Raw genomic sequence first — 56898 nt, 5'->3', positions numbered from 1 at the left:
ACCAGAGAACTCTTCTCCGACAAACCATTGAATAAACAGTTCACAGCACTTGCAAAACCACTCCATACAGGAGAGATCATGGGCTTGCCAAGCATTATTCTGTACTTCATTGTTTCATTAATTGGGTGCTCCTTACCCGTGACGGGATTTCTGATTTGGTGGCATAGGTTGAGGAAGATGAAGTAAGGGTTTGCTTTTGGAGATTAAAGTTAGAAACTACAGTTATCTATGTTAAGGTGTTAAATCTTGATATGGATGCTTACTGGAAACTTTGACCTGGATCAGTTCCTTCAAAAGACAACCGAATCCTCAAAGCGGAATAGTATTTCCATCTTCAGACTTTCCTCTGCAAGTCCTGCAAATATCCCTGATTTTCTTACTTCCGAATCAAGTTAATTCAATACATTTAATCATTAAAAGAATTGACATCATGAGCCATAAAAACAATAACCTTTTTGAAAAATTTTCCGACTGGGCCACTAAATTTACAGGTAGTTCTTACGCATTTATCGGAGCAGTACTGGTGGTTGTGATATGGGCAGCGTCAGGTCCTGTTTTTAAGTATTCTGAAACCTGGCAGCTTGTCATCAACACCGGAACCACCATCATCACTTTTTTAATGGTATTCTTAATTCAGAAAGCCCAGAACAAAGATTCAAAGGCGATCCAAATCAAACTCAACGAGCTTCTGGCCGCTAATGAAAAAGCGAGCAACAGAATTGTGGATATTGAAGATCTTACTGAAAAAGAACTGGATCAGCTTCATTGCTATTATGAAAAACTCTCTGATTTCGCAGAAGAAGATGAGGATATTCATACCTCACATTCCATAGATGCAGCGAAAAGAAATCAGAACTACAAACACGATTTCTTTAAACATAAACATGAAGAATGGCTGCAAAAACAGGCACAAAAAAAGGAATCGAAATGATTCCTTTTTTTTATATGCCTTTAAAATTATCTTTTCAGAAAATATCCGAAATAACTGCAGCTTCCCGCCAGTCCTTTCGCTGTTTCCGTGTCTGCATACTGGGATTTCAGCTGGGCAAAATAGGTTCTGTATTTCTCATTCCTCATATGATCCAGTTCGGTCTGATGAGCCTGTTCCTTTTCGGAATATTTCGGATCTGAATAGTTAACAGTCGATGCATTTTTCGCCTCATACTGGTAGTATTTTCCTTGTTCCGCGCTGGCCATCTGAAAGAGAATTCTTGCTCTTTGCTCCTTGTCTTTTGAAAGCTTCAGGCTTTTTTGATAATAATTGATCGCGAGGTCAAAATTATCCGGTTCGATATAAGTAGTGTACAGGAAGTTCTTGTAATAATACTTGTAAGGATTCTTTCGATCTGTATTCCAGAAATCATATTTTCCGCCGTTGCTGTTGTCGATATCCATCACAAACAATTGACGGTAATATCCTAAACTTGAAGTATTGTACAGTAAGTTTCCGATCAGCTGACTCGCTTTTGCTGCCTTTTCATCTGTTCCGTTGCTGATCTTTTTAAGCTGGATCAAGGCATCGGCCAGTTCCAGTTTATTCATATTGTTCTTAATAAAAGGGAATCCTGAATAATCTTCAGCAGTCATGCTTTCAGTTTCCGCACTACCGAAACTCTCCCATACATTATGTCCGAAAACAAGATCAGAAATTCCTCTGAATCCATTATATTCATCAGCGGTATACTGTTTTGGAGTGATTTTTTCGCCTTTGTCTGTCCAGTCATAATTCATTCTTGGAATTCCTGCAAAGCCCTGAGCTTTTTCATAATAGGATTTAGCCTTTTCAAAGTCTGCCTGTCTCATGGCTCTGTCTCCGTAAATCGTACTGAAGAAAGCATCAATATTTCCTACATTGTCCATATTCTTGGCGATGATCTGCTGTTCAAACCGGGTCTTATTCGGTTTCTTATAAAAGTCTTCAACACTTTTCACCAGACTTGAATTCGGGTTATACTGAAGATCCGAAAGTTTATTGTTCATCAGGAAAGATTTTCCGTCTTCCCCCTGTAAGAAATATCGGTTGGCAAGAACATCTTTAAGGAAATCTGCGGTAGATGGAGTTTCACCGTAATAGTCATAATCTGAAACGGCTGCAGTATCTTTCTTCACTTCTTTTTTTACGAAATATTCCGCATAATCTTTCATCAGATGATCTTCGAATTCTGCATCAATCTTAGGATGAGAAACGATATCGTTCAGAACTTTCATTCTTTTTATTTCTTCCAGGTATTCCGGATTGGTGGTTTTGATGTCTTCAAGAACCTCCGAACTTCCTTTATAGTCTTTTTTCAAAAACTTGAGATAAGCATCTGCGATCTGCCAGTATTCATCCTTGGATACTTTTTTGGTTTTTTCTGTGAATTTTTCAAGACTGTCCAGATAATCATTCGTTTTTTCATCATAGCCGTAGTTGGATTTCGTATAGAATGGAATTCTGTCCGGATTGTTCAACAGATCATCATCGCTCTGATCATTTTTATCTCCATTCACACGGTCAGATTTCGAACCTCCGAAAAGGTTTTTAAAGAATCTTACAATCTTCTGCCAGAATGAAAGTTTTTCTTCTTTCTTTACTTCTGCGGGTTCAGATTTTGCATCAACGGAACTTTTATTGTGGTCATCGGCATTTCCTCTCATGACATTCGGGCTGTCTGTAGCATCCGAAGTATAATAATAGATCGGAAGATAGCTTCTTTCAAGCTCATTGATGCTCCTTACGGCCATGACTTTCAGGATCTCAGAATCCGGGTTGATGTCATACATCTTCTCCATGATCGGAATAGGATCTGTGAACCCCTCATAACCTAGCAGGAAATACGCCATATTCTTTTCATCATTCGTTCCTGCTCTTTTCATGATATTACTGAAAGAAGCCGTGTCAGAAAGTTTCATCGACACAAAAGCCGATTCCTTTCGGTCTTTGCTGTTCATGAAAACCTGGAAAAAGTTCCAGTTGGCATCGCTGTTCATTTCTTTTCCTCTCTGCGCACCCGCAAGCTGATCAAGAGCCATAAAATAGACCGTCCCTTTTTGCTTGATCGGTTCTATATACGTTTTGAAAGCTTCCAGAGCTGCATCATAATTTCTGGTATAATGATTGAAACGTACGAGTTGATATCCGTAACGCTGTTTGATCTCAGGATTTCTGGTAGCATTATATAAAGAAGTGAGTGCATTGACTGTTTTTGCGTAGTCAATGGACGTGGCATTTTGGGACTTTGAAGGGCTGCTGTAAAATGAGTCAGGACTTTCAACATAGTTAATGCTCATATACGGCTCAAGATATTTGGCTTCAATTAAATAATCGATGCCTTCCTTATACTTTTGGTAGAATCCGGTCCCCAGTTTCTGCAATAAAGGATTGTTTGGAGTTCCGTTTTTCAAAGCATTAAGATCATTCATGCTGATCTTGTATACCAGATTTTCTGTCTCTGCGTAGTTCAGTTGATTATTGAAGAATTTTTTCCACGTTTCAATATTGTCGTCAGGAATCGTCATATTCTTATAATCGCCATAGAACCTGTTCGAATACGTGAGCAGGAAAGGGAGATAAGATTTGTCTTTGATGATACTCTGCGTAAACAGATTGAAATATTCATAATCCGGATCTGACCATGCGCAGGCATCAGATTGGGTATAAAAAAGCGACAGGACTGCCAGTGAAAGAATATACTTTTTCATATTGTTGAGAGGTGTTTTTTATTTTTATAATTAATTTCATGATGATTGCAAATCTTCATCATCTGTTGAACCATCGGATGGTAAAACTTTAAAAAGTTCGGTTACTTACAAATTTACTATCTAATTGATAATAAATTACATTAAAATTCGGGATTTTTTTCTCCAGGAAATGAACAACCTCTTGTAATTGGTCATCCGATATTTCTTCCACCTTGATCCGGAAGGCCTTGCTTAAAAAACTTCCAAAATAGAAACCGTCTTTGCTGATTTCAACCTCGTGATCTGAGATCTTTTTAAATGCAGGATTTTCCAGATCTTTTCGCGATAAAGCATTAATCAGTTTATGCTTTTCAAGGTGATTGGTGACAATTCCCCAGGAATAAATCGGCAAAGCCACTTCAATTTTTTTAATGGGATAATCTTCCAGTTTGGAGAGGTAGCTTTTTAAAATCGCCACATCAAGGATAGAATTCTTGTCGGAATTCTCCAGTGGTGAAGAAGTAGAGTAGCACATCAGATAAACCTTTTGTACAGGGGGAATTCCGGTTTGGCTTTTGTCTTTGACCTGATGGAGACGAAGGGTGCAGGTAATCTCTTTTTCGGAGACTCTTTTCAGTTCTTTTAAAAATTTAAAATAATCATCTCTTGTTCCCGCTGTCCAGTCACAGTCGATCTGAATTTCATTGTTCATCTTCAAGCCATATTCTTTAGCTTTTTTCTGAACCAGATCATGAATGCTTTTCGCAAGAAACCGGATCTCTTCTGCTGAAATACGGTACATAGACTGATTGGTAATAAACACTGTTGGTACGATCTGCTTATTAGTTTGGAAACTGTTATCCTTGGTAATTACAGCAACCGGTTGAAATTTTCCGGCCGATTTATCAATGTCAAAAAATCTTGTGTATATATAAGGAACGGTAGCCTGATCCAGTACTTTTTTCTCTTGCTGATCAAGTTTAAGGTTCGTCTTCCAGTAATAAAAAGTGTAAGGGTGGCTCTCCTTCCCGCCACAAGAAACTACAAGTAGGAGAACGAAAATAAATTTTAGTATTTTCATTCCTTGTACAGTTTACTTTCGCAGGTACACGTGTCGTTGGTAGCACTTTCCATGGAAGAGCAGCAGTCCTCAGATTTCCGGATATTTCCTTCTTTGTCTGTAAGGTAAATATTATCCTTATCAAATTTTACAAAAAAGGTTTCACCATATTTCTTAAAATCTACCTTCATTACCTTGGGATTGTATTTTCCGGCATTCACTTTTTCAGTAGTTTCAGTTCTGTCCGCCTGGTTGACCTGAACAAATCCAAAGTAAACATCACCGTTTTTCTTTACATCCAGATAATAGTGTGGTGTTCCCGATCCACTGTACCCTTCCATAATGTCAAAACTTCTTTGCCCCACAAAAGGAACTTTTGTTTGCGCAAAAGACAAAATGCTGACGCATAGGATCACTAAGCTGAAAATCTTTTTCATATATTTTTCTTCAAAAGTAAAAATATTTAAGCAAAAATTAAACCGTAAAAACCCGGTGATTGGCTGTTTCAGATAATTACAGTAAACTATTTTTTTTAAACCACAAAAGTCACAAAAGTTTAAAAAACACTTAAGATTATTTGAAGTATAAAGTCATGAGGTAAAGAAGTACACTTAAATTTTATGGAAATCTTTGATTTTCTGCTGATGTGATCTTACTATTTTCAAAAGGTGAAAAAAATTTTCAACTCAAGTGTCCTTAAGTGTTTAAAAGAACAAATAACTTTTATAGTTCAATTTAAGTAGCACAAAAAAATAGAAAGACCACTCCAAAGCGGAGTGGTCTGTATGTAATTGAGTTGAAATTCAGATTAGAAAACAGTTGCAGCTAATTGAATTCTTGCATACTTATTCGAAGGATTCCACATGGCCATCATAGAAACCGGAAGACTGTAATGCTCCGTAATTTTGACGGTCTTTCCTGCTTTTACCCCAACGTTGACAATATCAAAGCTGTTTTTGCCGTTTCCGTAAAGGAAATATCGGTCGTTCAAAGCAAATCCTGCACCTACGAAAGCATCCAGATTTACCTTCTCTCCGGTAATCACGGGATAACTTGCCTGGATATAAGTAGAATATTTATTCTTTTTGTAGCTTCCGTCCGGCTCCAAAACAACTTCTCCTGCATTGGCTCCCCCATACAGCATGATGTCTGCTTCTATGTTAATCGGGAAAGAAGGCCCGAAAGTATAGTTCGTTCTAAGGTCGATAATATGGGCTGTTCTTCTCTGTGAATAGCTGAAAATATCGTCTGCAGCAACGGCAGTATTAATGTTTCTTGAGTTATACAGATCCCAAAGTCCGATATAAAAACGATTGTGGGAGTATTGAATGTAATAATTGATCTCCTTGTAATGAGTGCTATCCTTATCATCAACTAATGCTGAAGCGCCCCAGATCCCAATCTTCCATTTCTTTTCAGAATCTAAAGCATAAGAAAGGTTTCCCATTACTACAGGTTTATCTGTAATAATCAATCCTCTCCACAAGTGGTTGTTTTGAATATTTGCAGTGAAATCCAGTCTGTTGCTTTTCGGAGTTTCTCCGTTCTCTTGAGAGAATAGTTTCCCTGTGCCCAAAATGATCAGGCATGCTGTTTTTAAAATTTTCATCGCGTATTTTTTAGTGTATTATTCCATAGAGAACGGCCGCAATAATACAGCCGATGACAGGACCCGCAACCGGAATCCAGGCATATCCCCAGTCGCTGCTTCCTTTAACGGGAAGGATAGCGTGCATGATTCTGGGCGCTAAATCTCTGGCCGGATTGATGGCGTATCCTGTAGTACCCCCTAAAGATAAGCCGATGGCCCAAACCAGTAAAGTAACAGGAAGTGCCCCTACAGAACCAAGTCCAACTTTAGCAGTGGGATCAGCATTCAGAGAAATGCTTGGATCTGAAAAGTGAAAGATGACAAACACCAGGACAAAAGTCCCTATGATCTCACTGATGAGATTGGAAAAAGTATTCCTGATAGCCGGTCCGGTACTGAAACAGGCCAGTTTCGCTCCTTCATCTTCCGTAATTGCGAAATGGTCTTTGTTAAAAAGCCAGACAAGGAAAGCACCAAGCATTGCACCGAGCAATTGTGCGGCAATATAAGTGGGAACTAGGTCCCATGAAAATTTTCCTGCAACAGCCAGCCCAATCGTTACAGCCGGATTCAGATGGGCGCCACTAGCCGGGCCGGCAATGGTAACCCCTACGAAAACAGCCAACGCCCAGGCTGTCGTAATGACGATCCATCCTGAATTGTTTCCTTTAGTATCCTTTAAGACAACATTGGCTACAACACCGTTGCCTAATAATATCATAAGCATTGTGCCTATAAGTTCTGCGGTAAATGGGTTCATGAGTAGTTTTTATTTAAAGATTTAATCTTCGATCCAGCTTTGGGAACGCTTCACGGCTTTGTTCCAGAAATGGATCATACGGTCTGCTTTTTCTTTATCCACTTTCGGATTGAAATCTTCATCCACCACCCATTGAGCCTGGATTTCATTAATGTCTTTCCAGTATCCTACGGCTAAACCTGCCAGATAAGCTGCTCCCAGAGCAGTAGTCTCAAGCGTTTTTGGTCTTGTAATTTTGAATCCGAAAAGATCAGACTGGATTTGCATCAGAAGATCACTTGCAGAAGCACCGCCATCTACTCTAAGTTCCAGACTTGGTCTTCCGGAATCCGCTTCCATGGATTTCACGATATCATAGACCTGGAATGCGATTCCTTCCAACGTCGCTCTTGCGATATGTCCGTTGGTTGTTCCGCGGGTTACCCCTACAATCGTTCCTCTTGCATACTGATCCCAGTAAGGAGCTCCTAATCCCGTAAGGGCAGGCACAAAATAAACACCTCCATTATCTTCAACACTTGCTGCGAGATCGTTCACTTCTTCTGCGGAACGGATCAGTTTCAGGCCATCTCTCAGCCACTGGATCGCTGCACCGCCTACAAATACACTTCCTTCAAGAGCATAGTTTACTTCTCCATTGATTTTCCATGCAACAGTCGTTAGCAGGTTGTTTTTAGAAGAAACGGCTTCTGTTCCCGTATTCATTAATAAGAAACATCCTGTTCCATAGGTATTCTTGACCATTCCGGGGGTGATACACATCTGCCCGAACAAGGCTGCCTGCTGATCTCCTGCAATTCCTGCGATTGGAATTTTAGTTGAAAATAAAGTAGTGGCTGTTTCGCCATAGATTTCACTGCTTTGTTTCACTTCAGGAAGTACAGATCTCGGAATGTCAAACAGGTCTAAAAGTTCCTGATCCCATTCTAACGTATGAATGTTCAGAAGCATTGTTCTGCTGGCATTGGAAACATCGGTGATGAACATTTTTCCACGGGTAAGTTTCCATACCAGCCATGTATCTACCGTTCCGAAACATAATTTGCCTTCTGCCGCTTTTTCTCTTGCTCCATCTACGTGATCCAGAATCCATTTCAGTTTGGTAGCAGAAAAGTAGGCATCCAGAACAAGTCCTGTTTTCTCTTTGATGGTTTCAGCGTGGCCCTTTTCTTTTAATTCGTCACAGTATTTTGAGGTCCTTCTGTCCTGCCATACAATAGCATTATAGATAGGCTCGCCTGTTTCTTTATCCCAAACTACAGTTGTTTCACGTTGATTGGTAATACCGATAGCAGCTACTTCCAGTCCGGAAATGCCTGCTTTGGCAATAATCTCTGCGGCAACAGATATCTGGGATGACCATATTTCGTTCGGATCATGCTCTACCCATCCCGGAGTAGGGTAGATCTGTTCAAAATTTTTCTGGGAGATATATTCAATAGCTCCGCTGTGATTGAATAAAATAGCTCTAGAGGAAGTCGTACCCTGGTCCAGAGCGAGAATCAATTTTTCCTTCATACTGCAAAGTTTTAATTATGAGTAATAGTTTTGGGAGAGTAAGGGGTTAATAAATAGCCCTGGGCTAAATCAATAAATTCTTTTTCCTGTTCATTGGCCCATTCCTGAGAATATCCTTTTTCTTTGGCAATAAGCTGTGCGATGGTATGGGCACTGTCGATCGCGGCCCTTGCATCTAAAAATAAGAGTCTGACTCTTCGGGCGAGAATGTCTTCTATAGTTTCTGCCATCTCATGTCTCAAAGCCCATACTGCTTCTGCGATGGTAAAGCCATGGTCCGGATGTATTTTCTGAGCATAGTGAGGATCGCTGTTCTGTAATGATTTTATAGCGGGAATATCGGATCCGTATACATACAGATGACTACTGCGGTCAACCAGTTCCGCTTTCATATTACCGTGGATGGACAGGTTTTCTGTTTGAGAAGGGCCTCCGTTTAGGTGAAGAATCTCTACAGCTTTGTCAATAGTATCTTCTGCCATTTTACGGTAAGTAGTCCATTTTCCGCCAATGATGGAAACCAGTCCGGTATCGGAAGTAATGACTTTATGGCTTCGGGAAACTTCTTTTGTGCTTTTGCCTCCTTCTTTTGGGGCGGCCAGCGGTCGTAATCCTGCGAACATCGATTTTACATCTTCTCTCGTTGGTTTCTTCGCTAAATATTGTCTTGCGGTATTTAACACGAAATTGATTTCAGATTCCAGAGCATGGGGTTCAAAGCTTGGGTTTTCCAGAAGGGTGTCTGTAGTTCCTACCAATGCTCTGTCATGCCAAGGGACCACAAAAAGAACTCTTCCGTCTGATGTTTTAGGGATCATGATAGCATCATCACTTTTCAGAAAAGATTTATCTAATACCAAATGGATGCCCTGACTTGGAACAACAAATTTACCATGCTTAGGGTTGTTCATATTCAGAATGTCATTCGTGAATACCCCCGTTGCATTGATCACTGCTTTTGCACGAAGTTCATAGTGTTGGTTTGAAAACTGGTCTTGTGCTTTCACGCCATTTATTTTGCCGGAATCATTTTTCAAAAGTCCGGTTACCTTCATATAATTCACTGCGCTTCCTCCTTTTTCGATCAGCGTCTGGGATAAGTTGATGGCTAATCTTGCATCATCAAACTGTCCGTCCTGATACACCACACCGCTAGCAAGGTTATGTTGTTCTATTGTCGGCAGCTTTTCAATGGTTTTAGACTTGCTGATGTATTTTGTTTTCCCAAGACTTAGCTTTCCTGCAAGAAAGTCGTAGATAGACAATCCTATTTTATAGTAGATTCCGCCCCACCAGGTGTAATTAGGAATAATAAATGACTGGTTTTTGACTACATGTGCTGCATTTTGGGCCAGGAGTCCTCTTTCTTTCAGGGCTTCTTTCACCAATCCTACATCTCCCTGCGCCAGATATCTTACGCCACCGTGTACCAGTTTGGTGCTTCGGCTGGAGGTTGCTTTGGCAAAATCGTGGGACTCAAGGAGCAAAGTTTTAAATCCTCTGCTGGCTGCATCTAATGCTGAGCCCAGACCACTGGCTCCACCTCCGATGACAATAAAGTCCCATTCCTTTACATTGGTCAATTTACTAATTTCTTCGTTTCGTTTCATAAATGTTTCGTTTATGTTTCGTTTTCAAATGTATAAATTAAAAATGAAACTAAAAAGAAAATAAATGAAATTTTATGGGTCTCGGAAAAAAATGGTATTTTTGATGAAAGAATCAGAATGGAAAAGTTAATACCAAGGCACGATGATATATTAAAGGAACTCGATGAAAAGGGGCATGTTCTCGTACAGGATCTGTGTGAGAAGCTGAATGTTTCGTCGGTTACGGTTCGAAAGGATCTGAACTATCTCGAAAGCTTAGGATTGCTTTTCCGAAACCATGGAGGGGCAAGCAAGCATGTAAGGTATGCTTATGAAAGGAATGTGGATGAGAAGGAAAACATCAATGTTGAGGCTAAACAGAATATTGCGAAAGGGGCTCTTCAGCTCATTCAGGAGAATGACTGTATTATACTGGCATCCGGAACAACAATGCATTATCTTGCGAGAATGCTGGTGAACTTTGGTCCGCTTACGGTTCTTACCTCTTCTCTGAGGGTTGCTTTGGAGCTTTGTAACAATCCCAATATTAATATTATTCAGCTCGGTGGGGAGGTGAGGAAGAGCTCTACTTCTATTGTAGGATCTATTTCTGAAACGATTCTCAGGCAGTTTTCCTGTAATAAGCTCTTTCTTGGGGTAGACGGGATCGATTTGGAATTTGGGATCAGTACTTCCAATGCTGCGGAAGCGCATTTGAATCAGCTGATGATCGAATGTTCCGAAAAAGTGGTTATTCTGGGTGATTCTTCTAAACTGAATAAAAAAGGATTCGGAAAGATCGCTCCGTTGGATAAAATAGATTATCTGATTACGGATAGTGGTATTTGCGATGAGGATAAAGCAGGATTAGAGGAAATAGGGGTTTCGGTGATCGTAAAATAAACTTCGTGTTCATTTCTTTTTTAAAATCAAAATAATTTCTCTGAAAATTTCATCCTGATTTTTTCAAAAACATCTAAATGATTAAAAATCAAAATATTTTACATGAAATATTTGCCAGTTCTAAAAATATTCATAAATTTGCACACTCCATTTTAGGGGCGTAGTATGCCTATATCAAAAGTAGAAATTACTTCAGACCTCCTAAAAATGTAGAAACAGAAAGATAAATTTTATTATAACATAAACAATGTCAGGTATTATTGGTAAAAAAATCGGTATGACGTCTTTGTTTAACGAAGAAGGAAAAAACATTCCTTGTACAGTTATTCAAGCCGGTCCATGCTCGGTTTTACAGGTCAGAACCATTGAAAAGGACGGCTATAAGTCAGTTCAGTTAGGTTTCGATGACAAGAGTGAAAAGAACGTAGGTAAAGCGTTAGCTGGCCATTTCAAAAAGGCTGGTTCTGCTCCAAAAGCTAAGTTGGTAGAATTCTACAGAGAATTCGTAGACGAAGTGAAAGTAGGAGAAGAAGTAAAGGTTGATTTATTCGCTGAAGGTGAATTTGTTGACGTAACAGGTACTTCTAAAGGTAAAGGTTTCCAGGGTGTTGTTAAAAGACATGGCTTTGGAGGTGTAATGCAAGCTACTCATGGTCAGCACAACAGACTTAGAGCTCCAGGTTCTATCGGTGCTGGATCGGATCCTTCAAGAGTATTCAAAGGAATGAGAATGGCGGGTAGAATGGGAGGTAAGCAGGTAACTGTACAAAACCTTCAAGTATTAAAAGTGGATCAAGAACAAAATCTTTTAGTAGTAAAAGGTGCTGTTCCGGGAGCTAAAAATTCTTATGTAATTATCAGAAAATGGAACTAGTAGTATTAAATACATCAGGAAAGGAGACCGGAAGAAAAGTAACTCTAGACGAATCAGTATTCGGAATTGAGCCAAATCAGCACGCGGTTTACCTAGAAGTTAAACAGTACCTTGCTGCACAAAGACAAGGGACTCATAAATCAAAGGAAAGAAGCGAAATTACTGCTTCTACCAAGAAGCTTAAGAAGCAAAAAGGATCTGGTTCTGCTAGATATGGTGATATCAAATCTCCAACTTTCAGAGGTGGAGGTAGAGTATTCGGACCAAAACCAAGAGACTACAGATTCAAATTGAACAAAGCTCTTAAGAGATTGGCTAAAAAATCTGTTTTATCTCAGAAAATGAGAGACAACAGCATCAGAGTAATGGAAGATATGAGCTTAAGCGCTCCTAAAACTAAAGACTTCATCTCTATCTTAAATGCTTTGGCATTGAATGATAAGAAATCTTTATTCGTTCTTCCTGAAGCTAACAAGAATGTATATTTATCTTCAAGAAACCTACCTAAAACTAAAGTAATGAACTTCAACGAAATTAGTTCATATGACTTAATGAATGCAGGTGAGATCGTATTCTTAGAAGGTGCAGTTGAAAAATTCCAGGAAAATTTAAAGAAATAAATCATGTCACTTATTATTAAACCAGTTATTTCAGAGAAAGCAAACTATCTTACAGACTTAAGAGGTGCTTATTCTTTCTTAGTTGATCCTAGGGCGAATAAAATCCAGATCAAGAAGGCTGTACAAGAAGCTTACGGTGTGAAAGTAGCAGACGTTAGAACCATGATTTATGCGCCTAAAGTTTCTTCAAAGCATACTAAAAAAGGTCTTCAAGTAGGAAAGACAAACAAATTGAAAAAAGCGGTTATCACTCTTGCAGAAGGGGAAGTAATCGATATTTTTGCTGTAAATTAATTATTAATTATAAATAATAGTAATGTCTGTTAGAAAATTAAAACCTATCACCCCAGGACAGAGATTCAGAATTGTAAACAATTTTGAGGAAATTACTACCAACAAACCAGAGAAGTCTCTAACCGTTGGTATTAGTAAGTCAGGTGGACGTAACCAAACTGGTAAAATGACCATGCGTTACACCGGAGGTGGACACAAAAAGAAATACAGAATTATCGACTTCAAAAGAAACAAGCATGATGTTGAAGCAACGGTAAAAACTGTAGAATATGATCCAAACAGAACTGCATTTATCGCTTTATTAGAGTACGCAGACGGAGAGAAGAGATATATCATCGCTCCAAACGGTATCAAAGTAGATCAAAAGGTAGTTTCAGGTGAAAGCGTAGAGCCGAATATCGGTAACGCAATGAAATTGAAAAACATTCCATTGGGTACTGTTATTTCTTGTGTTGAAATGAAACCTGGACAAGGGGCAATTTTAGCAAGAAGTGCTGGTTCTTCAGCTCAATTAACTTCAAGAGACGGAAAATATGCCATCATCAAATTGCCTTCAGGAGAATCTAGAATGATCCTTACTGAATGTTATGCAATGATTGGATCTGTTTCTAACTCTGATCATCAGTTAACTGTTTCAGGTAAGGCTGGTAGAAGCAGATGGTTAGGTAGAAGACCTAGAACTAGACCAGTAGTAATGAACCCTGTAGATCACCCAATGGGAGGTGGTGAAGGTCGTTCTTCTGGAGGTCACCCAAGATCTAGAAATGGTATGCCTGCTAAAGGTTACAAAACCAGAAAGAAAAACAAAGCGTCTAACCGTCATATCATATCTAAACGTAAATAATTATGGCAAGATCACTTAAAAAAGGACCATTCATTCATCATACTTTAGATAAGAAGGTTCAGACAAACATAGAGTCTGGTAAGAAGACAGTTATCAAAACTTGGTCTAGAGCGTCTATGATCTCTCCAGACTTCGTAGGACAAACTATTGCTGTACACAACGGGAAATCTTTTATCCCTGTATATGTTACAGAAAACATGGTTGGTCACAAGTTAGGCGAATTTTCTCCAACAAGATCTTTCAGAGGTCATGGTGGTAATAAAAACAAAGGAAGTAGATAATCATGGGATCAAGAAAAAGAGAAAGTGCATTAGCACGTAAATTAACAAATCAAGATGTAGTAAAAGCATTACATAACGATTGCCCTTCTTCTCCAAGAAAGATGAGATTAGTAGCTGATATCATCAGAGGCGTAGAAGTAGACAAAGCTTTATACATCCTAAAATATTCTAAAAAAGACGCTTCTAACAAGTTAGAAAAAGTCTTACTTTCAGCAATGGCCAACTGGCAAGCTAAAAACGAAGGTGCTGATATCGAAGAAGCTAATCTTATCGTTAAAGAAATTTTTGTAGACAGTGCAAGACAATTGAAGAGACTAAGACCAGCTCCACAAGGTAGAGGGTATAGAATCAGAAAGAGATCAAACCACATTACATTAATCTTAGGTAATAAAGAAAATTAATCAAGGTATGGGACAGAAGACAAATCCAATTGGTAACAGATTAGGTATAATCAGAGGATGGGATTCTAACTGGTTTGGTGGTAAAGATTATGGAGACAGAATCGCTGAAGACTACAAAATCAGAAGATATCTTGAAGCTAGATTATCTAAAGGTGGTATTTCAAAAATTTATATTGAAAGAACTTTAAAATTAGTTACAGTAACTATTACTACTGCTAGACCGGGACTTATCATCGGTAAAGGAGGTCAGGAAGTTGATAAATTAAAAGAAGAATTGAAGAAACTTACAGGTAAGGATATTCAAATCAATATTTTCGAAATCAAAAGACCTGAACTTGATGCAGTATTAGTGGCTGATAGCATCTCTAAGCAAATTGAAAACAGAATCTCTTACAGAAGAGCTGTTAAAATGGCAATCGCTAGTACCATGAGAATGGGTGCTGAAGGGATCAAAGTTCAAATCTCTGGTAGATTGAACGGTGCTGAAATGGCAAGAAGCGAATCTTTCAAAGACGGAAGAATTCCTTTGTCTACTTTCAGAGCTGATATCGATTATCACTGGGCTGAAGCTCACACTACTTACGGTAGACTAGGAGTGAAAGTTTGGATCATGAAAGGAGAAGTTTACGGTAAAAGAGAACTTTCTCCACTAGTGGGACAACAGAAGAAAGGTGGTCCTTCAGGAGGCGGAAACAGAGGTGGAGACCGAGATAACAGAAGACCTAGAAAGAATAATAACAATAATAACAATAATAATTAAAAATTTTAGGTTAGAAATTTTGAATTTTAAATTACCGTTACTTTTTTAAAATATAAAAAATCTAAAATCTAAAATCTAAAATCTAAAATTTAGAAATTATGTTACAACCAAAAAGAACCAAATTCCGTAGAGTTCACAAGATGAAGATGAAGGGGATTGCTCAAAGAGGTAATCAACTTGCATACGGAACATTTGGAATCAAAGCTATAGAAGGTGCTTGGATCACTGCAAGACAAATTGAAGCTGCTCGTATCGCTGCGACAAGATATATGAAGAGAGAAGGCCAGCTATGGATCAAAATATTCCCGGATAAGCCAATTACTAAGAAACCAGCTGAAGTACGTATGGGTAAAGGTAAAGGAGCTGTGGAATATTGGGTAGCTGTAGTGAAGCCAGGTAAGATCATGTTCGAAATCGGAGGTGTATCTTATGAGATTGCTAAGGAAGCTTTAAGACTTGCTGCACAAAAATTACCGGTAGTTACTAAATTCGTAGTGGCTAACGATTTTGTTAAACCTCTATAATCTTTGATACAATGAAACAAGCTGATATTAAAAATTTAAGCGCGGGTGATATTCAAGCAAAACTTGCTGAATTGACAACTCAATATTCAAAACTGAAATTGGCTCACAAAATCAGTCCAATTGAAAACCCGATTCAAATCAGAGATTTGAGAAGATCGATCGCTAGACTAAACACTGAGTTAACCACTAAACAACAATAAGATTTTCATACATTATGGAAAGAAACTTAAGAAAAGAAAGAATCGGAATAGTTTCCAGCAATAAAATGGAAAAGACCATTGTTGTAAGTGAGACTACGAGAGTGAAACACCCGATGTACGGTAAATTCGTTCTAAAAACGAAAAAATATACTGCACACGACGAGAACAACGAATGCACAGAAGGAGATACAGTTCTTATCCAAGAAACTAGACCTTTGAGCAAGAGCAAGAGATGGAGATTAGTAAGAATCATTGAAAAAGCTAAGTAATAATGTTACAAACAGAATCAAGATTAAAAGTTGCTGATAACACAGGTGCGAAAGAAGTACTAGTTATCAGAGTTCTGGGAGGAACCAGAAGAAGATATGCTTCAGTTGGTGATAAAATCGTTGTTACTATCAAGGATTCTACACCATCAGGAAATGCTAAAAAAGGTCAGGTATCTAAAGCTGTCGTAGTAAGAACTAAAAAAGCAGTAAGAAGAAAAGATGGTTCATACATCAAATTCGAAGACAATGCTTGTGTATTACTAAACGCAGCGGGAGAAATGAGAGGAACACGTGTTTTCGGACCTGTTGCTCGTGAGTTGAGAGACAAAGAATATATGAAAATCATTTCATTAGCTCCTGAAGTACTTTAATTTTTAAAATTTTTAAAAGAAAATGTCAAAGTTAAAAATAAAAAGAGGAGATAACGTAATCATTACTACTGGTAAGAAAGATATCAAAGGTAAAACTGGTGAAGTTATTGAAGTGATCAAAAAAGAAGGAAAGGATCCTAGAGTTATCGTTGCAGGTCTTAACATTGTTAAAAAACACGTTAAGCCTTCAGCTTCTAACCCTCAAGGTGGAATCACTGAAAAGGAAGCTTCTATTCATATCTCAAACATAGCTTTAGTTGGTAAAGACGGAAAAGCTATCAAAATCGGTTACAAAATCGAGGGAGATAAGAAAGTAAGAATCGATAAAAAAACGGGTGAAACTTTATAATTTGAATTAACACATGGAATTTATAGCAAGACCCAAAAATATATACAGAGAGAAAATTGTTCCTGCAATGATGGAAGAATTTGGCTACAAATCTGTAATGCAGGTACCTAAATTGGAAAAAATCATCCTATCTCAAGGATTAGGTGATGCGACTGCAGACAAGAAAATCATTGATTATGCTGTAGAAGAATTAACAATGATTACTGGTCAGAAAGCAGTTGGTACCATCTCTAAGAAAGACGAAGCTGCTTTCAAATTGAGAAAAGGTATGCCTGTAGGTGCTAAAGTAACATTGAGAGCTCATAAAATGTATGAATTCTTAGACAGACTTACTGCTTCTGCTTTACCACGTATCAGAGATTTCTCTGGTATCAAAGCAGACGGGTTCGATGGTAGAGGTAACTACAACTTAGGTATTACTGAGCAGATTATCTTTCCTGAGATCGTAATTGACAAAGTGAAAAAAATCCAGGGGATGGACATCACTTTCGTAACAACTGCGAAAACAGATAAAGAAGCGAAAGCATTATTAACTCACTTCGGTTTACCATTTAAAAAGAACTAAGAAATGGCTAAAGAATCAATGAAAGCGCGTGAGCGCAAAAGAGAAGCACTAGTTGCTAAATACGCTGACAAAAGAAAAGCTTTAAAAGAAGCTGGTGACTATGAAGGTCTTCAGAAATTACCTAAAAATGCTTCTCCTGTAAGATTACACAACAGATGTAAACTAACAGGTAGACCAAGAGGGTACATGAGAACTTTCGGTCTTTCTAGAGTAACGTTCCGTGAAATGGCCAACAACGGTCTTATCCCGGGAGTGAAAAAAGCTAGTTGGTAATAATTACTAATTAATCGGGACAATTAAGTTGTCTGGATACTAGAGAATAAAAATATCAGACCCAAGTTTTTCTGAAGTCTGATATTTTGATCTTCAAGTCCCTTCAATACTGATTGTCTTTAACCAATAATTTAAAAAAGAAAAATGGTAACAGATCCAATTTCAGATTTCCTAACAAGAGTAAGGAACGCACAAAGCGCAGGCCACAAAGTGGTGGAAATTCCTGCATCGAAAATCAAAAAGGAGATTACTAAGATCTTATTTGATCAAGGGTATATCTTAAACTTTAAGTTTGAAGATAGCGCTGTTCAAGGAACGATCAAAATCGCTTTAAAGTATGACAAGCAAACTAACAAACCGGCTATCAAGTCTATTCAAAGAGCTTCTAGACCAGGTTTAAGACAGTACAAAGGTTCTACAGAACTTCCAAGAGTACTGAACGGTTTGGGTATAGCTGTTATCTCTACTTCTAAAGGAGTAATGACTGACAAGAAGGCTAGAGAAGAAAAAGTAGGCGGTGAAGTAATCTGCTATGTTTATTAATTTTTAATCAGAGGAAAATGTCAAGAATTGGTAAAGCAATTATAACAATTCCAGCTGGAATTACAGTCACTGAAAATAACGGTGTTGTAACGGTAAAAGGTCCTAAAGGAGAACTTTCTCAGGAGCTTACAGCAGGAATTACTTTAGAACAAAAAGATGGCGAGCTTAATGTAAACAGACCATCTGATTCTAAGCAACACAAAGCGCTTCACGGTTTATACAGAGCGTTGATCAACAACATGATTGTTGGTGTTGAAAAAGGTTTCGAAAAGAAACTAGAACTAGTAGGGGTAGGATATAGAGCTTCACACACAGGTCAAAAACTTGAGTTAGCTTTAGGATTCTCTCACGGTATCGTATTGGAACTTCCAAACGAAGTAAAAGTAGATACATTGACTGAAAAAGGTAAAAACCCAATTATTACTTTAGCGTCTCATGACAATCAACTTCTAGGAATGGTAGCTGCAAAGATCCGTTCTTTCAGAAAGCCTGAGCCTTACAAAGGAAAAGGTGTAAGATTCCTTGGAGAAATTGTTAGACGTAAAGCTGGTAAATCTGCTTAATAAATTATAAGTATTATGGCATTAAGTAAATTAGAAAAAAGAATAAGAATCAAAAGAAGAGTAAGAGGAAAAATCTCTGGATCTTCTGAATTGCCAAGATTATCTGTATATAAAAGTAATAAGGAAATTTACGCTCAGTTAATCGACGATAAAAATGGTACAACTTTAGCCGCTGCTTCTTCTAGAGAGAAAGGAGTAGACGCTAATGGTACTAAGACTGAAATTTCTGCTGCTGTTGGTAAAGCTATCGCTGCCAAAGCTATCGCTGCAGGAATTGAAAAGATTGTATTTGACAGAAACGGATTCGTATACCACGGAAGAGTGAAAGCTCTAGCTGATGGGGCGAGAGAAGGAGGACTTAAATTCTAATCATTAAAATTTCGGAAATATGTTAGGACTAGATAATATAGAAAGAGTAAAACCGGGAGGATTAGAATTAAAAGATCGTCTCGTAGCTGTTAACAGAGTAACAAAAGTAACCAAAGGAGGTAGAGCTTTCGGATTTTCTGCTATTGTTGTAGTAGGTAATGAAGATGGAATCATCGGTCATGGTTTAGGAAAATCTAAGGAAGTTGCTTCTGCAATTGCTAAAGCAGTTGAAGATGCTAAGAAAAACCTTGTGAAAGTTCCGGTAATGAACCACACGATCCCTCACCAGACGACTGCTAGATACGGTGGTGCAGATATCTTTATGAGACCTGCTTCTCACGGTACAGGACTTATCGCCGGTGGTGCGGTAAGAGCGGTATTAGAGTCTGCTGGTATTCACGATATCCTTTCAAAATCTAAAGGATCTTCTAACCCTCACAACGTGGTGAAAGCTACTTTCAAAGCGTTATTGGATATCAGAAGACCTGAAGAGATCGCTAGAATGAGAGGAGTTTCTCTAAGTAAAGTGTTTAACGGTTAATATTAGAACAATGGCAACAATCAAAGTAAAGCAAGTAAGAAGCGCTATTGGAAGAACAAAAACCCAAAAGAGAACGCTTGAAGCATTAGGATTTAAGAAACTTCACCAAGTTGTAGAACACGAAGCTACGCCTTCTATTTTAGGAATGATAGCTGCAGTTAGTCATTTACTTGAAGTTCAAAAATAATTTTAAAACAAAAATTAAGATGAATTTAAACAACATAAGACCTGCTGCAGGTGCAACTCACAACTCTAAAAGAATTGGTAGAGGACAGGGTACAGGAAAAGGAGGTACTTCTACGAAAGGACATAAAGGTCAGAAAGCTAGAGCTGGTTATTCTCAGAAAATCGGTTTCGAAGGTGGACAGATGCCTTTACAAAGAAGATTACCTAAATTCGGATTCAAAAACGTAAACAGAAAAGAGTTTAGAGGCGTTAATCTTGATACTATTCAAACTTTAATCGAGAACAAATCCATCACTGGAGAAATCACGAAAGAAGTTTTAGTAGAAAACGGGATCGTTTCTAAAAACGAATTAGTGAAAATTATGGGTAGAGGAGAATTGAAATCAGCGGTTTCAATCTCTGCTGACAAGTTCACTAAATCTGCTGAAGAGCTTATTGCTAAAGCAGGTGGAAAAGCAATTACCTTATAATACTTACTAATGAAAGAATTTATACAAACACTTAAAAATATATGGAGCCTAAAGGAGTTAAGAGATAAAATTCTCTTTACGTTAGGTATTATCCTTGTGTATAGATTCGCATCTTATATCTCGCTTCCTGCAATTAACCTTGCAGAGGTGGGAGATCTCTTAGAGCATTATAAAAATCAAGGCGGTAACAAGCAAGGAGCAGGTCTCCTTGGCTTGCTTTCGTCGTTTACGGGGGGAGCTTTCAGCCACGCTTCCGTAATGGCGTTGGGTATCATGCCTTATATTTCTGCTTCTATTATTGTTCAGTTGATGGGAATGGCTATTCCTTATCTTCAGAAACTTCAGAAGGATGGAGAGTCAGGTAGAAATACATTGAATCAAATTACTAGATGGTTAACGATCGGAGTGTGTCTTGTACAGGCCCCTTCTTATTTAACTTCTATTACTCAATTATTCTTACCGTATGCTCAGTTCCAGTCTGCATATTATGTAGAGCCGAATTCCATCATGTTCTGGTTACCAAGTATAGTTATCTTGGTGGCTGGTTCAGTGTTCGCAATGTGGTTAGGTGAGAAAATCACCGACAAAGGTATCGGAAACGGTATTTCCATCCTTATTATGGTGGGGATCCTGTCAAGATTACCGGAAGCATTCGTACAGGAAATGGCCGTGCAGAACGGAAAAGGAGGAATGGGATCTATCATGATCCTTATTGAAGTAATATTCTGGATGCTGGTAGTTCTCTTAGCGGTGGTATTATCCGTCGCAGTGAGAAAAATTCCGATTCAGTATGTAAGCAGAGCTCAAGCAAGAGGAGGTGTAAACAGAAATCTTATGCAGGGAGCAAGACAATGGATCCCATTGAAAGTGAATGCTGCTGGTGTAATGCCGATTATCTTTGCGCAGGCATTGATGTTCGTACCAGGATTATTGACAAAATTCGATGAGTCCAATACTTTTCTTGCAGGTTTCAAGAATGTTTTTAGCTGGCAGTACAACGTATTGTTCGCGCTATTAATTATTATATTCTCATTTTTCTATACTGCAATTACAATTCCGGTAAACCAAATGGCTGATGATTTGAAGAGAAATGGAGGTTTAGTACCGAAAGTAAGACCCGGTAAAGAGACAGCTGATTATTTAGATGATATTTTATCAAAAATAACCTTGCCAGGTGCAATATTTTTATCTATCTTTGCAGTCCTTCCAGCAATAGTGCATGGAAGCTTTGTTCAGACAGATGCGTTTGCCCTATTTTTCGGGGGAACATCATTATTGATTATGGTTGGAGTTATTTTAGATACCGTTCAACAGATTAATACATATCTGCTGAATCATCACTATGATGGCTTAATGCAGTCTAAATTGTCAAGAACGACTGGATATTAATTTATGGCAAAACAAAAACATATTGAACAAGACGGCGTTATTACGGAAGCACTTTCGAACGCCCAGTTCCGTGTAGAGCTGGAGAATGGGCATATACTTATCGCTCATATTTCCGGTAAAATGAGAATGCATTATATTAAACTTTTACCTGGAGACAAGGTAAAACTAGAAATGTCTCCCTATGATTTAACAAAAGGGAGGATCACATTTAGATATTAAAACAAACGCCAAATGGAATGTATGTTCCGTTTGGCTCTTGTTGAAAAATAAATACTATCAAAATGAAAGTTAGAGCATCAATTAAAAAAAGAAGCGCTGATTGCAAAATTGTACGCAGAAAAGGTGTGCTGTTCGTAATCAACAAGAAGAACCCAAAATTTAAACAAAGACAAGGCTAACATTAAATTATGGCGAGAATTGCAGGTATTGATTTACCAAAAAACAAAAGAGGTGTTATCGGTTTAACTTACATCTACGGAGTTGGAAGAAGTACTTCTTCTGAAATCCTTAAAGCTGCCGGTATCAGCGAAGACAAGAAAGTCAACGAATGGAATGACGATGAATTGGCTGCAATCAGAACCTATATCTCTGAAAACGTAAAAGTAGAAGGAGAATTAAGATCTGAAGTGCAATTGAACATCAAGAGATTGATGGACATAGGATGCCAACGAGGAATACGTCACAGACTAGGATTACCTTTAAGAGGCCAGAGAACGAAAAACAACTCTAGAACCCGAAAAGGAAAGAGAAAAACAGTTGCTAACAAGAAAAAGGCAAGTAAATAATCGTTAGGAATTATGGCAAAACAAAGTAAAGTAGTTAAAAAAAGAAAAGTAAAAGTTGAAGCTATTGGTGAGGCACATATTCAAGCTTCTTTCAATAACATCATCATTTCTTTAACAAATAAAAGCGGAGAAGTTATCTCTTGGGCATCTGCCGGTAAAATGGGTTTCAGAGGTTCTAAAAAGAATACTCCATTTGCTGCTCAAATGGCAGCTGAAAATTGCTCTAATGTTGCTCACGAAGCTGGATTAAGAAGAGTAAAGGTGTACGTGAAAGGTCCTGGTGCAGGTAGAGAATCTGCGATCAGAACAATCCACAATTCAGGTATTGAAGTTAGCGAAATTATTGACGTTACTCCTATGCCACACAATGGATGTAGACCACCGAAAAGAAGAAGAGTTTAATTTTTAGAATTTACCCATTATGGCAAGATATATTGGACCTAAAACTAAGATTGCTAGAAAGTTTGGTGCTGCAATCTACGGAGATGACAAAAACTTCGAAAGAAGAAAAAACCAACCGCCAGGACAACATGGTCCTAACAAAAGAAGAGGTGCTAAAAAATCTGAATATGCAGTTCAGTTAGCTGAAAAGCAAAAAGCTAAATATACTTACGGTATTTTAGAAAGACAGTTTGCAAATTTATTCGAAAAAGCACACAGAAGTAAAGGTGTAACAGGTGAAGTTCTATTACAGCTTTGTGAATCAAGATTGGATAACGTAGTCTACAGATTAGGGTTTGCTAAAACCAGATCTGCTGCTAGACAGTTAACTTCTCACAGACACATTACAGTGAATGGTGAGATCCTTAACATTCCTTCTTATTTAGTAAAAGCAGGTGATGTGATCGCTGTAAGAGAGAAATCTAAATCTCTTGAGGTTGTTACTGATTCATTAGCTTCTAAAGCTAATTATGAGTGGTTACAATTCAACGATGAGAAGAAAGAAGGTACTTTCGTTTCTGCTCCTGAAAGAATCCAGATTCCGGAGGACATCAAGGAACAGCTTATCGTCGAACTTTACTCTAAATAATTTTTTAATCAAATTTTTGCTCAACCCAATAATATGGCAATTTTACAATTCATAAAACCCGATAAAGTAATTTTACTTAACTCTGATGAATTTAAAGGTCAATTCGAATTCAGACCATTAGAACCAGGTTTCGGGCTTACAATCGGTAATGCTTTGAGAAGAGTGTTGCTTTCTTCTCTGGAAGGATATGCTATTTCATCTATCAAAATAGAAGGTGTAGAGCACGAATTTTCAACTATTCCAGGAGTAATCGAAGACGTTACCGAAATCATTCTTAACCTTAAGCAGGTAAGATTAAAAGCTTCAGCAGAAGGCCAGGCTAACGAGCAGGTAATTGCTAAAGTTTCCGGTCAAACGGTTATTACTGCTGGTGATTTAGGAAAGTCTATCAACGGATTTGAGGTATTAAACCCAGATCTTTTGATTTGCAACCTAAACAGTGATGTAACTTTCGAAATTACTTTCAATATTGAAAAAGGTAGAGGGTATGTTCCTTCAGATCAGAATAAGTCAAACAATGCACCAGTAGGTACTATTGCTATTGACTCTATTTTCACGCCAATTAAGAAAGTACAATACAGCATTGAAAATTATCGTGTAGAGCAAAAAACAGACTACGAAAAACTTGTATTAGATATAGAAACTGATGGATCTATCAGTCCTCAGAATGCTTTAACAGAAGCTTCTAAGATATTAATTTATCACTTCATGTTATTCTCTGATGAGAGAATCACTCTTGAAACAGAAGCCGTGAAAGCATCTATCCAATATGACGAAGAGACGCTTCATACAAGACAACTACTTAAGTCTAAATTAGCAGATATGGATCTTTCTGTAAGAGCCCTTAACTGTCTGAAAGCAGCTGAAGTAGAAACGCTTGGTGAACTTGTTTCTTACAGTAAGTCTGATTTGATGAAATTCAGAAATTTTGGTAAAAAATCTTTGACAGAACTAGAAGAATTAGTGCATTCAAAAGGTCTTAACTTCGGTTTCGACGTTGCAAAATATAAGTTAGACGCTGATAAATAATTAATAATGAGACACGGTAAAAAATTCAATCACTTAGGAAGAACAGCTTCTCATAGAAGTGCTTTACTTTCTAATATGGCTTGTTCTCTAATTGAGCATAAAAGAATCAACACTACTGTAGCTAAAGCTAAAGCTTTAAGAGTATATGTTGAACCTCTATTAACAAAGGCAAAAGAAGATACTACACACAATAGAAGAATTGTTTTTTCATATCTTCAAAGTAAAGAAGCAGTTACTGAACTTTTCAGATCAGTAGCTCCTAAAATCGCAGAAAGAAACGGCGGATATACAAGAATCATCAAGACTGGTTTCAGACAAGGTGATGCTGCTGATATGGCTCTTATCGAGCTAGTTGATTTCAACGAACTTTACAATCCTAATGCTGAAGAGAAAAAGACTACTAGAAGAAGTAGAAGAGCTACAACAGCTAAAAAAGAAGCTGTAGTTGCTGATGCTCCTAAAGTAGAAGAAAAAGTTGAAGAGCCTAAGGCAGAAGCAACAGACTCTACAGAAGAGAAAACTGCAGAATAATATATTCTCAGATATAAATAGAAAACCATCCAGATTCTGGATGGTTTTTTGTTGTTTAATGGTGAGTGTTTTTTAATTTACTCCGGCGATTCTGAACATAAAACCAGTCATGGTAAATCGCGAAACCAGCATCCGGCAATCGGAACCCTGACTAGATTTTAGTTCTCTTCAGTTCAATGACATTGTTGCCCTGTTCCAGGTGAATACTGTCTCCCTTTACTCTCGCAGTCATATCATCTTTCTTATAGATCGTTTCGCCGTCTTTTGTTTCAGTCTTAGGTAAGGTGAACGTCTTTTTGTTGCTGGTAATGGCAACCGTATTTTCCTTAGGATCATTTTTGAATATTACCTTTACCAGAGTTCCGTCTGTGGCTTTATAAACGAAATCTGTTTTTTCCATCTTCTTACCGTTCACTTCAATCGTTGAAGAACTTTCCGTTAAAGAATCAATTTTTCCATTATTATCTGTGATTACGGTTTCAGTACTGTCCATTTTTATGACACTTTTGTTTCCGCTCTCATTTTTTTTGCAGCTTGTTAGTAATAATGCTACAGCTGAACCAGCTATTAAAAGGCTTTTTCTCATGATTTTTTTTTTTAATGTATAAGGCACTAATTGTTTTTCTAAAGTAATAGAAATTTAACTAAATTTAATAGAAACAAAAAACAAACCAATAGCCCTGAACTCAAGTCTTAAAATTACACAAAAGTGTAATTGATTCCACTTTGTTTTCTTGCGAAATTTGTATTAAACAAAAAACAATGAGCATTTCCATCGCCATAGTAGAAGACGAGAAGAACTACAACAATGCGTTGAAGAAGGTCATAAATTATCAGGATGACATGAAGGTCGTGGCCCAGTTCTTTGATGGCAATAATGCGCTTAAGGATCTCTCTGCTCTTTCTCCGGATGTAGTCATGATGGATATTCAGCTGCAGGATATGCTGGGCATTGAAATCATCGAAAAACTCAGAAAAGAAATGCCCGGAACACAGTTTATCATGTGTACCAGTTTTGAAGATGACGAAAAGATTTTCAATTCCTTAAAAGCCGGAGCTATGGGGTATCTCATTAAAGGAGAAAGTATGGACAAGATCCTGTCCTCCATACGGGATGTTTACAATGGAGGTGCACCCATGAGCCTATCCATCGCCCGTAGGGTTTTAGGCCATTTTGAACGAAAACTTCCGGAAAACAAAGAGGTAGACGACCTCACCGAACGCGAAAAAGAAATTTTGGAACTTCTTTCAAAAGGGCTTCTCTACAAAGAAATTGCCGATCAAAAATTCATCAGCATCGACACTGTGAAAAAACACGTAGGAAACATCTACCGAAAACTGCATGTCAGCAATAAAGTAGAAGCAATAAATAAATTTAACCATTTTAAAAACTGACAGATTATGAGAACAATTAAATTTTTAAGAATTACTTATTTAATAACTTTAATGTTATTTTTTGTAAGCTGCAAAAAAGACATGAACAGAGAGGGCAAAAATGAATCTTCTGAACAAAAGCAGCAGCAAACCAATATCGCTCCCACTGATCCCAATGGAGACAGTATATATATAAAGAAGTATGATTATTTAACTTTCCATTCTATATTAACAACAATACCGGATACAGATGCAGATAAGTATTACGAAAAATATTCAGATAATTATAAACCTCATTTAGAATTGGGGAAAAAATATCCGTTTTCTATTAACATCACTGGAAGTGTAGGAGAGGAAATGAAAAAAATGATAAAAAAGAATGATTCTGTACGTTTAATCCTTACAACAAGAGATAATCATTTAGATGTTCTTTTTGCTGATTCTGATAATAATAAATACATTATCACAGACCCTGTGATTAAGAAGATTAACGATAATGACTTCAAAAAAATGGATAGTACCTTCAAAGTCGGTATTTATAATGAAATGACGATCACAAAAATAAAATTGGTAGACTCAGAGCATTCGGGTGATAAAACCTATGGAAATACTACTGAAATACTAATCCCATATGCTGAGTTCGACAAATATGATCCAGCAAAACATACTCTAGCGTTTTTGCCAGGAGTCGTAACAAACAATACTTTTAATAGTAAGAAAAAAAGCAAGATGCACCATTTAACTTTAATCATGTGCTTAATGGATCTAAGCCGGACCAAAGCTCTTAGAACTTCTCCCACAGTTTTCTCTGATGACTTTTGTCTGAAGCCTCCAGGCTGTTAATATGTATGTATCATACCTAATTATAATTTTTCTTTGTCTTGCTTTTTCAATCATACATAAAACAGCAAGACAAAGATTTCTGTATTTATATTTTGGGGTGGTTTTTGTGTCAGAAATTCTAATATTTACAGGGATATTTGACGGCAGTATTTATAAGTACACCAAGGGTTTTTATATTTTATTCTTTATATTTTATTTTAAAGAACTTTTTAGATTAAACTATAATAGATATGTTCTTTTATTTATAATTATTACTTGCCTGTTTATAAAAAATATTATTGGAGGCGAAAATTTATTACCAGTAATACAAAGTTTTGTTTATGTTTTTCTTAGCTTGGAGTGGATGATACAACAAATCAAAAACCCTAATGAAATTTCAATCTATCATAAACAGAAATTCTGGTTTTGTGCCGGACTTCTATTATGGAGTACCATATTTTTGATGCGTATTGTTCCCTCATTATTTTTTGCTGAAAAGGACATGATTTTTTTTCAAGGCATAAATCACTTTTATCAGGGAATTACTATTTTTTGTTATACATTGTTCTTAAGAGGTATTTTTACAAAAGATAATGGTTCGAATTCAATTGAAAATACTTTAAAAATTAATAATTAGCTTTTCAAAATTGGAAATGAACTATTTGGATAGAATAAAGATTACATACATTATTGCAATAATTGTAATGATGCTATTCATTGTTTTTATTATTTTCATCGTTTTGATGTACAACCGTAAACAGCTTTTATATATCAAAGAGAAACAGCTCAAAGAAGCAGAACACCAAAACCAGCTTCTCCAAAAAGAACTCGAAAAACAAAAATCTATAGAACAGGAGCGGGAACGCATCTCCCACGATATGCATGACGATCTGGGAGCAGGCATCTCAGCACTGAAATTGCAGGCAGAATTTCTGAAACAGAAAGCAAAAAATGACGACCTGCAAAGTGATATCGATGAACTTTTGAAAACCTCTGAAGAAATCAACCTTTCCATGAGAGAAATGCTGTGGAGTCTGAATTCAGGCAATGACACTCTGGGAAGTTTTATAGATTACGCTATACAGTATGCAGATAACTTTCTAAAAAGGACCAAAATCAAATTGTGGTCAGAAAGTATAGACATTATATCAGATACTCCCATTTCTACAGAACTGAGAAGGAATATGTTTTTATGCTTAAAAGAAGCCATTAATAATGCTTACAAACATAGCTGTGCCCAATCATTAAAGCTATCTTTTTTACAGGAAAACAATGTTTTTTCTATGAAAATTTCAGATGATGGAGTAGGGATACAGCATGAGCATTCCGGGGGAAACGGGCTCCGGAATATGAAAAGAAGGATGAAGGAGCAGAATGGAGAATGCCAAATTTTAAAAGAAGGACCGGGAACACAGATTCTCTTCAAAACGACGATTTAAATCTACAGATTGTAAACAGGAAGCATCACTTTTTCAGTGGTGCTTTTTTTAGGCTCTATAATCACCCGTTCGGGTAATTGACAGAAATGTTTTTTTAGTGGAACTTTGAGTAATAAACCAAGACGTATAACCATGAAAACTCTTATTAATGACAGTATCGGAGATTTGGAAACTGCTTTGAAAAACAATAGTCAGCTTCGGGAAGATTTTATGGCGGATCCAATTGGAGCGTTAAAAAATATCGAAACACAAAATCCTAAGGATACAGATTCATGGATCTACCGGATTATTGTTTTTATGCTGGGATTGGCCGTGATAATAATTGTCGTAGGACTTATTGTACTTTCTATGAACGGGAGGACTTTGGAGACCCAGCTGATTACCATTTTTACGGCAATTTCATCAGGCGCCATCGGGGCTTTGGCCGGGCTTTTAGCACCTTCATCTAAAAAATAAAGATTTAAAATACAAATATCATGAGCGAAAAAATTGTTAAAGACTATTTATTAGAGTGGAAAATGAACTCTAATGAGGGAAAAATCATTTTCATCTTTGAAGATGACAGTGACGAGAAATTAGATGGCTTGGAAGTAAAAGAGTTTACAGCGATGACTGCCGTTCTGGAAAAAGGGGAAACCATGTTTGATGATGACGAAAAAACACTTTATAATGTAATGCCATGAAAACAATTCTTTTTTTACTGGGAACAGGTATACTGCTTGCCTCCTGCGCAACGCACAATACTAAATTAGAAGAACTGAAAAGTACCAGTTCGAATTATCAGATATCTTATGATGCAACAAGAAGAGGATCGGTAGTAAGCATCAGTGGTACGGGAGAGATCAATAAAATATTGTCAGAAGTACAGCCGGATGCCGCAATAGCAACTACCCGTGAGATCACCACCAAGCTGATGGCTAAACTGAAATCTGGAGACAGTGTTTCAGCTGATCAGATCACCAAAATCACGGAAACACTGTCAAAGCTGGGCGAAAGAACTGCACCCGTCAATATGCTTAGAGACGCTCTTTATAGATTGGAAGAGCATTGTGTCAACTTCAAAGAGCATTGTCAAGATGGAATGTATTGGGATAGTTTTCAAACGGTGATAAAGGCTATTACCGATGTACAAAAAGAAATTTCTTCGACAGCAGCCAGTGAAGCTAAGGCCGAAGAAGAAAAAACTTTACGCGCACTGACGCCTGACGAAAGAAAAAAGTACCGTTTGGATAAAGAAAAATAATAATATTAATAATTAATCTTTGGTTCTCCACAGTTATAAAAAACTTTGGAGAATTTTTGAATTATTACCAAATATTAAAGCCTACTTTTTTCATCAGGTTAGTTTTTTCATTAAATTTGTAAGAAGTATAATTATTAATATTAAACAACTTGAAGCTTTTGCGGATGGTTTAAAACTAAACAATATGAGTGCAATTTCTTTCATAGAAGCAAGACAAATTTTGGATTCCAGAGGTAATCCTACCATTGAAGTAGATGTATTTACAGAAAGCGGAGCCATGGGACGTGCTGCGGTACCTTCAGGAGCATCTACAGGTGAACATGAAGCAGTGGAATTACGTGACGGTGGTTCAATTTATATGGGGAAAGGAGTCCTGAAAGCTGTTGAAAACGTAAAAGAAGTAATTGCAGAAAACTTAATCGGGCAACCGGTTTTTGAGCAGAATTTTATCGACCAGATCATGATCGATCTTGATGGAACGGCCAACAAAGGAAACCTTGGTGCCAATGCAATTTTAGGAGTTTCTTTAGCCGTTGCAAAAGCAGCAGCAGCTGAACTAAGAATTCCGTTATATAAATATGTAGGAGGCGTAAATGCCAATACACTTCCTGTTCCAATGATGAATGTGATTAACGGAGGATCTCACTCTGATGCACCTATCGCGTTCCAGGAATTTATGGTAATGCCGGTAAAAGCAGAATCTTTCTCTGATGCATTGAGAAAAGGAACTGAGATTTTTCATCACCTGAAATCTATTCTTCATTCTAGAGGGCTTTCTACAGCGGTAGGAGACGAAGGAGGTTTTGCACCTACTTTCAAAGGAACTGAAGATGCTTTGGATACATTGCTTCAGGCTATTGAAAAAGCAGGTTATAAGCCAGGTGATGATATCATGTTAGCGCTTGATTGTGCCGCTTCAGAATTTTACAAAGACGGAATTTACGATTACAGAAAATTCCAGACTCCCGATGCAGCTCAGTTCTCAAGCAGCGAGCAGGTGTCTTACCTTGCTGAATTAGCCGCTAAATATCCAATCATCTCTATCGAAGACGGGATGCAGGAAAATGACTGGGAAGGATGGAAAATGCTTACCGATAAAATCGGAGACAGAGTACAGCTTGTGGGAGACGATTTATTCGTAACCAATGTTGAAAGATTGTCAAGAGGAGTAAAAGAAGGTATTGCCAACTCAATCCTTGTAAAAGTAAACCAGATCGGTTCTCTTTCTGAAACAATGGATGCTGTACAGATGGCTCAGAATAACAAATTCACTTCAGTAATGTCTCACAGATCAGGAGAAACTGAAGATTCTACAATCGCTGACCTGGCAGTAGCCATGAACTGCGGACAGATCAAAACAGGATCTGCTTCAAGATCAGACAGAATGGCGAAATACAACCAGTTGTTGAGAATTGAAGAAGCACTAGGCGATACAGCAATTTTCCCAGGATTAGAAGCATTTAAAATTAAAAGATAATTGAATTTATAAATGACGGCAAGCGATAATTTTTGTTTGCCGTATTTTATGGAAAGTAGTATATTTAAAAAAAAATAAATAAATGTCAGACAACAAAGTAATATTGAATTACGCAGGTAATTCATATGAATATCCAATCGTGGATAGTACTATCGGAGACAGAGGGATTGATATTTCAAAATTAAGAGACCAGACAGGTTTGATCACTCTGGATTTAGGTTACAAAAACACCGGAGCTACCCTTAGCGACATCACTTACTTAGACGGAGATAAAGGAGAATTATTCTACAGAGGTTATCCAATCGAGCAGATTGCTGAGAAATCTAACTTCTCCGAAGTAATGTACCTTTTATTAAACGGTGAATTACCTACTCAGGATCAGTTCAGTTCTTTCAACAATAATATTAAAAAATATAACTTCATAGCAGAGGAGATGAAAAAAATCATCGATGCTTTCCCTCGTTCTGCACACCCTATGGGAGTTTTATCTTCTTTAACTTCCGCTTTGACTGCTTTTAACCCGAAAGCCGTTAACGTCAACTCTAAAGAAGAAATGGACCACGCTGCAGAATTGATGATTGCTAAATTCTCTCACCTTTGCGCATGGACTTACAGAAAAACTCAGGGTCTTCCACTTAACCACGGAGACAACAGCCTGAACTACGTAGAAAACTTCTACAAAATGGCGTTCAGATTACCAAACGAAGAATTTGAAGTAAATCCGGTAATTGTAGATGCTCTTGATAAATTATTGATCCTTCATGCTGACCACGAACAAAACTGTTCTACTTCCACAGTAAGAATGGTAGGTTCCGCTCACACAGGTCTTTTCGCCTCTATTTCTGCAGGAGTTTCTGCGCTTTGGGGTCCTCTTCACGGAGGGGCTAACCAGGCAGTAATCGAAATGCTTGAGTTAATCGAAAAAGATGGTGGAGACGTTAACAAATGGGTAGCAAAAGCTAAAGATAAAAATGATAACTTCCGTCTGATGGGCTTTGGACACAGAGTGTACAAAAACTTTGACCCAAGAGCGAAAATCATTAAAAAAGCAGCCGATGACATCCTTAGCGCATTAGGTATTCAGGATAAAGCCCTTGATATTGCAATGCAGCTGGAAAAAGTAGCTCTTGAAGACGAATACTTCGTAGAAAGAAAGCTATATCCAAACGTAGACTTCTATTCAGGGATCATTTACAGAGCATTAGGAATTCCTACAGAAATGTTCACGGTAATGTTTGCTCTGGGAAGACTACCGGGATGGATTTCTCAGTGGAAAGAAATGAGAATGAAAGGAGATCCTATCGGAAGACCAAGACAGGTTTACCAAGGGGCTCAACAAAGAGATTACATCGATATTACAAACAGATAATCCCTGTTTTATCATAAACAAAATCCCGAAGCTTGCTTTGGGATTTTTTGTTTTAAATTGTTATTTTAAAATTAAATTACCTGACTGATAAATACTAAAGTTCTTACCCCATAAATCATAATCATTGAAGCTTTGCCAGTTTCTACAAAATAGAATAATCTTTTACCAGTAGATAACTCAACTTCCCCTACGGTATACAGATCCGTTTTGCTTTTAAATTCTCCATACCATTTATTTTTAGCATTGATCAAACTTCCGGATTCTATATTTCCCTTATTGTTAGTGATTAGTTTTCTTGTTGTTAAAATACTGTAATTGTCGGAATCAATAATAACTGAGCAAATAATCAGCTCTTCTTCCGCAAAATCAATTGGAAAGTTTTGGAATAATAATTTAGGATTGGAATCTGAATCATAAAACTGTGTCCACTTGAAATCGTTAGGTTTCATTGTTTTCCGTTTTATTGAAGCTATGCAGATATTGTAAAGGGATTGATCAGACTTTTTCATTGATTTAAGAATAGTCTAAAGTACAAAAATTTAAAGGTGAATCTTTTATCAGATTAAATCAATTCGAACACAATAATTTTATTAAATTTACTTCCATAAGTTGATAACGATCAGTAGGTTTTGGCTAAAGCTTAAAATAAAAAATTAAAAAACAATTATCATGACTTTCGGACAGCAGATGCTATTTTTCTTCAGTGCGGTAGGAGCCTTTAATGGTTTGCTGCTGGGAATCTATCTCCTGTGTGTCAAAAAACTAAAATACATTCCTGATTTCTTTTTAGGCCTGATTTTATTGACTTTGAGCAGTAGAGTCGGAATTTCTGTTTTTATGTATTTCTATCCGGACTTGCCGAGAATTATTCCTCATTTCGGAATGGCAGCATTATTTTTTACAGGCCCGGCTTTGTATTACTATATCAGGTCATCATTCCTGCAGGAAAAATTTGATTTAAAAACATGCAGAACATCTTTTGGGGCTTTAACTTTGGTTCTTGGGGTGGTTGGATTATTATATTTATTTTTTCCGGTTACCTGGGACCAGTATTTCGGAACCTTTATTTATACCGTATGGTCCGTATTTGTATTGCTTTCCGTGTATCAGTATTATCTATTTTCAAAGCAGACGGCCCGAAAACCCAATCAATTGATCGCTCCCATACTGATGAGCAATGTGATTATTTTCCTCGCTTATCAGTTACTTTCTACAGGCTGGATACAAATCTACTGTGCTGGCGGAAGTTTGGTGTTTTCATTTGTTTTGTATACTAACTTTTTAATTCTGTTCAGTAAAAAAAATGAACAGACTGTGGTAAAAGATATTCCCAGATATACCAATAAAAAAATCTCAGAAGATCTCGCAGAAAGTTTTGTGTCAAGACTTGAAAGGCTCATGAATTCTGAAGAATTATACAAGAATCCAAATCTTAAATTAAATGATCTCGCAGCTAAGATGAACATGTCTGCTCACCAGCTTTCCCAATTGCTCAATGACAATCTTGAGAAAAGTTTTGCGACCTATATCAATGAATACAGGATCAGTGAAGCCTGTGAAAAAATAGAAAACGGCTCCTTTCTGAAGATTGAAGAGATTGGTTATGAAGTAGGATTTAATTCTAAATCAACCTTCTTTTCCACCTTCAAAAAAATTAAAAATACAACACCCCTTTTGTACAAACAGTCCCAAACCCTTTCTGAAGTGAGGTTATAGAGTTCATAATTATAATTCCGTACTGCGGAATTTCAACTTCAAAACCTTTTTTTTCGAACGGCAAACTACTTTTGATTTCATAAAATTTAAATTATGAATATCAAATTATGGGTTGCCCTGCTGTTCTTGTTTCTTTCCTGTTTCGGAAAAGCTCAGGTAACCATCAAAGGAAAGGTACAGGATTCGGAAACGAAGAACCCAGTTTTTCAGGCTGAAATTTCAATACTAAACAAGTCTGACCGGCAGAGTCTGCAAAAAATGTTGAGTGATTCTTCGGGACTTTTCCAGATAACCTACTATCCGGATAATACCTACTTGTCGATCCATAAAGAAGGATATCAGATGAAAGAAATAAATAAGGCCGAACCGTTTTCTTTAATTGAGCTGGAACCCGCTGCCGAAAATATTTCAGAAGTAGTGATCCGTTCAGCAGCCAGAAATATAAAACTTAATGATGGAAATATCGTGATGAGCGTTTCCGGAAATAAAGACTTTAAAACATCGGCCAATCTTATGGAAGTTTTAAGAAAGACACCTGGCGTTTCGATAGATCAGGAAGGCGGTATTTTTTTAGCGGGAAGAATTCCCCCTGCAGTATTTATTGACGGGAAACCTGTTGCCATGAGCAGTCAGGAGCTACAGTCTTACCTTCGGTCACTTCCTCCGGAAATGGTAGAATCCATTGAAGTAAACTCAAATCCTTCCTCAAAATATGATGCGGAATTTAAAGGAATCATCGATATCAGACTGAAAAGAAACGGAAATCTTGGTTGGAAAGGGAATTACAATGGAAATACCTATGCAAATAAATTCAGCTACAGGGAAAATTCTTTAAACCTGTCTTACAACACAGAAAAAGTAGCCTATAGTTTACAGGCAGGTTATAATAACGGCATTTCCACCTACCGTTATAATGCACTGCAAAAGCTTGCCAATACCAACGTGATGCGAACCAATACCTATCAGGAAGATGAAGGTAAGGTATACAATATCCAGACTGGAGCAGATTTTAGGCTGAATGACAAAAATAGATTGGGGGTTAACCTGAGAGGAAACTTCAGAACCAGCGACCGCATTCGTTCAGGCTCACTGTATACAACAAATCAAGATGAATCACAGTTGATTTTTTATACCGAAAGTGAAAATCCTACAGCGTATTCTCAGGAAAACTATGGAGTTACCGCCGACTATTCATTTCAGAGCAAAGGGTTTAAACTCAGTTTTTTGGGGAATTATATTTCCGTTAAAAATAAGCAGAAAGATGATTTTATCAATAGAGATCAATCCACAAATAAGCTGTTATCCTACTGGAGATCTGATTTGCTGAATAAAATTGACATCCGGACTGCTCAGATAGATGTTTCACAAAAAATAGGGAACGCAGACATTGAAGCCGGAATGAAGTACAGCGATTCCGATACTAATAATAATATCCGCTATGATACCCTGTCTGTCAATGACCGTTTTGTTTTTGATCCGGAACGTAGCAATATGTTTTCGTACAAAGAGAAAATTTGGGCCGGTTATGTATCTTACAGACAGAAATTCGGAAAGCTTCAGGTCAATGCAGGGCTCAGGTTTGAAAATACAAAAAGTATTTCCGATGCCGTTACAAGGGATTCTGTAGTCTCACGAAATTATCTGGAATGGTTGCCGTCTTTCAGTACAACCTATGCATTTAATAAATCTACTGAATGGTCGCTGTCGTACAGCAGAAAGATGACAAGACCTGTATTTTCGCAGCTCAACCCTTTCCGGGTTTATTTTAGCCCTTTGAACTACTGGATTGGAAATCCTTATCTGCAGCCTTCTTTTACAAGTCAGATCAGACTTACGTACCGTTATAAGAATTGGGTGACCAGTTTTACTGCAGGAAAAGAAAAAGATGTGATGACCCGTTATCCGCTTTACAACCCAAAAACTAATGTTTTGGAATATCTTGGAACCAATCTTCCGTATCGGAAATTTGCCTCTCTGGAAACCAGCTTTCCTTTAAAAGTGACCAGGTGGTGGAATATCAACAGTCAAATTACGGGATATTATAACTACGAATTCAGGCCGTATCTCGATGAGGTATTTGCTTTAAAAGTCTATAATTATGAGATTAGAGTGAATCAGGTTTTCTCATTACCAAAGGGATATACCGTTAATCTTTTTGCGAATTATGAATCTAAAACCGGAAACAGTCTGTACATTATTAAGCCAAGATATACGGTGGATCTGTCTGTGCAGAAATCATGGTTTGACAATAAACTTAATACAAAGATCAGCTACAACAATATTTTTGACTCTTACAATCAGCAGCTGGAATTCAGACATAAACAAATCATGGATAACCGTTTGACCCATTGGTGGGACAGTAGTCGTTTCATTGTTTCTATAGGATACAGCTTTGGAAGTTCAAAATATCAGGCTAAAGAGGTGCAGAAGACAGAAGAAGAAAACAGGGCCAGATAAAAAGAAAAACCTGCTTGTGATAAGCAGGTTGGTGATTTTTATTATGGACAAACACAATTTCCGCACGTCCATATTGTACATTTTCCATTTTCATCCCACTCACAGCAATATCTTGGCTTAGTTGGGCCAACTCCTCCTGTGATTAATTTTTGCTCGCTTCTACCTAGTTTTTGTGCATTTTTCAGCACTGGATTTTTCTTGTTCATGACTTTGATTTTTTGGTGTTAATCGTTAAGTTTTAAAAATATAATTCCATTGAAATTATATCACTAATATAGGAAATTATTTTATACAATTGATTGTTTTCTGTATCTTATGTAGATGAAAAATAGTTAGTTGTAGATATTTAATAGGGAAAATGGAATTGGAATCTATAGCCTTAATAGGAATTTCAACATAAAATAAGGCTTCTCACTTAAAATGCTACATTCAATAAAAATCAAATTTGATGCATAAAACAAATCAAAAGTTTTCCAGATAGAGACCTTTACTTATATTTGTAGTATTGCATAAATCTTTATGAGACTAAACATTAAAAACGAAACGGGCAGGCTGAAATCAGTTGTTCTAGGTCAGCCTAATTCAATGGGAGGTGTTCCCACATTAGAAGAGAGCTATGACGCGAAGTCATATTACTCTATCGAACACAATAGGTATCCTAAAGAAGAGGATATCATCAATGAAATGAATGCCTTCGAAGCAGTACTGAAAAAATATGATGTAGAGGTACTTCGCCCGAGCATTATCAAAGATTACAACCAGGTTTTTTCAAGAGACGTAGCTTTTGTGATCGATGATAAAATGATCATTTCAAACGTGATTGCAGACAGAGCTGATGAGCAGGATGCTTACAAAAAAGTTTTTGAAAAGGTAGCCTGGAGAAAAATTATCAATCTTCCGGAAACAGCACACATCGAAGGGGGAGACGTTATCGTATGGGATGATTTCCTTTTTATAGGAACATGTTTCAGTGAAGATTACAGAAATTATAAAACAGCGAGAACCAACGAATACGCTATTGAAATTTTAAAAGAATATTTTCCGAAGAAAAGAATCATTGACCTTGAATTAAAGAAAAATGATAAAATTCCGTTGGAAGGTATTTTACATCTGGACTGTACATTCAATCCGGTAGGAAAAGATAAATGTCTTATTTATAAAAACGGATTTGTAGATGAAAGTGATTACCGTCTGATCATTGATATTTTCGGGGAAGAAAACTGTTTCCACCTTAACGATGAAGAAATGTTTGAAATGTTTCCGAATATTTTCTCCATTTCTCCTGATGTGGTAGTGTCAGACCAAACCTTCACAAGAATGAACAACCACCTGAGAAACGAGTGGGGAATGACTGTAGAAGAAATTCCTTACAGAGAAATCTCTAAAATGGGAGGCCTTTTACGTTGCTCTACAATGCCGTTGGTGAGAGAGTAGATTGATGTGAAAATTAGATGATTTGCTGATTCGGTAATTACCAAATCTTTTAATCTTTTAATCTTTCAATCTTTTAATTTTTAAATCTAAAACAATGCAAACAACAGATACCGTATTAATGATAGAGCCGATTGCATTCGGCTACAATGCTGAAACAGCGAAAAATAATTATTTTCAGGTTGAACAGAAAGGTTCCGATATTCAGGCTAAAGCTTTGGCGGAATTCAGTAGTTTTGTTGGGAAACTGAGAAGCAAAGGCGTGAATGTGATCACGATAAAAGATACATTGGATCCTCATACTCCGGATTCTATTTTCCCCAATAACTGGGTAAGTTTCCATAAAGACGGAAAAGTAGCTCTATATCCGATGTTTGCATCCAACAGAAGAGTAGAAAGGAGAGAAGATATTATAGAAACCATAAAAGAGCAGGGATTTGAAATCTCAGAAATCGATGACTGGTCATTTTCCGAAACTCAGGGACATTTTCTGGAAGGAACGGGAAGTATGATCTTTGATCATGATAGTAAGATCGCTTACGGTTCAGTTTCTTTAAGGCTTGATGAAAAACTATTCAGGGAATTCTGTGGAAAATACGGATTTACACCCATCGTTTTCCACTCTTACCAGACGGTAGGAACAGAAAGGCTGCCTATTTACCACACCAACGTTATGATGTGTGTGGCAGATCAATTTGTAGTGATCTGTTTAGATTGTATTGATGATGAACTGGAAAGAGAAAAGGTGATTGAAACCATTAAAAACTCAGGAAAAGAAATCATCGAAATTTCAGAAGAACAGATGCAGCAGTTTGCCGGAAATATGCTACAGGTTCAGAATAAAGACGGGCAAAAGTTCCTGGTAATGAGTCAGACTGCGTACCAGTCTTTGACCTCTGAGCAGGTATCCGCAATTGAAAAATACTGTGAGATCATTTATTCAGATCTGAATACGATTGAGGTGAATGGCGGGGGAAGCGCAAGATGTATGCTTGCTGAGGTTTTCCTTCCGAAAAAATAATTTAATAAAATTCTATTGATCATCTATTTCCGGCCTTGTCTCAGGGTCGGATTTTTTTGATCAGTTTCATTTCTTCAAATTGAGACAAAAGACAAAAAAGTTACCTAAATTTGTTCTTTAAGCAAAAATTATGAAGATGCAACAGTACCTTTTATCATTCGCTGTTCTTTTGGGAATAGTCGTTGGTGCCCAGCAGAAAACGTTCTGTAACCCCATTAACATCGACTATGGTTATACCCCGTTTGAAGTTTTCTCAAAACAAGGGAAACACCGGGCCACAGCCGATCCTGTAATCGTTAATTTTAAAAATAAATTATTCCTTTTCTCTACCAATCAGGAAGGATACTGGTACAGTGATGATATGCTGGACTGGAAATTTGTCAAAAGAAAATTCCTGAGAGACAATAAATACATCCATGATCTGAATGCTCCGGCAGTCTGGGCCATGAAAGATACCCTTTATGTGTACGGATCTACCTGGGAACAGGATTTCCCCATCTGGAAAAGTACCAATCCTACCAAAGACGACTGGAAAATTGCGGTTGATACTTTAAAAGTAGGCGCTTGGGATCCCGCATTCCATTATGATGAAGATAAAAACAAATTATACCTGTACTGGGGATCCAGCAACGAATGGCCTCTACTGGGAACCGAAGTGAAAGTTAAAACCTTGCAGTCAGAAGGTTTTACAAAACCCATTATCAGATTAAAACCGGAAGATCACGGCTGGGAAAGATTTGGGGAATATAATGACAATGTATTTCTTCAGCCTTTTGTAGAAGGAGCATGGATGACCAAGCACAACGGAAAATACTATATGCAGTACGGTGCTCCGGCCACCGAATTCAGCGGATATTCTGATGGAGTCTACGTCAGTAAAAATCCTCTCGAAGGTTTTGAATACCAGCAACACAATCCGTTTTCCTATAAACCCGGTGGTTTTGCAAGAGGAGCCGGACATGGGGCTACTTTTGAAGACAATTACAAAAACTGGTGGCATATTTCAACCATCTTTATTTCTACTAAGAATAATTTTGAAAGAAGACTCGGAATCTGGCCTGCCGGTTTTGATAAAGATGATGTAATGTATACCAATACCGCTTACGGAGATTATCCCACCTTCCTTCCGCAATTTGCACAGGGAAAAGATTTCTCAAAAGGGCTTTTTGCAGGCTGGATGCTACTGAATTACAATAAACCCGTTCAGGTTTCCTCTACTTTAGGAGGCTATCAACCCAACCTGGCGGTAGATGAGGATATCAAGACATATTGGAGTGCAAAAACGGGAAATTCGGGAGAATGGTTTCAGACCGACCTTGGAGAAGTTTCCACTATTAACGCAATCCAGATCAATTATGCCGATCAGGATGTTGAATTTATGGGCAAAACCCTGGGTAAAATGCATCAGTACAAAATCTACGGATCGAATGATGGTAAAAAATGGAATGTGATTGTTGATAAAAGCAAAAACACCAAAGACGTTCCCCACGATTATGTAGAGCTTGAAAAACCGGCAAAGGCCAGATTCCTGAAAATGGAAAACCTGAAAATGCCTACCGGAAAATTTGCATTAAGCGGTTTCAGGGTATTTGGAAAAGGAGCAGGAGAAAAACCAAAGAAGGTGGAAGGATTTGTTCCTTTAAGATCAGAACCTAAAAAATTCGGTGAAAGAAGAAGCATCTGGATGAAGTGGCAGCAGAATCAGGATGCTGACGGATATGTGATCTATTGGGGAAAATCTCCGGATAAACTATACGGAAGCATCATGGTGTATGGAAAGAATGAATATTTCTTCACCGGAGCCGACAGAGCGGATTCTTATTATTTCCAGATCGAAGCTTTCAATGCGAATGGCGTTTCAGAGAGAACGGATGTTGTAAAATCTGAATAAAATAAAGAAGATGATTTCAAATTGATCATCTGTTATTATATAGATTGCCCTTAAAAATTAATATGTTTTTAAGGGCATTTTTTATGGAAAATCAAAACAGTATCGATAGGTTTTAAATCAGGTAAAAAGGTAGTTGTTTAGATTTGCATCAATAATTATGATTAAACAAATTCATTCTTCACTGAATTTTTCAGTTAAAACTTTTTTATAATAGTCTTGACCAGGATCATTAATGTGTTCCAGATAATCGTACTTTTTCTGAAAATAAAATTTCTGACAGTTTTTGGGAAGATATTGATTGATGTTATCAGAATCTGTAGGGCTAACAATAGGATAGGTTGGGAAGTCAGTTGGTAAGAGCTCCTTATTTTTTGCTACTATTTCGATGACATTATATTGATAAATACTGCTGCAGCTATATTGTGTAATATCTGATTCTATATATTTTTTATAATAATAATGAATCGCCTGTTGGGTAAATGTTTTATCTTTTTGAGTAGACACAGTGGAAAGTAGAGTATAAAGCCAATTGTATTTTATATGATTTTTTATTTTTTTTGTAGAAGCCTTATCTTCAGGAGAAACAACTACAGCAGACAATTTTAGTTTCTTCAAAATACCCGAAAGAAATATTTCAGAAGTATTTTTCAATTCGGCGACGTTCTTTTTGCTGATAGAGCTAAGATAGTCCTTCATTTTTCCGAAAGTTTCCACATTCAGTTTTTCATTAAGGTATTCATTGATCTCAGCCTGGTCTCCGGTATAAAAAATAGTATTGCCCGGTTTTATGGTGATGGTAAGCTTTTCTGTAGGTTCTAGGAAGATAATTATGGATCTGTTAAGATTTTTAGTGGCAATGACTGATATTCTGCTTGCTATATTGGAGAACTCCTTTTTGTCCCCGTCTTTTATGATTACTTCCTTTTGGCCATTCTGTACTGTAAAAGATTCAGTGGTATTATTGACAATGGTAATCTTTTGAGCAGAGAATACAGAAAAACAAAAAAACAGAATGTAAAATATCACCTGAGTTAAAAATGAATGCTTCATATTTTTATGATAAACCTATGTGGAAATTCCAAGATTTTATTCAATCATTACACCTGTTAAACAATGATAATGATCAAAAATGGTCTGTAAATATAGTAATATAATTCATGATTTTGGGAGTTTTGTCATTTGACAGAATGTCGAATAAAACCAGCAATTTTATCAATCAAAAATTGATCATTCGGAGCTTTATCCCAATCCAGATGCCCTCCATTGAATTCATAACTTTCATGGTTTACTTTGTTTTGGGTGAAAACAGAATCCAATCTTCTCTTTTGAGATAAAGGAATAACCTGATCCCTGTTGCCATAATAGGAGAGTGTAGGAACAGACGCAGAATTTACCCAGCTAATCGGGCTTGCAAAAGAAATAGCAGACATTCCGGGAGCAACTGCTTTGGGATTGACCAGATAATTTTTCACAAATGAATAATCCACATATTTTTCAAAACCCGGATCTGACAGATCGGAAGGTCCCACAATATTCACCACAGCTTTTACTCTTTTTTCAGCATCAAAATGATAGGCATAGAGCATTGATAAATGACCACCGGCACTGTTTCCCAGCAGAATGAACTTCGGGTTATAATTTAGCTTTTTCTCTACATATTGGACCGCATTTTCAATATCATCCGTTTGGTTGGGAAGTCCGGAGCTTGTTGCGGTTGCGAGTCTGTAATTGAGATTAACGAAAATATAGTCTGGAAATTTTTTCATCATCGACAGGGTAAAGAAGGTCAGTTGGGATTTATCTCCGCCCCGCCAGCCTCCGCCATGAATAATGATGAAAACATCTTTCTTTTTTGAGAGCTCCTGATGAGGAATATAAAGATCCATCACTTGTTCAGGATCATTTCCGTAATGAATATTCTCTTCTTTCTGAAAACTGATGTCTTTTCCCAGCGTCACTTTTGTTTCTTTGCATCCGGTCCAAAGAAAGCACAGCAAAATACAACCAATAATAACTGAAAGACTTTTATCCATAATCTTAAAGATAGAAAAACCCGCCGGAAATACCGGCGGGTCACCACAAAAATAATTGAATATGAAGAATGATAATCTCTTTTTATCTTGTTCTGCTTTTGATGGCATCTGATGCCCCTTCGATGTCTCTTACTTTCTTCACTTTCTGATTTCCGAAGTTGTACACCATACTGAAAGTCATCCCACGTCTGAACTGATCGTTTCTCACGTAATTATAGTTTCCTGACGACTGATAATCTTCAATTTCTACAATATTGGTTTTCAAAACGTCTGTTACATTAAGAGAAAAAGTCCAGTCGTTCCAGTTTTTCTTAATGCTCAGATCCAGACTCATCAGGTTTTTCAGCATTCCCAGCTCGATCTGTTGTTTGTCCACGTAGAAATAATTAACCCCCAGGAACCATGTTTTCTTTTTGTCTAAACGGATGGTGTTGTTCGTTTGAATCACCATACTTGTCGATTTTGTCTTATTGATATACGTGTCAAAAACCTGTCCTGTCGTAGGGTCCGTATCCAATGTTCCGTTATTGATATTATGCTGAACACCAATATTAAAATTCATGGTTAAATACTGTTTGAAAAATGTCTTTTGCATTCCAAGCATCGCAGACATTTCCTGTTTGTCCCCAAAATTGGTTCTGATATAAGCCAGCTGTCTGTAGGCGACCCCATCTCTGATAATCTCTCTCTGTAAAGGAACCTGTGTAATAATATCTTTAAAATAAGAATGATTTAAAATTAAAAAGTAAGAGCTTTTCAGCATATACGTCAATTCCTGATTATATGTAGAAGATGACTTTACAAATGGGTTGTTCTGGGTATAATTATCCTGAGTAAGGATATTTTTTACCGGATTTAATTCCCAGAAGCTTGGTCTTCGCATTCTGCTTGAAAAAGCATAGGAAATATTATTCTTATCATTAATCGCATAATTGACGCTCAGATAAGGCAGAATATTGTTGTAGTTTCTTTCTATCTGCTGGTATTGCGCTACCGTATTTTGAGGATTATCAGACGTTCCCAAACTCTTGGTGATTTCATATCTTGCGCCTACTTTTCCTGAAAGCTTATCGGAAAATTTCTTTTCAAAAGTTAAATAAAGACCGTAAATACTTTCATCATAAATAAAGTGATTGAAATCGGGTTTTGTGGCGATAAGATCTCCGTTTCCATTGTAGGAGTAGTTGTAATTTTTGGTATCGTTATCTGTTTTCGTTTTATTAAAGTTCCCGCCAAGAGAAACAGTAAAATCATTTTTAAACTTTTGAATATAATCTACTGTTCCTGAAAAGTTATTGATGACCTGAGGAATGTCCTGGGTGATTTTTTGACGTAATAATGAGAAGTCATTTAAAGTTCCCGGAACTAAAGTCCTGTTATCGGAAAACTGAAATCTTCTGTAGTTCAGGTAAGCTGCATTCACATTCAATTTACTTCCCAGAGAATCTGTTTTTAATTCATAGTTTAAGTTCAGGGAATTGTTGTAATAATGGGCATCTTCTCTGTTCTGAGATTTGTTTTGTTCAGTTGATTTTAAACTGCCGTCAGTGTTGTAATTTCTTAAGGTATTCAATAGATCTACCGTTGAATCATTACTTTTATTGTACCATGAATTCCAGGTAAGTGCTAAATTACTGTTATCCGTCAATTGATAATCGAAATTCAGATACCCTCCAAGATTTTTATTCGGGTCATTAATGTCACCTACAGATTCATTTGAGATGAGGTTTGTTCCGTTTCGCAAAACATAAGATTGAGCCTGGATGTTTTCTCCCGCAAAAATGTTACCGCTGATTCCCAGTTTATCCTTTCTGTAGTTCAGAGAAAGTGAAGCGCTGGAACCATTGAACTTGTTCTGCATATTGCTCATCCTCATGTTTCCGTTCAGTCCGTCACTCATTTTTTTCTTCATCACGATATTGATGATTCCGTCTGAAGACTCCACCTGATATTCACTACCCGGAACGGTGATCACCTCAATTTTCTGAATATTTTCTGCGGGTGTACTTTTCAGAAGCTGTACCAGAGATTCCGCATCCATATTGGTTTTTCTTCCATTGATGTAGATCAGGGCATTGTTTTTTCCGGCAATTTTTAAGGTCTTGTCATCCGTTGAAGACAGAAGCGGAGTCTGCTTCAAAAGGTCAAAAGTGGTATTTCCTTTCGCCACCGGAGATGCGGCAACATCATAGACAAAACGGTCGCTTTGTTTTTTGAAAACCTGTTTCGTAAGTGTGATTCCCTCTATAGCGTTTGCTTTTACCGTATCGGATTTTTTTTCCTGGGCAAAAACTACGATTCCTGATATAGCAGCTGCTAGTATAATTATCTTTTTCATGATTATTCTTATTTAAGTGCCGTTGTAAAACGGAAGTGGTTGTGGTTGTTTTTATTTTTTTGTGGTAGACTTATGTCCTTGATTTTATTGCATCGTTGGCAGATTTTATTTCTCTTGCCTTTTTCAGTTTCTGGTTTCCGAAGTTGTACGTGACCCCGATGTTCAGAAGTCTTGGATATTCGAAGTTGACTATATTATTGTAGCTTCCGTTGGGTTGTATACCCTGTATGCTGTTGTAATTCTGGTTGAACACATCATACACTTCTGCGATAAAGGTCCAGTTTCCCATGATTTTCTTTAAGCTCACATCAAAGCTTTGTCTTACGCCCAATGTTCCGCTTTCAATTTTCACTTTACTGCCATAATAGTAATTCACTCCCAGGAACCAGTCTTTGTTGGAAGAAAGGCGGATGTTATTATTAATATTACCGGAGATATTAAAGTTTTTAAAATTAATTACGTAAGGATCAATAACTTCCGTCTGTCCGGGAACCGGAACCGAAGTAGGATCTTCAGATACTGTTCCGCTGTAGATATTATATCCCAAATTCACAGAATAGTTGGTAGTCCAGATCTCTTTAAACCATGACTTGTTCATTCCTAAGGTCAGCCCAAACTGCTTGTTGTTGCCATAATTGGTTCTGATATATCTTAAGAACTTCGTAGTAGCAATTACCGTATTTCCGTTTTCATCTTTTTTAGGTCCGGTCACACTCCCCTGAAGAGGGATCTGGTTGGAAGCATCTTCTACATAATTAAAACTCAGATTAGCAAAAAAAGCATTCTTATACATATAGCTGATTTCCTGATTGTAAAACTTGGAAGCCAGTACAAACGGATTATTTTGCGTATAATTATTCGGCGTGAAATAAGTTCTTGAAGGATTCAGTTCCCAGAATCTCGGTCTTCTTATTCTGCTGGAGAAACTATAGGTAAGATTGTGATCTGAATTGATGGCATAATTTAAATTAAGATATGGAAGCAGATTGTTATAGTTTCTGTCAAAACTTGTCTTTCCAAGAATCTCACCACTGCTTCTGGTCATCTCATAACGGGTTCCCACTTTTCCTGAAAATTTGTCACTGAGTTTTCTCTCATACGTAACATATGCACCCAGGATTCTTTCCTTATAAATGAAGTGATTGGTCTGATTGATGTCATTGACCATGGCGCCATTCTCAATTTTATCCTGTTGGGTATCATTATCCGTATTGGTATGGTTGTAGCTTACTCCCATGAGCCAGGTGTTACCTTGAGCAGTTTTCTTCAGATAGTCGATATTCGCAGCATAATTATTAATGATTTGGGGAACCGACTGCTGCAATGCGCTGTACTTATTCTCAGGGTCAGTATTCAAAGGGAAACTTTCATTCGTACTCATTTTATCCCTGTTGAACCATAAATAAGAAACATTAGAGGTAAGTTTACTTCCGATAGAATCAGTTTTTATTTCATAATTTAAATTGAAAGAGTGATTTCTGGTCTGCGCATTCTCATTGTTTACCGTTCTGTTGATCAGCGCTCCATTTTCCCAGTTCGTCACATCAAGAATGGAGTTGAAGCTTTTATTGTATCTCATGTTATAGGTAAATCCTAAACTTTGATTCTTATTAAGCTCATAATCAATATTTACACTTCCGCCCACATTTTTGTTGGGATCAGAATTATATCCGAAAGACTCATTTCTGAAAGTGGAATCTCCATTGGATAATGTATATCTTTCTCTGTCTGTCCAGCTTCCCGTATTGAAATTGGAGTTGACAGACCATTTGTTTTTTCTGAAATTGAATGAAGCTCCGGCAGAAGGATTATTGTAGTAAGCCTGCTCATTATTCATTTTAAGCGTTCCGTTGTACCCGTCATTTTTCTTCTTTTTCATCACAATATTGATGACCCCTTCATTAGACTCTACCTGAAATTCACTTCCCGGCGTTGTGATCACTTCAATTTTCTGGATATCTTCCGATGGAGTTCCCTTCAGCATCTCTATCAATGCTTCCGCATCCATATTCGTTTTTTTATTGTTGATGTAGATGACCACATCAGATTTTCCCATGATCTTCAACGATTTTCCGTCTATGCTGGAGATCATCGGGGTCTGCTTCAAAAGATTGAACGTATTGGTTCCCTTGGCGATAGGAGAAGAGGCTACGTCATAGATGAAACGGTCACTTTGCTTTTTGAAAACCTGCTTTCTGATATTGACTGCTTCAATATTTTTTATTTTCAGAGTATCTTTTGTCTGCTGGGCAGCTGCCAATCCGCTGAGAAATAAGGCGGCAATTAGAATCTGAGTTTTCATGATGATTATTTTTTAGTTGTTAATAGCTTGTATGGATGATTATCTAACATTGCAAAGATATATAATAAAAACAGTATCATGCAATACAAAGTACTTAAAATATTTTTAACATGAATTTAACTTATTGATTTTCAGAGATTAAAATTTATGATTAAAAATTTAATCTCTCTTGACTTTCTACATAATTAGACAATTGATTACACTTAAATGTTACATTCAAAGAAGAAATTTCTGAAACTATTAAAAAAAGACTAACTTTATTTAAACTACAAATCATGAAATTCCTACTCAAATTCTGCGTGGTCTTCGCCTTCTTTTGCTTCGCAAAAATGAGTTCACAAAATATGGGCAACTATTCTGTGACCAAGATTACTCAGGATGAAGGACTCTCACAAGGCTCCAATTATTTCTGGTTTGAAGACCGTAAAGGTTTTGTATGGCTTACCTGCAATGACGCGCTCAACCGTTATGACGGCTCGTCTGTTAAAGTTTACAATCTCAAATACTTTTTCAGAAACTGTCCTGCACTGCAACAGGGCTATGGTTTTGCAGAAGATGGAAATCATTTGTACATCGGAAGTACAAGAGGTTTGTATATCTACAATTATCAGTTGGATGAGTTTACCTTAATTGATATTTATAAGAAATATTCTAAGAATAAAACGGCCATTCCCATTGGTTTTTCAGACGGTAAAGTCTGGATCTTTAATGAAGCCTATCAATTGGTAAGTTTAGAGGTGGCCACCAGGAAGATCAAACTCGAAGCTCAAATTCCGATACCGCAATTAAAATCAGTGCATATCTATGACAACGACGGGAATGTCTTTTATTTCAGAATGCCTTTTTTGGATAAAAACCGTAACCTGTGTTTTATTGGTACTAAAGAAGTAGTCACCTACAATCTGGATTCTAAAAAAATATTCTTCCCTCTTCGGCAGTTCCCTGTAGATCCTTCGATGACCCTTCAGTCTGCAGCCTATGATAAAAAAAATGATGCTCTTTATCTTGGAACGACGGATCATGGAATATTAATTATCAAGAACCATTATCATAATATAGAATATCATCAGAAATCCCTTAAAAGAATTGGAGGAATGACCGTTGATGATCATAAAGTCGTTTTCAAAAGTGGCAGTTCACTTTTTATTTTTGACAAACAGCTCACGAAGAGCACAGCTTTTCACATAGGTTATGAAAGAGTTTTCAATTTTCAGTTCGATAAAATTGGAAGACTTTGGATCTGTGATGATGGTCAGGGAGAAATCGTTATGGATTTTCGCGGAGCAATGCTTAAAAATACGACAGATGGCACAGATCCTTTGATGAAGACTTTTAAACAACGGGGTGTTTCAGATTTTGCAGAACTGCCCGGCAAGAAAATTCTGATCAATTCGTCTGCTGTTTTTGATCCCGAAAGCTTTTCTGTGACAGAGTTTGCATCAGACAGAAAAAGCTATCATAACAATTCAAGAGGTAAAAGTTACAGCAATCCATACACCGGAGAGATCTGGATGTTTGAAAACGGGATCGGTAGCAATCAATCTCAACTCACGGTTTTCGATAAAAATTTAAATTTGAAAACCAGTTATTCTTATGATCATATTCTGATGGGCAAACCCCAGCATATGGTCAATTTTTCAAATTTACCTTCCGTGTTTTCTTTTTCCACAGGATTATATCTTTTCAATAGAACAACCGGAAAATTCAGGAAAATAAATAGCATTCCCGATCAGAATTCATTCTATATGAATGTTTTGAGTGATCACAGGATAGCTATAAGTTATCTGAATCGGGACATGATATTGGTCAAAATTGAAGGAGACAATACCTATAAAACAATAGGAAAGATACTTCCTGAAGTGCAGAGCTTTTATATTCAGGAAGATGTGAAAAAAGAACAGTATTGGGTGGGAACCAACCAGGGAATTTATCTTTTGGATAAAAATTTCAGACTCATAAAAATATTTGACAGCAATAACAATCTGGCCGGAACGTATATCTATGGAATCCTGCTCGATGATTTCGGGAAACTCTGGTGCAGCCATCAAAGAGGTTTGTCAAGTATCGATACAAAAACCCATGTGATCTCCAATTATGATAAAGAAGATGGAATTCAGTATTGGGATTTCAACAACCGCGCTTTTCTTAAAACGTCAGATGGAATGCTGTATTTTGGAGGAGTGAAGGGATTTAATTATTTCAAACCGCCTTTGAAACTCAGTTCATTCTATAAACCAGAGATTTATATCGATGAAATTCTGATTAATAATAAAAGATATGCCGCTCCAAATGGAATTAATTTTTTGAAAGAAATTCATCTCAAATATGACGAAAACAACATTTCCATCAAAGCATTGATCAAAGATCTGGAACATGGCTCGCAGAGAAATATGATGTACAGGATCAAAAATATTGATCAGGGCTGGAAAAAGCTCTCAAAAAAAGCACCGCTTAACCTGAACAGCTTAGCGCCGGGAAAATATGAAATAGAATTCGGGATCACAGATAAATTTACAGGTAAAGTTTTATCTCAAAAATTGATGACGCTTCATGTGGCCAAGGTTTTTTACCAAACCTTTTTGTTTTGGATTATCCTGGGAAGTTTGTTTTCCGGAGGGCTGATTGTAGCGGTAAGCCGGTGGGAATTCATCAAACAGAAAAATGAATTTAAGGGGAAAATGGCCCTTGAATCCCAAAGAAATAAAATTACGGCAGATCTCCATGACGATATTGGCTCCACCTTAAGCAGCCTGCAGATCAATTCTATGGTGGCCGGACAACTGATTGAAAAACAAAGAATGGAAGAAGCCCAGAAAGTCCTTAGAAACATTGAAGATCAATCCCGTAAGCTTTCCGAAAATATGAGTGATATCGTCTGGAGCCTTAAACCCAATCATGATTCTCTGATGACACTCTCTACCAGAATAAGAAATATTGCCAGTGAAATTCTTGGGAATACAACCATCAATTATATAATAGATATTGATGAAACCATTGATGCCGAAATTCTTGACTTCAGTATCAAGAAAAATATTATTCTCATTGCCAAAGAAGCCCTGAATAATATGGTAAAATACAGCAATGCAGCTAAGGTTTTTATTAATCTTAAAAAAAATGAAGACCATTATATTCTTGAGATCAAAGATGACGGAATAGGTTTTGATCAGTTAAACCTGAAAGGGAATGGCATTGGAAATATGAAGAAAAGAACCCTTGAAATGAATGGTATTTTTGAACTTAATTCTCAAAACGGAACCACCATCAAAATTCTTATCCCTAAATTTAGGGATTGATGACAGCTCAGCAACACGATAACTTTGAATACCTCTAAGCAACGCCCATCATGATTAAAATATTTGCCTATGACGACAGTCAGGAACGACTGCACAGCATGAGAATTCTGATTGAGCTCTCAGAAAATATGAAATATATCGGTGAAGCGCTCAATTGCGAACATGTGGAGGCCGAAATGGAAGCCTATCAACCGGATGTCGTTCTGATGGATATCAATATGCCGGTGGTAGATGGAATTGCCGGATTGAAAATCATTAAATCCAAATTTCCGCACATTAATGTTTTGGTACAAACTGCTTTTGACGACAGCGAGAAAGTATTCCGTTCTATTTCCAGTGGGGCAAGCGGCTATATTTTAAAAAGCGATAATCCCAGAAGAATTCTCCAGGCGATCGAAGAGATTTACGAAGGAGGCGCTTTTATGAATCCTGCGATCGCTAAGCGCGTTCTTGAATACTTTCAGCCCACAGCAGAACAAAAACTTTTAACACAAAAAGAACAGGAAGTTCTGAAACTGCTTTCCGGCGGGCTGAGTTACAAAATGATTGCAGACAAACTAGAAATAAGCTATTCTACAGTCAATACCCATATCAAACATATTTACAACAAACTTCATGTGTCGTCTTTGGGAGAGGCAGTGTCGTGGTATTTTAAAAATATCAAGGAGTAAAAGCCTTTATCCATCTTTTTCTACATCCCTATAATTAGGGATTTTTTTATGTTTTGTTTTAAATGAATTTTGAGAAATAATTCTAAAAACAAAATAGTATGAAAAGCAATTTTACTTTTACGAGAAAGGCAGCCCTTATTTTAGGGATCTTATTTTTTGTTACGGCTTTTGCACAGGAAGCCAGACCAGGACAGCCCATTAAAGGAGTCATTGTGAAAGGGGGTAAAAACCCTGGTGGAAATCTTTTGATCTCTGCAGGTGGGGGAGGACTGTTTCCCGGAAATACCTACGGTCTGGATAACCATGTTGGAAACGGATTCAATGGAAATATTAATCTTTACGTTCCTCTTCTTACCATGTTCCCTTCAGAAACCAATTCTGTTTCACTGGGACTGAATGGAGGGGCAGGGTTTTTCAGAATGAAAAAAGACTACAATCCCGAAGGTCCTGTTTATCATGTTGCTGGACAATCTGCACCACCATCTCTGAAAGCAGAGATAGCGGATGGAAGTAAACAAAGCGGCTTTATAGCGGAGGCTGGAGTTCAGTCTAATTTTTCTTTCAGTAAATTCACCGTATCACCGATTGTTAATTTAGCGTATATCAGCTCAAAGGAAAGTCAGTTTACGGCTGTTCAGACTTCCAATGTCAATGGACAGACCCGCACTTTTGAAACCTCCAAAAAAGTCATTTCCAAAACAGACGGTTTGGGCGTTATTCCAAAACTTAGACTTTCTTATTTTCCCGGAAGGGTTGGTTTTTTTGTGGAAGGAAGCTATTTGATGGGCCCGGATGTACAAAGTACCACAACCATCTTTAAACCCAATGGCCCTCCCAATGGTGAAGGTTTTTACAGTATTGATCAGATGACGGCAGGTAAATATGAAACGGTAGAAATGAAAAACAGGTTTAATGCTTTGGGACTGAATGTCGGAGTCATTTTTAGTATCCCTTCCAAAAAACAATCTGTTTCCCCGAAAAAGTCTGAAATCACAGAGGAACTTCAGTCGAAATCAGGCAGCAGTTGTGTTTGTGTCAGTTCACCAGTGGCTTCAGTACAGTTTCCTAATGTCAGCGGGCCATCCATTAACCCGGGAGGAACTTTGACGATTCCATACAATGCTGCAAATTCCACCAAATTTTTAAGAATTGAAGCTTCACCCCACCCATATAATTCATTGAATACGGGTACCTGGGCTTCTATCATAACCATTTTTACCAATGGAAATGCAAGTGCAGTAAGTCCGGCAGGAAATCCATTTACCCATACCGGTGGCCAGAATCCTTCAGTAAGACTAATACCTTTTTCAAGTCTGAATCAGGGCGTGAATACTATTTGTATCAGTGTAAAATGTCCTTATTCAGGTACCACCTGCTCAATAGCCTGTTTTACAGTAATTGTAGAAGCCCCTCCAGCTCCTTCTTCCGGTACAATTACCACAACGCCTGTTTGTTGTACCCGATTTGTTGTGGTGCCGGGTAATCCCCATAAGGAAGTTCTTACCGGGCAGGTGAAATTTAAAATGGCAGGAACAGTGGTCAATGCAAAATTGAAAATAGTATCCGCGGGAGGAGTGGTCACTTATGAAAATTTTGTGCAGAATGGTTTCACGGCGTGCTATACCATGCCGGTTGAAATTTCAGTAGTCAGCAATACCAATCTTCCGGTAGCTTCATCCACTGTAAATGGTATACCGGTCTACAAATATTCAGTCAAATTCGGATGTAAAGAACTAGGACCCAAATTACCTGTTCAGGTAATACCGGGGATAAAAATACCCCAATAATTTATTAAAATAACGATGGAAAAGAGAGTCAGAAATGGCTCTCTTTTTTATTGCTCGCGGTCTTTTTTAGCTAAAGATTTATCGATCCAGATCGTCGCAAAAGGGAAAAATGCAGAGATTAAAGCGAAGACACTATCTTCATCATCCCATGTGTATATTTTTCTTATGGAAGGTAAAAACAGCAGGTAAAGCGTAAAAAAGAATCCGTGAATACTGCCAATAGTACTGATATAGACGATTGGAAAAACACCTTCAGGATCAATGCGTATCCAGGTCATTGCCGTGAATAAAAAAAACCACGAAATAGCTTCAGCCAAACAGATTTGCTTAAACCACTTAATGATTTTTTCCTCCGGATATTTTGAGAAAAATTTTTCGAGAAATTCCATGTTGTAAAGTATATGGTAAGAATTAAAAGTAGATAATAGATACTAACTTCCAGTATCTAAATTCTAACTTCTTATGGGCAAAATTACTTATAAAAACTGCTTCCGTCCAAATATTCAAAAACTTCCGGTGGAAGCATAGGACGTACATTTTTTCCTTCTTTGATCATGCTTCTGATCTCTGTAGCAGAAAGCTCAATAACCGGTGCTTTGACCATCGAAATATTCTCATGCTGCAGGTATTCCGAATCTTTCTTTTCTCCTTCAAAAACTCTTGGATAAACAATAATATGGTGGTTTTTGATCAGTAGTTCAGAATTCTTCCATTTATGAAGACTGCTCAGATTGTCTTCACCCATAATCAGGCTGAAAGAGTAGTCAGGGTACTTTTCATGAAGATAGGTAAGGGTATCGATCGTATAGCTGGGTTTCGGAAGAGAAAACTCTACATTCGAGGCTCTCATTTTAGGATAGCCGGTGATGGCAAGCTGCACCATGTCCAGCCTGTTGTGATCTTTCAAAAGTGATTTTTTATCTTTAAAAGGGTTCTGCGGACTTACCACAAACCATAATTCATCCATGTCAGAATGTTCCAGAATGTAATTAGCCAGAATTAAATGTCCGATATGGATCGGATTGAAAGAACCGAAAAATAAGCCGATTTTTTTCATTGGTAGGTAGCAGATGTTAGGTCACAGGTCAAAGGTGCTCCTAATCCCTGAACTTCACATCCTTAATATTAAGATAATGAGTTACGTTTCCTTTCCAGTGGTTTTCCTCTAACGTGAAAGCAAGATCAAATTTTTTATTTTTAAAATCTTCTGCATGCTGTCCCAGTTTGAAACCTACACATTCTATGTTTCTGCCCGTAGATTCCTGTTTGATATAAAACTTCAGGTGATTGTTGTCTTTCCCCATCGTTTTTACATAACCGGACAGTTTCTGATCAGTCAGGGTAAGGATAGGTTTCATATTATGAGGTCCGAACGGTGCCAGTTTTCTGTGGAAATTAATAAATTCCCTGTTGATCTCATCGACTTTAATCTCTGAGTCGATCGTCACAGAAGGTTCCTGCTGATGTTCCTGAATCTTTTCGGAAACTATTTTTTCAAATTTAATCTTGAAGGCTTCAAATTTATCCTTTTCCATCGAAAGTCCCGCAGCAGCGTGATGTCCTCCGAACTTCAGGAAATATTCAGAACACATATCAAGCGCTTCATGGACGTCAAAATCAGAGACCGATCTGGCAGAAGCCACCATTTCGCCATTATTACCGTCTGTAAATACCAGCGTAGGTTTATAATACGTTTCGATAAGTCTTGAAGCTACTATTCCGATTACCCCTTTATTCCATTCAGGATGATAAACAATCGTAGAATGTTTGGTTTGCTGCTGGGATTCGATGATCTGATTCAAAGCAGAGAGGGTAGAATTCATATCCAGCTCACGCCTTTCATCATTAAGATCCATAATATCACTTACGATCTGGTTAGCGTGCTTAAGGTTATCAGAAACCATCAGTTCTACAGCAGCTTTTCCTTGGGAAATTCTTCCTGCCGCGTTGATCTTTGGAGCAATTTCAAAAACAATATTTGAAATTTCGAAATGAGACAGCTTATCCTCAGGAATCAATAATCTTAATCCCAGGTTTCTTGTTTTTCTGAGAACTTTTAATCCCATTTTAGCAAGAACCCTGTTCTCACCGGTCATGGAAACAATATCTGCGGCGATAGAAATCGCGAGCAGGTCGGTAAGCTCAAATAATTCAGCTTCCGGAATTTTATAGATGGTATTCAGTCCCTGGCAAAGCTTAAAGCCTACACCACATCCTGAAAGTTCTTTAAAAGGATATCTGCAGTCAATTCTTTTGGGATCCAGAACAGCGACTGCGTTAGGAATCTCTTCACCCGGAAGGTGATGATCACAGATAATAAAATCAATGCCTTTATCCTGTGCATATTGTATCATATCGGTGGCCTTGATGCCACAGTCTAAAGCGATGATCAGTGAAAAGCCATTTTCTTTGGCAAAATCAATGCCTTCGGTAGAAATTCCGTATCCTTCAGAATTCCTGTCAGGAATATAATAATCTAAATATTTTTTCTCAACAATTTTGCTGAGGTAAAGGTACATCAGAGCGACGGCAGTAGTTCCGTCTACATCGTAATCTCCGTATACCAGTATTTTTTCACCATTTTCAATTGCAGTGGCAATACGCTCTACAGCTTTTTGCATATCTGCCATTAAAAACGGACTGTGAATATCGTTAAGGTTGGGTTTGAAGAATTCTCTGGCCTTTTGATAATTGTCAATTCCTCTTAAAACGAGGAGTTTAGATTCAAAAGTACCAAAACCAAGTGACGAACTTAATCTGTCCACAACTTCCTCGTCGGGTTCGGGCTTGTAAATCCATTTCTGACTCATTTCACAAAAATAAGGAAAAAAAACAGCATTTTGAAATGATTAAGGATGAACTTGACTCAGTGAATGTTAAAAAAAATTATCTATCTTCGCGGTCCAAATTAAAAATGATTATGAAAAAAATTACGATCTGCCTTTTATTCTTAGGGGCTATGAATGCTGTGACGGCACAGAAAATCAATCTTGGAAAAGCTGTAGGCGTTGTTTCAAAAGGAGCAAAGGCTCTTACTTTCACCAATGAAGACGCTGTAAAGCTATCAAAAGAGTCTGTTGACTGGATGGACA

64 protein-coding genes (2 of these 64 only partly in view) are annotated in these 56898 nt (G+C 37.3%); 48 read left to right on the top strand and 16 right to left on the bottom strand.

The genetic code is table 11. The features are described from left to right. Together BW964_RS10595 and BW964_RS10590 are read left to right on the top strand one after the other, a co-directional pair. A protein-coding gene (locus tag BW964_RS10595) for a PepSY-associated TM helix domain-containing protein (protein ID WP_076507048.1) crosses the window boundary here: on the top strand, positions 1-186 show its 3' portion. Its footprint begins 1008 nt before the window's first position; the window shows 186 of its 1194 coding nt (coding positions 1009-1194); the start codon falls outside the window, past its left edge; the stop codon is at positions 184-186. 244 nt (positions 187-430) lie between these two features. Next, positions 431-931 (top strand): low affinity iron permease family protein, encoded by a 501-nt coding sequence (locus BW964_RS10590; protein ID WP_076507893.1) that lies wholly within the window; start codon positions 431-433, stop codon positions 929-931. Positions 932-957: 26 nt separating this feature from the next. Here BW964_RS10590 and BW964_RS10585 read toward each other — a convergent pair whose 3' ends face one another. The 7 genes from BW964_RS10585 to BW964_RS10555 form a co-directional block, all read right to left on the bottom strand. After that, on the bottom strand, positions 958-3681 hold the full coding sequence (locus BW964_RS10585) for a hypothetical protein (protein WP_076507046.1): 2724 nt from the start codon (positions 3679-3681) through the stop codon (positions 958-960). Positions 3682-3769: 88 nt separating this feature from the next. Continuing rightward, positions 3770-4741 (bottom strand): hypothetical protein, encoded by a 972-nt coding sequence (locus BW964_RS10580; RefSeq protein ID WP_076507045.1) that lies wholly within the window; start codon positions 4739-4741, stop codon positions 3770-3772. Next, positions 4738-5157: a hypothetical protein gene (locus tag BW964_RS10575; protein WP_076507043.1), complete on the bottom strand. Its 420-nt coding sequence runs from the start codon at positions 5155-5157 to the stop codon at positions 4738-4740. Before BW964_RS10575 ends, BW964_RS10580 begins: the two co-directional genes overlap by 4 nt. A 371-nt stretch (positions 5158-5528) precedes the next feature. Then, entirely contained in the window at positions 5529-6329 is an 801-nt protein-coding gene (locus tag BW964_RS10570) for a hypothetical protein (RefSeq protein WP_076507041.1), read from the bottom strand. 10 nt (positions 6330-6339) lie between these two features. Next, complete coding sequence (locus tag BW964_RS10565) at positions 6340-7071, bottom strand: MIP/aquaporin family protein (protein ID WP_076507040.1); 732 nt, start codon at positions 7069-7071, stop codon at positions 6340-6342. Between the two features lie 21 nt (positions 7072-7092). Next, complete coding sequence (gene glpK, locus BW964_RS10560; RefSeq protein ID WP_076507038.1) at positions 7093-8589, bottom strand: glycerol kinase GlpK; 1497 nt, start codon at positions 8587-8589, stop codon at positions 7093-7095. Positions 8590-8600: 11 nt separating this feature from the next. Next, the gene (locus BW964_RS10555; protein WP_076507037.1) at positions 8601-10199 is read right to left on the bottom strand and encodes a glycerol-3-phosphate dehydrogenase/oxidase; all 1599 of its coding nucleotides are present in this window, start codon (positions 10197-10199) and stop codon (positions 8601-8603) included. A 117-nt stretch (positions 10200-10316) separates the two neighbouring features. Between BW964_RS10555 and BW964_RS10550 the strand changes: the two genes are divergently transcribed. The 29 genes from BW964_RS10550 to rplQ all read left to right on the top strand — a co-directional run bounded on the left by BW964_RS10550 (position 10317) and on the right by rplQ (position 25142). Further along, entirely contained in the window at positions 10317-11081 is a 765-nt protein-coding gene (locus BW964_RS10550) for a DeoR/GlpR family DNA-binding transcription regulator (protein WP_073330058.1), read from the top strand. A gap of 247 nt (positions 11082-11328) precedes the next feature. Further along, the gene (rplC, locus tag BW964_RS10545) at positions 11329-11955 is read left to right on the top strand and encodes a 50S ribosomal protein L3 (RefSeq protein WP_034738787.1); all 627 of its coding nucleotides are present in this window, start codon (positions 11329-11331) and stop codon (positions 11953-11955) included. Continuing rightward, a complete protein-coding gene (rplD, locus tag BW964_RS10540) occupies positions 11946-12575 on the top strand; it encodes a 50S ribosomal protein L4 (protein WP_047454297.1) in 630 nt (209 codons plus the stop codon). The genes rplC and rplD overlap by 10 nt, the downstream gene beginning before the upstream one ends. A 3-nt stretch (positions 12576-12578) precedes the next feature. Next, positions 12579-12869, top strand: coding sequence for a 50S ribosomal protein L23 (gene rplW / locus BW964_RS10535; protein WP_076507035.1), 291 nt, complete (start codon positions 12579-12581; stop codon positions 12867-12869). Positions 12870-12891: 22 nt separating this feature from the next. After that, on the top strand, positions 12892-13713 hold the full coding sequence (gene rplB, locus BW964_RS10530) for a 50S ribosomal protein L2 (protein WP_034702846.1): 822 nt from the start codon (positions 12892-12894) through the stop codon (positions 13711-13713). Between the two features lie 2 nt (positions 13714-13715). Then, on the top strand, positions 13716-13994 hold the full coding sequence (gene rpsS, locus BW964_RS10525) for a 30S ribosomal protein S19 (protein WP_034702850.1): 279 nt from the start codon (positions 13716-13718) through the stop codon (positions 13992-13994). 2 nt (positions 13995-13996) lie between these two features. After that, entirely contained in the window at positions 13997-14395 is a 399-nt protein-coding gene (gene rplV / locus BW964_RS10520; RefSeq protein ID WP_034702853.1) for a 50S ribosomal protein L22, read from the top strand. Between the two features lie 7 nt (positions 14396-14402). After that, on the top strand, positions 14403-15155 hold the full coding sequence (gene rpsC / locus BW964_RS10515; protein ID WP_073330050.1) for a 30S ribosomal protein S3: 753 nt from the start codon (positions 14403-14405) through the stop codon (positions 15153-15155). A 98-nt stretch (positions 15156-15253) separates the two neighbouring features. Then, complete coding sequence (gene rplP, locus BW964_RS10510; protein WP_034738777.1) at positions 15254-15679, top strand: 50S ribosomal protein L16; 426 nt, start codon at positions 15254-15256, stop codon at positions 15677-15679. Positions 15680-15690: 11 nt separating this feature from the next. Next, on the top strand, positions 15691-15879 hold the full coding sequence (gene rpmC, locus BW964_RS10505) for a 50S ribosomal protein L29 (RefSeq protein ID WP_034738775.1): 189 nt from the start codon (positions 15691-15693) through the stop codon (positions 15877-15879). An 11-nt stretch (positions 15880-15890) separates the two neighbouring features. Next, positions 15891-16148, top strand: a complete 258-nt coding sequence (rpsQ, locus tag BW964_RS10500) for a 30S ribosomal protein S17 (RefSeq protein ID WP_053073319.1) — start codon at positions 15891-15893, stop codon at positions 16146-16148. Positions 16149-16150: 2 nt separating this feature from the next. Continuing rightward, complete coding sequence (gene rplN, locus BW964_RS10495; protein WP_007839504.1) at positions 16151-16519, top strand: 50S ribosomal protein L14; 369 nt, start codon at positions 16151-16153, stop codon at positions 16517-16519. A gap of 22 nt (positions 16520-16541) precedes the next feature. Next, positions 16542-16868: a 50S ribosomal protein L24 gene (rplX, locus tag BW964_RS10490; RefSeq protein WP_034738772.1), complete on the top strand. Its 327-nt coding sequence runs from the start codon at positions 16542-16544 to the stop codon at positions 16866-16868. 13 nt (positions 16869-16881) lie between these two features. Continuing rightward, positions 16882-17433 (top strand): 50S ribosomal protein L5, encoded by a 552-nt coding sequence (rplE, locus tag BW964_RS10485; RefSeq protein ID WP_073330047.1) that lies wholly within the window; start codon positions 16882-16884, stop codon positions 17431-17433. Positions 17434-17436: 3 nt separating this feature from the next. Then, positions 17437-17706: a 30S ribosomal protein S14 gene (gene rpsN, locus BW964_RS10480; RefSeq protein WP_034702868.1), complete on the top strand. Its 270-nt coding sequence runs from the start codon at positions 17437-17439 to the stop codon at positions 17704-17706. A 144-nt stretch (positions 17707-17850) separates the two neighbouring features. Further along, complete coding sequence (gene rpsH / locus BW964_RS10475) at positions 17851-18249, top strand: 30S ribosomal protein S8 (RefSeq protein WP_034738766.1); 399 nt, start codon at positions 17851-17853, stop codon at positions 18247-18249. A gap of 17 nt (positions 18250-18266) precedes the next feature. Further along, positions 18267-18812 (top strand): 50S ribosomal protein L6, encoded by a 546-nt coding sequence (gene rplF / locus BW964_RS10470; protein WP_034725977.1) that lies wholly within the window; start codon positions 18267-18269, stop codon positions 18810-18812. Positions 18813-18827: 15 nt separating this feature from the next. Further along, positions 18828-19181 (top strand): 50S ribosomal protein L18, encoded by a 354-nt coding sequence (gene rplR / locus BW964_RS10465; RefSeq protein WP_076507034.1) that lies wholly within the window; start codon positions 18828-18830, stop codon positions 19179-19181. A 19-nt stretch (positions 19182-19200) separates the two neighbouring features. Beyond that, positions 19201-19722: a 30S ribosomal protein S5 gene (rpsE, locus tag BW964_RS10460; RefSeq protein WP_073330039.1), complete on the top strand. Its 522-nt coding sequence runs from the start codon at positions 19201-19203 to the stop codon at positions 19720-19722. Positions 19723-19732: 10 nt separating this feature from the next. Beyond that, a complete protein-coding gene (gene rpmD, locus BW964_RS10455) occupies positions 19733-19909 on the top strand; it encodes a 50S ribosomal protein L30 (protein WP_007839493.1) in 177 nt (58 codons plus the stop codon). A 19-nt stretch (positions 19910-19928) separates the two neighbouring features. Beyond that, positions 19929-20378 carry a 50S ribosomal protein L15 gene (gene rplO / locus BW964_RS10450; protein ID WP_073330767.1) on the top strand — a complete coding sequence of 150 codons (450 nt, stop codon included), beginning with the start codon at positions 19929-19931 and terminating at the stop codon, positions 20376-20378. Positions 20379-20387: 9 nt separating this feature from the next. Then, positions 20388-21767, top strand: coding sequence for a preprotein translocase subunit SecY (secY, locus tag BW964_RS10445; RefSeq protein ID WP_034702876.1), 1380 nt, complete (start codon positions 20388-20390; stop codon positions 21765-21767). Positions 21768-21770: 3 nt separating this feature from the next. Continuing rightward, positions 21771-21986: a translation initiation factor IF-1 gene (gene infA, locus BW964_RS10440; RefSeq protein WP_034684855.1), complete on the top strand. Its 216-nt coding sequence runs from the start codon at positions 21771-21773 to the stop codon at positions 21984-21986. Positions 21987-22048: 62 nt separating this feature from the next. After that, the gene (rpmJ, locus tag BW964_RS10435; protein ID WP_007839480.1) at positions 22049-22165 is read left to right on the top strand and encodes a 50S ribosomal protein L36; all 117 of its coding nucleotides are present in this window, start codon (positions 22049-22051) and stop codon (positions 22163-22165) included. A gap of 9 nt (positions 22166-22174) precedes the next feature. After that, positions 22175-22552: a 30S ribosomal protein S13 gene (gene rpsM / locus BW964_RS10430; RefSeq protein ID WP_002983260.1), complete on the top strand. Its 378-nt coding sequence runs from the start codon at positions 22175-22177 to the stop codon at positions 22550-22552. Positions 22553-22564: 12 nt separating this feature from the next. Further along, complete coding sequence (gene rpsK / locus BW964_RS10425) at positions 22565-22954, top strand: 30S ribosomal protein S11 (protein WP_034702879.1); 390 nt, start codon at positions 22565-22567, stop codon at positions 22952-22954. Positions 22955-22973: 19 nt separating this feature from the next. Beyond that, positions 22974-23582 carry a 30S ribosomal protein S4 gene (gene rpsD / locus BW964_RS10420; protein WP_034702881.1) on the top strand — a complete coding sequence of 203 codons (609 nt, stop codon included), beginning with the start codon at positions 22974-22976 and terminating at the stop codon, positions 23580-23582. Positions 23583-23615: 33 nt separating this feature from the next. Beyond that, entirely contained in the window at positions 23616-24611 is a 996-nt protein-coding gene (locus BW964_RS10415; protein ID WP_076507032.1) for a DNA-directed RNA polymerase subunit alpha, read from the top strand. A gap of 6 nt (positions 24612-24617) precedes the next feature. Further along, the gene (rplQ, locus tag BW964_RS10410) at positions 24618-25142 is read left to right on the top strand and encodes a 50S ribosomal protein L17 (RefSeq protein WP_073330029.1); all 525 of its coding nucleotides are present in this window, start codon (positions 24618-24620) and stop codon (positions 25140-25142) included. A 151-nt stretch (positions 25143-25293) separates the two neighbouring features. On the opposite strand, the gene BW964_RS10405 is transcribed toward rplQ, so the two are convergent. After that, the gene (locus tag BW964_RS10405; protein WP_076507891.1) at positions 25294-25728 is read right to left on the bottom strand and encodes a hypothetical protein; all 435 of its coding nucleotides are present in this window, start codon (positions 25726-25728) and stop codon (positions 25294-25296) included. 176 nt (positions 25729-25904) lie between these two features. Here BW964_RS10405 and BW964_RS10400 point away from each other — a divergent pair, with 176 nt between their 5' ends. The 8 genes from BW964_RS10400 to BW964_RS10360 all read left to right on the top strand — a co-directional run bounded on the left by BW964_RS10400 (position 25905) and on the right by BW964_RS10360 (position 32866). Continuing rightward, positions 25905-26537, top strand: coding sequence for a response regulator (locus BW964_RS10400; protein ID WP_076507030.1), 633 nt, complete (start codon positions 25905-25907; stop codon positions 26535-26537). Positions 26538-26543: 6 nt separating this feature from the next. After that, positions 26544-27359, top strand: coding sequence for a hypothetical protein (locus BW964_RS10395; protein ID WP_123912005.1), 816 nt, complete (start codon positions 26544-26546; stop codon positions 27357-27359). Between the two features lie 683 nt (positions 27360-28042). Then, positions 28043-28777, top strand: coding sequence for a sensor histidine kinase (locus tag BW964_RS10385; RefSeq protein WP_228437932.1), 735 nt, complete (start codon positions 28043-28045; stop codon positions 28775-28777). Between the two features lie 132 nt (positions 28778-28909). After that, positions 28910-29233: a hypothetical protein gene (locus BW964_RS10380; protein WP_076507024.1), complete on the top strand. Its 324-nt coding sequence runs from the start codon at positions 28910-28912 to the stop codon at positions 29231-29233. Between the two features lie 20 nt (positions 29234-29253). After that, positions 29254-29460: a hypothetical protein gene (locus BW964_RS10375; RefSeq protein WP_076507022.1), complete on the top strand. Its 207-nt coding sequence runs from the start codon at positions 29254-29256 to the stop codon at positions 29458-29460. After that, positions 29457-30020, top strand: a complete 564-nt coding sequence (locus BW964_RS10370; RefSeq protein ID WP_076507021.1) for a hypothetical protein — start codon at positions 29457-29459, stop codon at positions 30018-30020. The genes BW964_RS10375 and BW964_RS10370 overlap by 4 nt, the downstream gene beginning before the upstream one ends. Before the next feature lie 184 nt (positions 30021-30204). Next, on the top strand, positions 30205-31497 hold the full coding sequence (eno, locus tag BW964_RS10365) for a phosphopyruvate hydratase (RefSeq protein WP_076507019.1): 1293 nt from the start codon (positions 30205-30207) through the stop codon (positions 31495-31497). 82 nt (positions 31498-31579) lie between these two features. Continuing rightward, the gene (locus BW964_RS10360; RefSeq protein ID WP_076507018.1) at positions 31580-32866 is read left to right on the top strand and encodes a citrate synthase; all 1287 of its coding nucleotides are present in this window, start codon (positions 31580-31582) and stop codon (positions 32864-32866) included. A gap of 71 nt (positions 32867-32937) precedes the next feature. On the opposite strand, the gene BW964_RS10355 is transcribed toward BW964_RS10360, so the two are convergent. Beyond that, positions 32938-33315 (bottom strand): hypothetical protein, encoded by a 378-nt coding sequence (locus BW964_RS10355; protein ID WP_123912006.1) that lies wholly within the window; start codon positions 33313-33315, stop codon positions 32938-32940. A 220-nt stretch (positions 33316-33535) separates the two neighbouring features. Between BW964_RS10355 and BW964_RS10350 the strand changes: the two genes are divergently transcribed. The 5 genes from BW964_RS10350 to BW964_RS10330 all read left to right on the top strand — a co-directional run bounded on the left by BW964_RS10350 (position 33536) and on the right by BW964_RS10330 (position 41382). Then, entirely contained in the window at positions 33536-34582 is a 1047-nt protein-coding gene (locus tag BW964_RS10350; RefSeq protein ID WP_076507015.1) for a helix-turn-helix domain-containing protein, read from the top strand. A gap of 93 nt (positions 34583-34675) precedes the next feature. Then, positions 34676-37039, top strand: a complete 2364-nt coding sequence (locus BW964_RS10345) for a TonB-dependent receptor domain-containing protein (RefSeq protein WP_228432105.1) — start codon at positions 34676-34678, stop codon at positions 37037-37039. Positions 37040-37558: 519 nt separating this feature from the next. Next, positions 37559-38473, top strand: coding sequence for a dimethylarginine dimethylaminohydrolase family protein (locus BW964_RS10340; RefSeq protein WP_076507013.1), 915 nt, complete (start codon positions 37559-37561; stop codon positions 38471-38473). 94 nt (positions 38474-38567) lie between these two features. After that, positions 38568-39491, top strand: coding sequence for a citrulline utilization hydrolase CtlX (ctlX, locus tag BW964_RS10335; RefSeq protein WP_076507011.1), 924 nt, complete (start codon positions 38568-38570; stop codon positions 39489-39491). Positions 39492-39627: 136 nt separating this feature from the next. Beyond that, positions 39628-41382, top strand: coding sequence for a discoidin domain-containing protein (locus tag BW964_RS10330; RefSeq protein ID WP_076507887.1), 1755 nt, complete (start codon positions 39628-39630; stop codon positions 41380-41382). Between the two features lie 171 nt (positions 41383-41553). Here the strand turns inward: BW964_RS10330 and BW964_RS10325 are convergent, their stop codons facing one another. From BW964_RS10325 to BW964_RS10310, 4 genes are all read right to left on the bottom strand, one after another. Next, on the bottom strand, positions 41554-42432 hold the full coding sequence (locus BW964_RS10325; RefSeq protein WP_076507010.1) for a hypothetical protein: 879 nt from the start codon (positions 42430-42432) through the stop codon (positions 41554-41556). A gap of 125 nt (positions 42433-42557) precedes the next feature. Further along, a complete protein-coding gene (locus BW964_RS10320; protein ID WP_076507885.1) occupies positions 42558-43415 on the bottom strand; it encodes an alpha/beta hydrolase in 858 nt (285 codons plus the stop codon). An 82-nt stretch (positions 43416-43497) separates the two neighbouring features. Beyond that, positions 43498-45753: a TonB-dependent receptor domain-containing protein gene (locus tag BW964_RS10315; protein WP_076507008.1), complete on the bottom strand. Its 2256-nt coding sequence runs from the start codon at positions 45751-45753 to the stop codon at positions 43498-43500. Positions 45754-45823: 70 nt separating this feature from the next. Further along, positions 45824-48055 carry an outer membrane beta-barrel family protein gene (locus BW964_RS10310; protein WP_076507006.1) on the bottom strand — a complete coding sequence of 744 codons (2232 nt, stop codon included), beginning with the start codon at positions 48053-48055 and terminating at the stop codon, positions 45824-45826. A 275-nt stretch (positions 48056-48330) separates the two neighbouring features. On the opposite strand from BW964_RS10310, the gene BW964_RS10305 reads away from it, so the two are divergent. From BW964_RS10305 to BW964_RS10295, 3 genes are all read left to right on the top strand, one after another. After that, positions 48331-51348, top strand: coding sequence for a sensor histidine kinase (locus tag BW964_RS10305; RefSeq protein ID WP_084175782.1), 3018 nt, complete (start codon positions 48331-48333; stop codon positions 51346-51348). 50 nt (positions 51349-51398) lie between these two features. After that, positions 51399-52019: a response regulator gene (locus tag BW964_RS10300; protein ID WP_076507003.1), complete on the top strand. Its 621-nt coding sequence runs from the start codon at positions 51399-51401 to the stop codon at positions 52017-52019. 98 nt (positions 52020-52117) lie between these two features. Beyond that, positions 52118-53806, top strand: a complete 1689-nt coding sequence (locus tag BW964_RS10295; protein WP_076507001.1) for a hypothetical protein — start codon at positions 52118-52120, stop codon at positions 53804-53806. 47 nt (positions 53807-53853) lie between these two features. Here BW964_RS10295 and BW964_RS10290 read toward each other — a convergent pair whose 3' ends face one another. The 3 genes from BW964_RS10290 to recJ all read right to left on the bottom strand — a co-directional run bounded on the left by BW964_RS10290 (position 53854) and on the right by recJ (position 56616). Continuing rightward, entirely contained in the window at positions 53854-54195 is a 342-nt protein-coding gene (locus BW964_RS10290) for a DUF3817 domain-containing protein (protein WP_076506999.1), read from the bottom strand. Between the two features lie 83 nt (positions 54196-54278). Beyond that, positions 54279-54863, bottom strand: a complete 585-nt coding sequence (gene nadD, locus BW964_RS10285; protein WP_076506998.1) for a nicotinate (nicotinamide) nucleotide adenylyltransferase — start codon at positions 54861-54863, stop codon at positions 54279-54281. 40 nt (positions 54864-54903) lie between these two features. After that, entirely contained in the window at positions 54904-56616 is a 1713-nt protein-coding gene (gene recJ / locus BW964_RS10280) for a single-stranded-DNA-specific exonuclease RecJ (RefSeq protein ID WP_076506996.1), read from the bottom strand. A 110-nt stretch (positions 56617-56726) separates the two neighbouring features. On the opposite strand from recJ, the gene BW964_RS10275 reads away from it, so the two are divergent. Beyond that, positions 56727-56898 carry the beginning of a M48 family metallopeptidase gene (locus tag BW964_RS10275; protein WP_076507883.1) on the top strand. Its footprint extends 641 nt past the window's final position, so the window shows 172 of its 813 coding nt (coding positions 1-172); its start codon is at positions 56727-56729; its stop codon lies off the right edge, out of view.

This window comes from Chryseobacterium shigense, from assembly GCF_900156575.1.
GTDB classification, from domain to species: Bacteria; Bacteroidota; Bacteroidia; order Flavobacteriales; family Weeksellaceae; genus Chryseobacterium; species Chryseobacterium shigense.
This window is presented reverse-complemented; position numbering and strand designations above follow the sequence as displayed.

Excerpts from the sequence above, each read along its gene's own strand:
- BW964_RS10575 (WP_076507043.1), bottom strand. The coding sequence starts at position 5,157 with ATGAAAAAGATTTTCAGCTTAGTGATCCTATGCGTCAGCATTTTGTCT.
- rplX (WP_034738772.1), top strand. The coding sequence starts at position 16,542 with ATGTCAAAGTTAAAAATAAAAAGAGGAGATAACGTAATCATTACTACT.
- rpsS (WP_034702850.1), top strand. The coding sequence starts at position 13,716 with ATGGCAAGATCACTTAAAAAAGGACCATTCATTCATCATACTTTAGAT.
- rpmJ (WP_007839480.1), top strand. The coding sequence starts at position 22,049 with ATGAAAGTTAGAGCATCAATTAAAAAAAGAAGCGCTGATTGCAAAATT.
- BW964_RS10565 (WP_076507040.1), bottom strand. The coding sequence starts at position 7,071 with ATGAACCCATTTACCGCAGAACTTATAGGCACAATGCTTATGATATTA.
- BW964_RS10355 (WP_123912006.1), bottom strand. The coding sequence starts at position 33,315 with ATGAAACCTAACGATTTCAAGTGGACACAGTTTTATGATTCAGATTCC.
- BW964_RS10555 (WP_076507037.1), bottom strand. The coding sequence starts at position 10,199 with ATGAAACGAAACGAAGAAATTAGTAAATTGACCAATGTAAAGGAATGG.
- BW964_RS10310 (WP_076507006.1), bottom strand. The coding sequence starts at position 48,055 with ATGAAAACTCAGATTCTAATTGCCGCCTTATTTCTCAGCGGATTGGCA.
- BW964_RS10295 (WP_076507001.1), top strand. The coding sequence starts at position 52,118 with ATGAAAAGCAATTTTACTTTTACGAGAAAGGCAGCCCTTATTTTAGGG.
- rplN (WP_007839504.1), top strand. The coding sequence starts at position 16,151 with ATGTTACAAACAGAATCAAGATTAAAAGTTGCTGATAACACAGGTGCG.
- rplF (WP_034725977.1), top strand. The coding sequence starts at position 18,267 with ATGTCAAGAATTGGTAAAGCAATTATAACAATTCCAGCTGGAATTACA.
- ctlX (WP_076507011.1), top strand. The coding sequence starts at position 38,568 with ATGCAAACAACAGATACCGTATTAATGATAGAGCCGATTGCATTCGGC.
- BW964_RS10350 (WP_076507015.1), top strand. The coding sequence starts at position 33,536 with ATGACTTTCGGACAGCAGATGCTATTTTTCTTCAGTGCGGTAGGAGCC.
- rplQ (WP_073330029.1), top strand. The coding sequence starts at position 24,618 with ATGAGACACGGTAAAAAATTCAATCACTTAGGAAGAACAGCTTCTCAT.
- BW964_RS10315 (WP_076507008.1), bottom strand. The coding sequence starts at position 45,753 with ATGAAAAAGATAATTATACTAGCAGCTGCTATATCAGGAATCGTAGTT.
- rplE (WP_073330047.1), top strand. The coding sequence starts at position 16,882 with ATGGAATTTATAGCAAGACCCAAAAATATATACAGAGAGAAAATTGTT.
- rpmC (WP_034738775.1), top strand. The coding sequence starts at position 15,691 with ATGAAACAAGCTGATATTAAAAATTTAAGCGCGGGTGATATTCAAGCA.
- rplC (WP_034738787.1), top strand. The coding sequence starts at position 11,329 with ATGTCAGGTATTATTGGTAAAAAAATCGGTATGACGTCTTTGTTTAAC.
- BW964_RS10330 (WP_076507887.1), top strand. The coding sequence starts at position 39,628 with ATGCAACAGTACCTTTTATCATTCGCTGTTCTTTTGGGAATAGTCGTT.
- rpsM (WP_002983260.1), top strand. The coding sequence starts at position 22,175 with ATGGCGAGAATTGCAGGTATTGATTTACCAAAAAACAAAAGAGGTGTT.
- BW964_RS10340 (WP_076507013.1), top strand. The coding sequence starts at position 37,559 with ATGAGACTAAACATTAAAAACGAAACGGGCAGGCTGAAATCAGTTGTT.
- rpsC (WP_073330050.1), top strand. The coding sequence starts at position 14,403 with ATGGGACAGAAGACAAATCCAATTGGTAACAGATTAGGTATAATCAGA.
- rplR (WP_076507034.1), top strand. The coding sequence starts at position 18,828 with ATGGCATTAAGTAAATTAGAAAAAAGAATAAGAATCAAAAGAAGAGTA.
- BW964_RS10570 (WP_076507041.1), bottom strand. The coding sequence starts at position 6,329 with ATGAAAATTTTAAAAACAGCATGCCTGATCATTTTGGGCACAGGGAAA.
- BW964_RS10585 (WP_076507046.1), bottom strand. The coding sequence starts at position 3,681 with ATGAAAAAGTATATTCTTTCACTGGCAGTCCTGTCGCTTTTTTATACC.
- BW964_RS10360 (WP_076507018.1), top strand. The coding sequence starts at position 31,580 with ATGTCAGACAACAAAGTAATATTGAATTACGCAGGTAATTCATATGAA.
- BW964_RS10580 (WP_076507045.1), bottom strand. The coding sequence starts at position 4,741 with ATGAAAATACTAAAATTTATTTTCGTTCTCCTACTTGTAGTTTCTTGT.
- rplV (WP_034702853.1), top strand. The coding sequence starts at position 13,997 with ATGGGATCAAGAAAAAGAGAAAGTGCATTAGCACGTAAATTAACAAAT.
- BW964_RS10370 (WP_076507021.1), top strand. The coding sequence starts at position 29,457 with ATGAAAACAATTCTTTTTTTACTGGGAACAGGTATACTGCTTGCCTCC.
- BW964_RS10395 (WP_123912005.1), top strand. The coding sequence starts at position 26,544 with ATGAGAACAATTAAATTTTTAAGAATTACTTATTTAATAACTTTAATG.
- BW964_RS10380 (WP_076507024.1), top strand. The coding sequence starts at position 28,910 with ATGAAAACTCTTATTAATGACAGTATCGGAGATTTGGAAACTGCTTTG.
- rpsK (WP_034702879.1), top strand. The coding sequence starts at position 22,565 with ATGGCAAAACAAAGTAAAGTAGTTAAAAAAAGAAAAGTAAAAGTTGAA.
- glpK (WP_076507038.1), bottom strand. The coding sequence starts at position 8,589 with ATGAAGGAAAAATTGATTCTCGCTCTGGACCAGGGTACGACTTCCTCT.
- BW964_RS10325 (WP_076507010.1), bottom strand. The coding sequence starts at position 42,432 with ATGAAGCATTCATTTTTAACTCAGGTGATATTTTACATTCTGTTTTTT.
- rpsE (WP_073330039.1), top strand. The coding sequence starts at position 19,201 with ATGTTAGGACTAGATAATATAGAAAGAGTAAAACCGGGAGGATTAGAA.
- BW964_RS10290 (WP_076506999.1), bottom strand. The coding sequence starts at position 54,195 with ATGGAATTTCTCGAAAAATTTTTCTCAAAATATCCGGAGGAAAAAATC.
- BW964_RS10345 (WP_228432105.1), top strand. The coding sequence starts at position 34,676 with ATGAATATCAAATTATGGGTTGCCCTGCTGTTCTTGTTTCTTTCCTGT.
- rpsH (WP_034738766.1), top strand. The coding sequence starts at position 17,851 with ATGGTAACAGATCCAATTTCAGATTTCCTAACAAGAGTAAGGAACGCA.
- rpmD (WP_007839493.1), top strand. The coding sequence starts at position 19,733 with ATGGCAACAATCAAAGTAAAGCAAGTAAGAAGCGCTATTGGAAGAACA.
- BW964_RS10400 (WP_076507030.1), top strand. The coding sequence starts at position 25,905 with ATGAGCATTTCCATCGCCATAGTAGAAGACGAGAAGAACTACAACAAT.
- BW964_RS10385 (WP_228437932.1), top strand. The coding sequence starts at position 28,043 with ATGATGCTATTCATTGTTTTTATTATTTTCATCGTTTTGATGTACAAC.
- BW964_RS10305 (WP_084175782.1), top strand. The coding sequence starts at position 48,331 with ATGAAATTCCTACTCAAATTCTGCGTGGTCTTCGCCTTCTTTTGCTTC.
- rplP (WP_034738777.1), top strand. The coding sequence starts at position 15,254 with ATGTTACAACCAAAAAGAACCAAATTCCGTAGAGTTCACAAGATGAAG.
- BW964_RS10375 (WP_076507022.1), top strand. The coding sequence starts at position 29,254 with ATGAGCGAAAAAATTGTTAAAGACTATTTATTAGAGTGGAAAATGAAC.
- eno (WP_076507019.1), top strand. The coding sequence starts at position 30,205 with ATGAGTGCAATTTCTTTCATAGAAGCAAGACAAATTTTGGATTCCAGA.
- rpsN (WP_034702868.1), top strand. The coding sequence starts at position 17,437 with ATGGCTAAAGAATCAATGAAAGCGCGTGAGCGCAAAAGAGAAGCACTA.
- rplW (WP_076507035.1), top strand. The coding sequence starts at position 12,579 with ATGTCACTTATTATTAAACCAGTTATTTCAGAGAAAGCAAACTATCTT.
- rpsD (WP_034702881.1), top strand. The coding sequence starts at position 22,974 with ATGGCAAGATATATTGGACCTAAAACTAAGATTGCTAGAAAGTTTGGT.
- rplD (WP_047454297.1), top strand. The coding sequence starts at position 11,946 with ATGGAACTAGTAGTATTAAATACATCAGGAAAGGAGACCGGAAGAAAA.
- rplB (WP_034702846.1), top strand. The coding sequence starts at position 12,892 with ATGTCTGTTAGAAAATTAAAACCTATCACCCCAGGACAGAGATTCAGA.
- rplO (WP_073330767.1), top strand. The coding sequence starts at position 19,929 with ATGAATTTAAACAACATAAGACCTGCTGCAGGTGCAACTCACAACTCT.
- BW964_RS10320 (WP_076507885.1), bottom strand. The coding sequence starts at position 43,415 with ATGGATAAAAGTCTTTCAGTTATTATTGGTTGTATTTTGCTGTGCTTT.
- BW964_RS10590 (WP_076507893.1), top strand. The coding sequence starts at position 431 with ATGAGCCATAAAAACAATAACCTTTTTGAAAAATTTTCCGACTGGGCC.
- secY (WP_034702876.1), top strand. The coding sequence starts at position 20,388 with ATGAAAGAATTTATACAAACACTTAAAAATATATGGAGCCTAAAGGAG.
- recJ (WP_076506996.1), bottom strand. The coding sequence starts at position 56,616 with ATGAGTCAGAAATGGATTTACAAGCCCGAACCCGACGAGGAAGTTGTG.
- BW964_RS10415 (WP_076507032.1), top strand. The coding sequence starts at position 23,616 with ATGGCAATTTTACAATTCATAAAACCCGATAAAGTAATTTTACTTAAC.
- BW964_RS10300 (WP_076507003.1), top strand. The coding sequence starts at position 51,399 with ATGATTAAAATATTTGCCTATGACGACAGTCAGGAACGACTGCACAGC.
- BW964_RS10405 (WP_076507891.1), bottom strand. The coding sequence starts at position 25,728 with ATGAGAAAAAGCCTTTTAATAGCTGGTTCAGCTGTAGCATTATTACTA.
- nadD (WP_076506998.1), bottom strand. The coding sequence starts at position 54,863 with ATGAAAAAAATCGGCTTATTTTTCGGTTCTTTCAATCCGATCCATATC.
- BW964_RS10550 (WP_073330058.1), top strand. The coding sequence starts at position 10,317 with ATGGAAAAGTTAATACCAAGGCACGATGATATATTAAAGGAACTCGAT.
- infA (WP_034684855.1), top strand. The coding sequence starts at position 21,771 with ATGGCAAAACAAAAACATATTGAACAAGACGGCGTTATTACGGAAGCA.